Consider the following 52,117-nt stretch of genomic DNA (forward strand, 5'->3'; position numbering starts at 1 on the left):
CAGTAACTGGGGTGATCAAGACCTGTTTGTGGGTAATATTCATCATGACTATACACAAACCCTAGTTTATTTAATAGTGCTTTTGAACTCTTATTCAAGGGATTATGCCCAGCAAATAAATAGCTCATTTGGTATTTTTCCCCGGCATAGGCAATTACTGCCATCGCCGCTTCTCTGGCTAAGCCTTGTCGCCAAAACTGATAACAAATATGAAAGCCAAGTTCACAAGTCTTTTGCATTTTATCATAAGGACGCAAGCCACAAACACCAACAAACTCCCCTTGCTCCAACGAGAATAGCGGCCAATATTGCATATTGACTGCTTGCTGAGCCATTATCTCTGTTTGCAGCTTTTCTTTTACCATACTTTCTGTCAATGGGCTACGAGCATCAATAAACTCAGTCACTCGGTGATCTCCCCAAAGCGCTAAAGCCTCAGAAAAAAGGTTATGACTCCACAACCCAAAACCTAAGCGTTTAGAATACAAGAAATAGTTCCTATTGATCACTTCTAACACCTCTTTATCTTCATATTCTAGAATATAGGTCCACCACGCGAGCAACTTTTAATAGCAGGAATTAGCCCTTATCCACACTGCCTATTTGCGTACATTGGTTTTTCGCTGCCTGTACCTTCTCTATTTCTGGAATCAAAAAAAAGCGAAGGATTTACACGAACTAAACTCTGTGTACAAGGTGAATTCTCATCATCAGTTTCACTTTGCAATTCATACAAATTTCCTACCGCAACCCCTCTTAACTCTTTTATCTTGCCTATCGCCTTTTCAGAAGGGCCAAAAGACACATCTCTAACATCGTTAATGTAAACTCTGCCCTCTTTATTAATTAAAAATTGCAAATCTTCGATGATAAGATGCTTTTTCTTTTAAAATTTCAATCATCTCATTACAGGACGATATAACATTTTTATTAAATGAAGTAGAATCCGGAAAAGACTTTCTACTTAAAATCACATCTTCCGAGTCAATTGCATTGACAACAAGATCTCGCTCAACCCCATACTGATCACCAAATCTTACAATATCTCTAACTTCAACAACAGGCAATCCAATTTCTGCTAATTGAGTGATATCATCTTTCTCTTTTTCTGCAACATCGTGCGGAGATAATCTACCAATATCCTCAGAGCGAATAAGCCCTATACAGCGGTCTTCGTATTCAACTGAATAATATACATCTTTTTGGCTTCCTGCTCCTAGCTTTTCCCCAACCTCGGTTATCTCTTTCATAAATAATTTCACTTCATCCAAAAAGAAGAAAAATTAGCACAAAAACATTTTGAGAAAAACGGTAAAAAATCACATTGAGTTTTTCTTTGCCCTATCCACACCCAGCCTATTACACCCCAAAAGCATTCTTGCTCTACAGTCAAAATTACTGTGAGAATATTAAACTATCGAAGCGAATATGGCAGCTCTAACGCTGGACATTCATTTATTTATTTGTTTTATTTATCATCTTTCTTATTTAAAACAGATAAAAACACTTATTTTATGCTAGTCTGAAAACTGCCAATAAGAAAATAGCGATTTCCATTCATTTTACCGAGGCAGTTATGAGCATTGATATTATTCCGCAAGTCAGTACACTCAAAGAATCCGCCACACTCGCCATCAACCAACAGGCAAAAACACTACGTCAACAAGGCCAACCCGTTTGTCATTTTGGTTTTGGTCAATCCCCTTTCCCAGTGCCCGATATATTGCAAACAGCATTACAAGAACATGCCGATAAAAAAGCTTATTTGCCCACACAAGGGCTACCCGAACTCTGTTCTGCAATCAGCCAATTTTGCCAGACTCACTTTGATTACAATATTAATCCAGAGCAGGTTTTTGTCGGTCCAGGAAGTAAGGAGCTACTATTTCAATTGTTGTTTTTACTTGAAGGGGATGCTTTTATTCCCGCCCCTAGTTGGGTCAGTTATGGGCCTCAAGCAAAACTACTCAATAAGCCTGTTCATTATATACAAACTCAATTTAAGCAACGCTATTGCTTGCAGGCCGATGAATTTGAACATGCACTGAAAAATTCTAACAGCCCCCAGAATATCCTGATTCTAAACAGTCCTAATAATCCAACAGGACAAATTTACTCAGAAAGCAATTTAAAAGAATTAGCGAAAGTTTGCAAAAAATATAATGTCATTGTTATCTCTGATGAGATTTATAGCCTAACTGAATACGCAGGAAACTCACACCAAAGTATTACTTATTACTATCCAGAAAAAACGATTATTACCAATGGGCTATCCAAAGCCTTTGCCGCAGGTGGTTATCGATTAGGCTTTACGATTATTCCAACAACCATGCCCAAATTACATTCCGCGCTAAAAATTATGATTAGCGAGACTTATAGCGCTGTTAGCAGCCCCATTCAATATGCTGCAACAATTTTGTACAATAATAGTCAACAACTCACAGGCCATTTAAAAAAGTGCAATAGTATTCTAAGGTTTATCAGCGACTATGTCAGCACACGCCTTAAAACGATTGATATCAATTGCTGGCCCGGCCAAGGCGCTTTTTATCTTGCAGCTAATTTTAATTCTTATAAAGAAAAATTAGCAAAGGTTAATATTCATACTTCAATGGACCTTTGTGATCATTTACTCAAGCACAGTCACGTCGCCTGTTTGCCTGGCTGTGAATTTTATTTACCAAAAACTGAGCTAGTATTGCGTTTAGCCATTGTTGACTTTGATGGTGAAAAACTATTAAAGCAGCTAGAGCATCAAGAAATTTCGGCAGGTTTATTCCCAGAAATAGTCGCCGGCTGTGATCGATTAGAACATTTTTTTAACTCTCTATAGTTTTCTTTTTGCTCCATCATAATTCGCTGCCCAGAGCATTCTTGCTCTGGGATTAACATAAAAAATATAGACCAATAAAAAATAATAAATAAAATAGATCGCCTTACGTTGAAACTCAATCATGAACATTGTACCGTTTAATTTCGGAGTTATCATTATTTAACCTATAGTATTAAGGATATGCTATGTCTTAATAAAAAATTATAAATCCGCTACTTTTTATTTTCCTTATAATTTTTACACTGTAACGATCCATTTTCAAAATGAATTGTTATTGGCGTAGTGGTTATTAAATTATTGTGCTTCTTAATCAGTTTTATTAAGCCTAAGCCCATGGAAATCATTGATATGAAAAAGCTTAAGATAGCAATCACCATTGCAGCCTGCTTTACAGCTGCAACTTATTCACATGCTACCCTAAAAAAATCACCATTAATGCAAATTAAAATTACCAATGACACAAACACTACCATTTACCCACTCATCACAGCAGGATCTCCTCCTAAAAACTGCACAGTACCCACTTCGATTGAGGCATCAGGCATTGCCGTAGGTCAATCAATCATTTTTGATTTATCATCAGATTGCTGGAATGCAGGGCGCGTCTATATTGGTCAACAACCAATCACTCAGATGCAGCTTAATGCGCCCCTTGCACCTGGTACACAATACCCTTACCAATTAGCTGAATACACATTTACTAACAATGATCAAGGCACTCAACCTGTGGTTGATTATGATTTCTCAGCCGTTGATGCTCTGAACGACATTCCAATTGCAATTGAACCCATCGGGAAAACAACACCGAAGATAGCCGATGTTGGTTGGATCGGGATGAGCACCGAGCAATCTCAAGCAATGATTAAAACTGCCTTAAAAGAGTTTTCCACTCAATCGGGCTGGCCTCTTTTTAAAGTAAGTGATAGTAAAATGCCAGGTGCCTACAATTTATTTGCCAGCAAAGATCAAATCAACCAAGCTCAAGGCGATAAAATGCGAGGGCTACTCACTAAAAAATGGTTCGACACGTGGTATGATAAAAACTCTCAACCTTGCAGCGATGACCCAAATAAAGCTAATTGCCAAGAATTTCAACAGAAAGTTCAGGCGGTTATTAACGGCTTTATCAGTAATTACCTGTTAAAACAAAAAAAAGCAATTACTCAGGAGAATATTGCCACGATCGCAGCTAACCCACAAGACCGTTATGCTATTTTACAAAATATCTACGGCTATGTGCCATTTATCGCAATACAAGACCCAAGTAAACCTCAAGATCCTCATGCTAAAGTTTGGCCTTATATCAGTGATCATAATAAGGGAATAAACCTTGGGCCTGATGTCATCGACTTGCTCCGCAGCGGGTTGGATCAAAGTGGTAATACCTATCCATACAATAATAAATATGTACTCAACCCCTATACTCTGTTTATTCATGGTAAGAAGTCACCTAATCTTGGTCTTCATATATATGCCTTTTCCATTGACGATTCGATTGGCAACTTGAACATAGCCAACTATAACGGCATACAGATTGATGTTGGCAGCACAAAAAGCCTACCTAACCAACAGCCTTATAAACCAAACATTCCTACTCCTCCCAGCGAATACCATGTTAATATTGGCTCCGGTTGGACAAGTATTACAGGCAATGTCTGTAATAACCCGGCGAATAATCAGCTGTCGGTTGCAGTAAACTTTGACCAAAGTAACAGTTGCGATGTGGACTTAACATTAACAAAAGCACCTGATAGCGACGAAGTTAAATTTACCTTAAAAAAAGACGCTCAAGGGAATCTAATATTTAATCGGGCAGATTGCATTGGGAATCTTTGCCAACACATTAACGCAGGCCCTAAAATAATTAGCTTACCTGCGCCGCCTGCTTAAAATAAAACAATAAACTTAGCTCAGGCTGTATAATTCTTTTTATGCAGCCATTATTTAATTAATTTTAAGAAGAAGACTCGACACCAGCAAGACGAGTCTGCAACTGTGCTTCTAATTGGGTAATTTGCGCTTGTAATTTTTTATCGCGCCCAGCATAAACCGTCGCTTTTTTTAACATTTGCACGGCTTCCTCCGGCCGGTTTTGTTTCTCACGAACGAGGGCAAATTCATACCAAACCCCAGCATCTTGAGGAGCAAAGCGTAAGGCACGTTCTAAAGACGAGTTTGCGTCATTTAACTTGCCAGCAGCAAGCTGCTTTTGCGCCTGTTGCTTTAATATCGCCGCTGGCCCCTCAGCCAAAACAGCCGGAGACACACCATCAACCGCACCGACAGACTCGGGCATGGAATAGGTTGTTGCTTTAATACCGCTACCGCAACCTGCGAGCAGCATGCTGGGTATAATCATGAACAGACTGGACTGCAAAAACTTCATTGCGAACTAAATAACCCTTTGAGCCAATGCCAAAAGCCTTTCTTTTCAGGAGCACCGGGTGTTGTTATAGATGTTTCACTTTCATTATCTACGATTCCACATCGAGAAACAAACTTAGGAACGTAATTTTTCATAAAAGGAACATAGATCGCATCTTTACAGTCTTGCTCACTCAATTGCCCCGTTTGTTTATTCGCCCAAGCAAAACTAATATTTTCAGGGACAACGGGTTTTAAAGGTGTTGCATGCAAGGCTTTCATCAACCACGCCCAAATATGCCCCGCCCCCTGCTGGCCATATAAACGTGAAGAAGCATAATCATCTCGCCCCACCCAGACAACGGTTAATAAATTACCAGTAAACCCTGCGAACCAGCCATCACGTAAATTTTGGCTGCTGCCGGTTTTCCCGGCAAAGTTCAAATCTCTTGGCAAAATTTGGTACAGTAAACGCCCGGTTCCAGTATCACCGACCTGCTGCATCGCGCGTGTCAGTAGATAAATACCGGCGGGGTTAAACTGCTCTTTGACATTAATCGCATAACTGCCCAGCACTTTGCCATCCATATCCGTCACCGCAGTAATCGCCCGCAGCGGCATGCTAAAGCCGCCACTGGCAATAGTTTCATACATAGTCGCTACCTGAAAAGGAGATAGCGAGTAAGCACCAAGCAAGTTAGCCGGATAAGCCTGAATCGGTGTTTTAACGCCCATGTGACGAATGGTATTGAGCACATTAGCAAGTCCTACTTGCATGCCTAGCCTGACACTCGCCTCATTATAAGAATGAGCTAAGGCCGTCATCAAAGGTACTTTACCATGACTGACGAGTGAAGAGTTCTTCGGTGACCAAACTTTACCGCCTGGGCCTTGAATGTAAATCGGCGTATCTTCGATAGGCGTGACTAAATTATACTGAGCGGGGTCTTCAAGCGCTGTTAGATAAATTGCCGGCTTAGTAATTGAGCCGATCGGGCGCTCAGCATCTAGAGCACGATTATAGCCATCGTAATGTGCGTTTCTACCACCAACAATCGCCAAAACTCGCGCACTCGCAGGATCAACAATAACCGATGCCGCTTCTAACTTATCTTTCTGTAGGCTGTATTGGCTTTCAAGATCACCCAGGTGCTTTTCTATCACTTTATTCGCGATGTTCTGTGTCCAGGGGTTTAAGGTTGTAAACACACGCAAACCATCTTGAACTAACTCCTTACGGCTATAGTCTTGCTGCAGTTGGCGTTCGACCAAATCCATAAAAGCCGGATAGGCCGCGCTACCCCACTGTGGTCGCGCCGTTACTCCCAAAGGAGCACTTTGGCCGGTTTGCATCTCGGTTTTAGTGATCATGCCTTGCTGATACATCAATGATAATACTAAGTTTCGACGCTTAATTGCACGCTTAGGATGACGACGCGGATTAAAGTAGGAAGGTGCTGGAATGATTCCGACAAGCGTTGCTGCTTCCGGCAACGTTAAGCTTGAAACAGGGCGACCAAAGTAAAACAAGCTCGCCAAGCCAAAACCATGAATGCCATGATTACCATTTTGACCTAGGTAAACCTCATTCATGTAGGCTTGTAAAATATCGTCTTTACTGTAATGAAAGGTCAACAGCAACGCCATAGTTAAGCCTTGCAACTTACGTGATAGTGTTTTTTTGCTGAGTTAAAAATAAATTCTTGACCAATTGCTGGGTGATGGTACTACCACCTTGAACATAGCCTCCAGCCAATACATCAGTCACCAATGCGCGAGCAATGCCCCGAAAAGAAATACCCCAGTTATGATAAAAACTACGATCTTCCGAGGCCAGTAAGGCATGCTTTAGCAGGTTTGGCATCTGCTTAATTGGCACAAAAACTCGTGCCCCTTTTTTCGCCGGATAAATCCCACCGATCAATTGTGGGTCCAATCGAAAAAGCGCTAACGGCTTTTCAGTTTTCAAGCTATTTAATTGGCTAATATGGCTATTTTTTAGAGTTAACTGCACTTTGGTCGCACCACGCAAGCCATCCCAAAAATCAAAGGCGCGCACATAAATTGTAAACTGATCACCCCGCACAGCGTAGCTGCCCGGAACCTCAGCTTGATCCGTTTGCTGATAGCCTAAACGTGAAAGTGTATACAACAAATGATCTTTTTTTAGTGTTTCACCCTTAAAAAGCTCTAAAGGTGCGGCATAGACTTGAGCTGGAATTTGAGTGGTTTTAATATCAAATTGATGAGTGACGATATAATCACAATAAAAAACAAATGCGATAATAAATACAATAAAAACAATTGATAATCTTAGAAATAACAATAACCAAAAACGAGGCTTTAAAAAAACATGTTAATGGCCACCCCCTCATTTACCCACAATTCACAGATTGTTTTTGTCCATTGTAACCTAAGATTCTACTCTTCCCCGTTTGCAGATCACTAACAATTTAGTAAAATGCGCGAAATACGCTATTGTGTCAACGATCAAACAGTTTAGAGCAATTTAAAACATAATGAGTAAATTAACTCGCGGTATTCGACGTTTACTACGTCCATTTAAAAAAGAAGCAGGCCAGCTGCCCCGACAAATTAAGGCCTCGAGCCTAGGCTTTAATGCTCAAGGCATCTCTACACATGCCATAAAAGTCGTGCGTCGCTTGCAAGAGCATGGTTTTGAAGCTTATCTCGTCGGTGGCTGCATTCGCGACCTCTTAATCGGTCAAACCCCGAAAGATTTCGATGTTGTCACCAGCGCCCACCCTGAGCAAATCAATAAGATTTTCCGCAATTGCCGCTTGATTGGCCGGCGTTTTCGTCTTGCTCATATCTACTTTAGCGGTGAAATTATTGAAGTAGCGACCTTTAGAGCCGATATCACCACATCGGAAAATAATAATAACCAACCTCACCGCAAGACGGAAAATGGCCAGATTATTCGCGATAACGTCTATGGAACCCTCGTTGAAGATGTCTGGCGCCGCGATTTTACGATCAATGCCCTCTATTATGACCCACAGCGCGATGTCATTTTGGATTATGTCGATGGTTTAAGCGATATTCAAACTAAAAAAATCCGTATAATCGGCGAGCCAACACAGCGCTATCGTGAAGACCCTGTGCGCATGCTCCGTGCGATTCGCTTCGCTTGCAAGCTTGACTTTACCATTAATAAACATACAGCAACACCAATCACAGCGCTGACAACGCTCATGCAATCCGTTCCTGCTGCGCGCCTTTTCGAGGAAACCAATAAGCTTTTCTTATCTGGCAATGCTGAACACACCTTACGACAATTGCGAGCTTGTGGTCTATTTGCAGAACTTTATCCTCAGATTGATCACGTCCTAGTCAACGGTCATGAACCCCATGCGGAACGCTTATTGAACTCTGCGATGCAAGATACAGATAAGCGTGTTGCCCAAAATAAGCCGGTGACACCCGCTTACTTACTCGCTGTATTTTTGTGGTATCCCTTAAAAATACGTGAGTACGAGCTGATTAAAAATAATATTCCAGCTTATAAAGCCTTTCACCAAGCTTGCCATGAAGTGATTTCAGCACAACTTCGACACATCGCCATCCCTAAGCGCTTTCTAGCAACGACTAAAGAAATTTGGTTAATGCAACCTCGCTTTGAGCAGCGCCGCGGTAAACGTCCATTGCGACTGCTAGAGCAAACTAAATTCCGTGCTGGCTATGATTTTCTATGCTTGCGCGCACGCTCCGGTGAGCCGGTTGAGGAACTCGCTGAATGGTGGACACACTTCCAGCAAGCCGATGAAAACCAGCAACAAAAATTAATTTCAACCAAAGGTGAAGGCACCGGCCGTCACTTACAACGCAAGCGCCGTCGACGTAAAAAACCAGCCGATAAAAAGGTCGCTAACAAGCCTGTAGACAACAAGGGGGAGTAATCATGATTACGCAATGTTTTATCGCCCTAGGCAGCAACTTAAACTCACCGGTTCAACAAGTTCAGTCTGCCGTCAAAGAACTTGCAGAGGACAGAGGCATCGTTGTTGAAAAATGTTCAAGCTGGTATTTGTCCAAGCCCTATGGCCCTCAAGATCAGCCTGATTTTATCAATGGGGTTGTCGCCATACAAACTGAGCTTGCACCGCTGGCCTTATTGGATACTTTACAAACCATAGAACATGCACATGGACGTACTCGTGATCAGCACTGGGGGCCGCGCACATTAGACTTAGACTTATTGCTTTATGGTCAGCATACAGAGCAATGTGAGCGACTTTCACTGCCTCACCCCGAAATGCTAAAGCGCAACTTTGTATTATTGCCTTTGTATGAGCTTGCCCCCGAGTTGATTTTACCCGGAGGCACTGCACTGAAAAAATTTATTGATCAATCACTCAATAAAGATATCGAAAAACTGCAACAATACTAAAATTAACAATATTAATCAACAAGTTAAGAAATTAAGCAGCCATTGAAAATTTCAGCTTATTGGCTAACTATGTTGCAGTTTTTTCTTTTTAATCAGTGCGATATTTAGCGCTAGCGCCCTCTTTATTTTTCTGTTACTCTTGCTTCAAACTTAAGGATTCCATACATAGAGACATTTTTTGGAGGGATGAAGATGCGTGATGTCGTTATCGTCGCCGCAGGGCGAACTGCAATTGGTGCTTTTGGCCAAAGTTTAGAAACTATCTCTGCACCAACCCTAGGTGCTACTGTCATTAAAGGCTTACTTGAAAAAACCAAGTTAAGCGCCGATCAAGTTGACGAAGTCATTTTCGGACAAGTTCTCACCGCAGGCAGCGGACAAAACCCAGCACGTCAAACCGCCCTACAAGCAGGTTTAAACGAAACAACACCAGCACTTACAATCAATAAAGTCTGTGGTTCTGGTTTAAAGTCGGTGCAACTTGCAATTCAAGCCATTCGCTGTAACGATGCTGATGTCATTATTGCCGGTGGTCAGGAGAACATGAGCGCCTCGCCTCACGTCCTGCCTAAATCACGCAACGGTTTTCGTATGGGCAGCGCCGAATTGGTCGATAGCATGATTCAAGACGGCTTGTGGTGCGCTATGAATGATTTTCATATGGGCGTTACTGCCGAAAACTTGGCCGAAAAATATGATTTAACACGTGAAGAACAGGATCAATTCGCCGCTCTCTCCCAACAAAAAGCTGAAAAAGCCATCACAGCAGGCCGCTTTAAAGATGAAATCATTTCGGTAGAAATCCCACAACGTAAAAAAGACCCAATTATCTTTGCTGAAGATGAATTCCCGCGTTTTGGTTGTACCGCAGAAGGCTTAGGGAAGTTACGCGCCGCCTTCAAAAAAGAAGGAACGGTTACCGCAGGTAATGCCTCTGGCATCAATGATGGTGCAGCAGCAGTGATCTTGATGAGCAAAGAAAAGGCTCTTGAGCTTGATCTACCTATCCTTGCGACTGTTAAATCTTATGCCAGCGCAGGCGTCGACCCTAAAATTATGGGTATCGGCCCAGTCCCTGCCACCCAAGCTTGCCTAGAAAAAGCCGGCTGGAACATCGACGATTTAGACCTCATCGAAGCGAATGAAGCTTTTGCCGCTCAAGCGCTTGCCGTCAGTAAAGAACTTGAACTCAACCCTGAGAAAGTCAATGTCAACGGTGGCGCGATTGCCTTAGGCCATCCGATTGGTGCTTCAGGTGCACGTATTTTGGTCAGCCTCATTCACGAAATGGTTAAACGTGATGCTAAACGCGGTCTTGCAACACTGTGCATCGGCGGCGGCCAAGGAACTGCCCTTGCGATTGAGCGCTCATAATAACAGCGTCTTAAATTTTTGAAATACACATTTTTTTAGATACACAATTCAAGGATTAAATTTATGTCAGATAAAAAAATTGCAGTTGTCACCGGTGGTATGGGTGGTATTGGTGCATATATCGCACGCAAACTTGCTGATGAGGGCAATAAAGTTGTTGTCACCTACAACAGCGGTGGCCCTAACAGCGAGCGCGCGCAAACATGGTTAGCAAAACAAGAAGCCGAAGGTTATGACTTTGATGCCTTGTTTTGCAATGTCAGTGACTTTAACTCATGCAAAGAAATCACCGATGAAATTACCAGCCGTTATGGCCGCATTGATGTTCTCGTTAATAATGCAGGTATCACCCGTGATGCGCAATTGAAGAAAATGGAGCAAGATGACTGGAAAGCGGTCATGGATACAAACCTAGACAGCGTTTTTAATATGACGCGTAATGTCATCAATGGCATGATTGATCGCAACTATGGCCGCGTCATCAACATTTCTTCGATCAACGGACAAAAAGGCCAATTTGGCCAAGCAAACTACTCTGCCGCCAAAGCAGGCATGCATGGTTTTACTAAGGCGGTCGCCCAAGAAGTTGCTCGTAAAGGTATCACCGTCAATACGATTTCTCCAGGTTACATCGGCACTGATATGGTCATGGCGATTCGTGAAGATATCCGTGAAAAAAGTTATTGCTGGCATTCCCGTTGGTCGTTTAGGTAAACCTGAAGAAATCGCTAAAGCTGTTGCTTACTTCGCTAGTGGAGATGCTGGCTTCATCACCGGCAGCAACTTAGCGATCAATGGCGGTCAACATATGTTTTAATGGTGGTGATGGCCTAAGCCATCACTTTTTAATATTTATTGTTATTTTTTTGTTAGTAGAGTAGGTGATCGATCATGAGTGAAAATATCCGCATTATTAAAAAGTATCCTAATCGTCGTTTATATGACACTTCGATCAGCAGTTACATTACTTTAAATGACGTGAGACAACTTGTGGTTGATTGCGTAAAATTCCAAGTGATTGATGCTCGCTCTAAAGATGATTTAACGCACACCACTTTGTTACAAATCATCAACGAGCAAGAGGATAAAGGCGCGCCGATGTTTTCTACACAAATTCTAGAAAATATCATTCGCTTTTATGGCAATTCCATGCAGGATTTTGCCCGCGGCTATCTCGATCGTAGTATGGCCCTTTTTGTTGAGCAGCAAAGCTCAATTAAAGATAAGGTTGAAAACCTTGTCAGCTCAGCATCGAACCCGATGAATATGAACCAACAACTCTTCTCCACATTCAGTGAAATGGCGCAATCTAACTTAAATATGTGGTCAGAAATGCAGAAAAATTTTCAGCAGGTCACAAAAACAGCGGTCAATCCCACAGAAAAAGAAGAAGAAAATTAAACAAGACACCCACTCAACCTATTGACAGCAAAATAAAAACACTCATACTAGTAAACCAGGATAATATTCTCGGTTCTCAGGATATACACGTATAGCATAAGGAGCTTTGTCCATGTACCAGGAGTTTTTTTCACAGTGGAATGAGAAAGCAAAAAACGGTTTCACTCCTCTTATCGAACTCAATCAATTTTTCACGCGCACAACCGAACGCGTTATGCGTCAAAACATCGAAATCACCAATGATTTTTTCAATAATAACGTTGAGCAGCTCTCTGCATTAAAAGATGTTAAATCTGCAGAAGACTTCATTACCTTGCAAAGCAAGGCAGTTAATAACGTTAATACAAAAATCCAAAACACCACTCAACAGGCACTTGACCTTTTCAGTACAACTGCAAAAGAATATCAAGTTTGGCTAGAAAAATATGGCTTTGAACCTCTTAATAAGGCACAGACTCTACAGCCAGTTGAAACGAAAACAACAAGCAAATCAAATAGCAAAAAAACGGCGGCATAGAAGCCAGACACAAAAGGCCCAAACCTGGGTCTTTTATCTTACCGCAATGTAAATTTACCCCTGACATATTGACAGTGCTCCTGTTATCAGATAGTCTGAGGTCAACAAATAGTGCATCGCAACAAAAGGACAATTACCATGCAACAAGATTTCTTTCAACAGTTCAATAAAGTTCAACAAAATTTTATTAAGCCCGCGGTAGACTTTCAACAGCTAACAAACCGTATTGTTGAACGCACCGTTCGTCAAAACCTTGAAATCGCCAATGATTGTGTACAATCTTGGCAAAATCATTTTTCTGAATTCCAAAATGCTAAAAAAGTTGAAGACCTTCTTAATGTTCAAGCAAAATTTGCGACAGAAACCAGCAATAAATTAGCGGGCTATGCACAACAAGCAATGGACATTTGTATCGAATCTTCTAAAGATTGTAACAACTGGTTCCAAGAAGGCTTATCTAGCGTAACGCCTGGACAAAAGAACTAAACTATTTTAGTTTCTTAAAAGCATTAAAACCCTCTTCTAGATAAACTTATACAAGAGGGTTTTTTATTTTCTTAATATATCAGCTCACTGTTTTTTCTAAGTCCCAGCAATCGTATTAATCACTTGCTTTTGAGTTCTACGGCTCACATATAAACCAATATGACCTGTTTCAAAACCAACCTCTTGATATAATAGCTCAGGGTTTACCTTCTCTTTAAGCGCACAGCTTGCACTCGGTGGCACCAACCAGTCATTTTCAGCGTAGAGATTTAATACTGGCACGGTTAATTCGGCCAAATTAATGGACTGACCTGCAATAGTTAAAAACCCTTCTATTAAGTTATTATGAATGTAAAAATCATCAATAAATTCATAAAGTGCTGCCACAGATAACCAGCCTGAGTCCCATAGCCATTTTTCTAATTGATAAAATTCTTGGCGCTGTTGACGTTCTAGCTGGATAAAGTTCGCATATTTTAGCATTAATAAATTTGCAGGTTTTTGATAGGATAAAACACTATTAATCGCACGAGAATTAATTAAATTACCAACTTTCATACAATTCAATTGGGGTTTAATGGCATAAAGTTGTTTAACTAACTTTGATAACTGATTATCTGTCGTCTGAAAATCAATCGGTGTTCCCATGAGAATCAGCCGTTTTATCTTCTCTGGCTTTAACACACTCAAACACAGACTAAACACGCCACCCTGGCAAACACCGAGTAGCTCTAACTGCTGCTTATGGCAGTGCGCCAGCACTTTCTCTACCGCCTGGCTTAATCCCTGATCAATAATATATTCACAATAGGACTGAACATTCCCGACACTTTGATCATTTTTCCACGACAGTAAATAAACATCAAAGCCAGCTGCAATCAATCCAGCAATAAATGAGTGGTCTTTAGATAAATCAAGAATGCTTGGGTTGTTTAATAGTGCATAAGTCACTAATAATGGCCGGCCCGTGATCTTGCTACAATAACGCTGTAATCGCCATAATGCATTTTCAGCGATCAACTCGATTGCTATACTATCACCATCGCCCGTTGTTGTTACATGATTTTCCTGGCTATCAAGATTATTAGCAGAGGAAATAAACTTATTTAAAGATCGCTCATAATGCTTCACCTCTTGCTCTAACTCTGACAATTCTAGCATGATAAAATCGCCTGGATTGGCTGGCTATTATTACTAATCAGCTGATTATTAACCAACGTTAATAACGTTTCACTAATTCGCTGTAAAGTCTCATCACAAAGGTTCAGCCACAGCTTGTAACAGCTATGCATCGTCATTGTTTGGCTAGACTGCAACTGTTGCCAAATCAGAGCGATAAATTGATCAAAAGATTGATCTAACAGCATTTTAAATTGGTGACTATAACATTCCCATTGACTTAGTAAGTCAGAAAACTGAGTTAATTTTAACTCTTTAAGAAAAGCTTGTAGATAATTTAATAATTCATCAGAACCAGAAGACAGGGTATAGGCCGGAAAAATATCTTGTAATAAAAACGATCGGACCGACAATAAAGAATTTTTTAATAATTGCTGATCTTTGTCGATATTAGGTAACTTAAAAATAAGCAATAAGAGGTTCGAAAATCGTAAAAAGCGTTCACCTTCACGACGCACTTGTGCATGAACAACAGAATGAACAGTATCGGAATTTAACAGGCAGTGCTCACCTTGCATCTATCACCTACATAAAAAAAGAGCGTGCAAAAGCACGCTCTATAGACATAACCGACTATTCCGGTGCAGAACTGTCTTGCTGTGCAGGAGCCGCTTCTGCTGCTGGCTCTACAGGCTTGACGATCACTTCACCTGTTTGCTGATCGATACCTTTCATCGTTAAACGAATACGGCCTTGGCGATCAATATCAAGAACTTTCACTTTAACCTCTTGACCTTCACTTAAGCGGTCACTGACTTGATTCACACGCTCTTCACAAATCTGTGAAATATGAACCAAACCTTGCTTACCTGAAGCGAGGGCAACGAAGCCACCGAAGTCACGAATATTCGTCACCGTACCCGGATAGACCTTACCGATCTCGATGACCATGGTAATATCTTCAATACGTGCTTTCGCTTCTGCAGCTTTTTGAGCATCGACAGCAGAGATTTTCACTAAACCATCATCATCGATATCAATGCTGGTGTTGGTCTCTTCTGTTAAGCTGCGAATTGTCGCACCCCCTGGGCCAATCAAATCACGAATCTTATCCGCTGGTATCTTGATTGTCGTAATGCGCGGCGCAAACTCAGACAAGGCACTTGGAGCCGCAACGACGCTATTCATTTTATCAAGAATGTGCATACGACCATCATAAGCTTGTGCCAATGCTGCACCCATGATTTCTTTGGTAATCCCTTCGATCTTGATATCCATTTGCAGTGCTGTCACACCACGTTCGGTTCCTGCCACTTTAAAGTCCATATCACCTAGATGATCTTCATCACCCAAGATATCAGACAAAACAGCAAAGCGCTCATCATCTTTGATCAAGCCCATAGCAATACCGGCAACCGGTGCTTTAATCGGCACACCTGCATCTAATAGTGCCAATGAAGTACCGCAGACGGTTGCCATAGAACTCGAACCGTTAGATTCGGTGATCTCAGAGACAACACGCATGACATAAGGGAATTCACCCAATGTAGGCAATACCGCAGCAATGGCACGACGTGCCAAGCGGCCATGGCCGATCTCACGACGTTTCGGCGCACCCACCATACCCGTTTCACCGACAGAATAAGGCGGGAAGTTATAGTGCAACATGAATGCATCTTTGCTCTCACCCACAGGCGAGTCAATCAACTGTGCATCACGCTCAGAACCTAAGGTTGCCACAACAATGGCTTGAGTTTCACCGCGTGTAAATAAGGCCGAACCATGCGTACGAGGCAAGATTTTGTTTTTAACAAAAATCGGACGCACCGTGCGTGTATCACGACCATCGATACGACGCTCACCGGCTAAAATATTACCACGGACAATATCACGCTCTAATTTACTAAAAGCTTTAGCAACTCGCGCTTGATCTAAACCATTTTCATCTTCAGAGACAAGGGCAGTAAGTACTGCTTCTTTCGCTTCACCAACAGCCGCATAACGTGTTTGCTTTTCTTGAATCTTATACGCTGCCTCTAAGGCTGCGCGCGCATGTTCACTGACTTTTGTATTCGCTTCAGTATCTTCTGCTGGAGGCAACCAATCCCATGCTGGCTTACCTGCTTCTTGAACAAACTCATCAATCGCATTAATCACCGCTTGCGCTTGCTCATGGCCAAATAAAACGGCGTTTAGCATCACCTCTTCTGGCAGCTCTTTAGCCTCAGACTCAACCATTAATACCGCACTTCGCGTACCGGCGACAACAAGCTCTAAGGCCGATTCAGCTAATTGCTCTGTCGTTGGGTTAAGAACATATTCACCATTGATATACCCCACACGCGCCGCACCCATTGGACCTAAAAATGGCACCCCTGAGATAGATAAAGCGGCAGAAGCACCAATCATTGCTGGAATTTCAGGGTCAACTTCAGGATCCCAAGATAAAACAGTTGCAACAACTTGAACTTCATTTTTAAATGCTTTTGGAAAAAGCGGACGCAATGGTCGATCGATCAGTCGACATGCTAATGTTTCTTTTTCTGTCGGCTTACCTTCACGCTTGAAGAAGCCACCGGGGATTTTTCCCGCGGCATATGTTTTTTCTTGATAATTTACGGTTAAAGGGAAAAAATCACGCCCTTCAACCGCTTCTTTTTGGGCCACCGCTGTCACTAATACAGAAGTGTCACCCATATGAACAACCACAGCTCCTGAAGCCTGGCGTGCAATCTCGCCAGTTTCAAGCGTAACAGTGTGTTTGCCATATTGAAAAACTTTTTTTATTGCGTTCACGTTTATGTTTCCTTAATTGTAAGAAAGCTCCAAAGCCACAAGCAGCTGCAGCTTTGGAGAAAAAACTTTATCGACGCAGACCTAAGCGAGCGATCAGTGAACGATAGCGTTCAGCGTCTTTACGCTTTAAGTAATCCAATAACTTACGACGTTGGCTAACTAGACGAACTAGACCGCGACGTGAATGAAAGTCATGGTGATGCGTTTTAAAGTGATCTGTCAGATACTTGATACGCGAAGACAATAATGCAACTTGCACTTCTGGAGAACCGGTGTCTCCTTCAACGCGTTGGAAGTCGCGAACAATTTGTTCTTTATCAGTGCTGCTTAACATAAGAGATATACTCCAACTTAACCTAACTAGGATTTAGCACAATCACTAGTTATTATTTATATCAGTGGACAGAATGCGAACGGGCTTCAGCTCATTCTCTGCCACAACTTCGGCGACACCAATGAATTGGTGTGCTTTTTCATCAAATACACAGACATAAGCACCAATTGCTTGCTGCGTATTCAAAGAAACAGACCGCCCCGTGCGCATATAGTACGCCATTTCTGGGGTTAAGCGCAATTCTGGCAAGTCTGTTAACATTGCCTCTATCGGCAATACATAGCCATCCAAGGCCGTTAAATCGTTTTGTTTTGCAAGGCTTTCAATCACTTGCAGTGATACAAGCTGGTTGTCACTAAAATGGGCAACTCGCGTGCGGCGCAACTCACTAACATGCGCCCCACAACCTAACGCCTGACCAATATCATCAACCAGGCTGCGAATATAAGTCCCCTTACTGCAATGAGCAGCAAGTTCTATATTCATCGAATTTTCAGCAACATTTAATAACTCTAGTGAGTGTATAGTCACATCACGCGCAACGCGCTCAATTTCTACGCCTTGACGTGCGAGCTTATATAAAGGCTTGCCGTCTTTTTTAAGCGCAGAATACATCGGCGGCACCTGACTGATCTCGCCACGAAAGCTTGGCAATACCCCTTCAATGTCTGCGCGTGTTACTGTCACTGGCAAACGTTCAGTAATTTCACCTTCACTATCCAGGGTATCAGTACGCTCACCGAGCTTAGCGATGGTTTGATAACACTTATCTGTATCTAGTAAAAAACGTGAGAATTTAGTGGCTTCACCAAAGCAAATTGGCAACATTCCTGTTGCCAATGGATCGAGTGTCCCCGTATGTCCTGCTTTTTGAGCTTGATAAAAGCGTTTTACCCGCTGCAGAGCATGATTAGAGCTTAAGCCAGTCGGCTTATCTAATAACAAAACCCCATCAAGCTTACGGCCTTTTCTGCGTCTTGCCATTAACTCTTGCCATGTAATGCTTTATTAATCAAAGCGGACAAGGCATTACCCTGTTCTGTCGAGCCATCATACTCAAAACGTAATTTCGGTGTCGTACGCAGATTCATGCGCTTTGCCAACATGGAGCGCAGAAAGCCCGCGGCTTTTTGCAAAACAACAAGCGCTTCTTCACGCTCATCAGCCTCTTGCATCATCGTCACATAAACCTTGGCGTGGGCGAGGTCTTTTGAAACCTCAACCGCAGACACGGTCACCATGCCGATGCGTGGATCTTTCATTTCTTGCTGTAACAACTCAGCAAGCTCTTTTTGCATTTGGTCAGCAATACGCTGGGTACGACTATACTCTTTCATCTTTTACCTTTAATCGGCCGCCAGCTTATAGCTGTCTGGCGACCTCAACTTTCTCAAATACCTCGATCTGATCACCGACTTTGATATCGTTATAATTTTTCACGCCGATACCACATTCCATGCCATTTCGAACATCCTGCACATCATCTTTGAAGCGTCTTAACGACTCAAGTTCCCCTTCGTAAATCACAACGTTATCACGCAAGACACGAATCGGGTTATTGCGCTTAACGGTACCATCAACGACCATGCAACCGGCCACTGCACCGAGTTTCGATGAGCGGTAAACCTCACGCACTTGTGCAATCCCGGTAATCTGCTCTTTAACTTCAGGAGAGAGCAAGCCGGTCATCGCTGCTTTCACATCATTGATGATGTCATAAATCACACTGTAATAACGAATCTCTAGCTCTTCAGCCGCTGCCAAACGACGCGCCGTTAAATCAGCACGCACGTTAAAGCCCACCATCACCGCGTTCGATGCCATCGCCAGATTCACATCAGATTCGGTGATTCCACCAACACCGCTGGCAATCACCTTGACTTTAACTTCATCGGTCGACAATTTAGTCAATGACTCAGTCAAGGCTTCGAGCGAACCTTGCACATCTGTCTTCACCAATATATTTAAGGTATCCACATCACCTTCGGCCATACCCTCGAACATCGCTGAAAGCTTATTCGCTTGTTGACGCGCAAGCTTGACTTCACGGTATTTACCTTGACGGAATAGTGCGACTTCACGGGCTTTTTTCTCATCAGCGACCACACTAAATTCATCACCACCGCTCGGTGTGCCAGACAAACCTAAAATTTCTACCGGACAAGAAGGCCCCGCAGATTTAGTCGTATGACCCAAATCATCATGCATGGCGCGCACGCGGCCATATTCTAGCCCTGCGAGCACAATATCGCCTTGCTTTAATGTACCCTTTTGAACCAATAAAGAAGCGACTGAACCACGGCCTTTATCTAAACGTGCCTCAAGCACTACACCCTGTGCTGGTGCATTGACCTGAGCTTCTAACTCGAGAACTTCAGCTTGCAACAAAATGCTATCTAATAAATCATCAATGCCTTGACCGGTCTTCGCTGAGACATTGACAAACATATTATCGCCACCCCAGTCCTCAGAAATTACCTCATGTTGGCTGAGCTCTGTACGTACACGATCTAAATCCGCCGTGTCTTTATCAATCTTATTAACAGCAACAATCAGTGGCACCTCAGCAGCGCGTGCGTGTTGAATCGCTTCAATAGTCTGAGGCATCACACCATCATCAGCAGCAACCACCAATATCACGACATCCGTACAGTTTGCACCACGCGCACGCATCGCCGTAAAGGCCGCGTGACCGGGGGTATCTAAGAAAGTGATCGTGCCACGCTCATGTTTCACCTGGTACGCACCGATGTGCTGAGTGATACCACCGGCTTCACCTGCCGCGACTTTAGCACGACGAATATAGTCAAGCAGTGATGTTTTACCGTGGTCAACATGGCCCATAATGGTCACCACCGGTGCACGTTGCTCTTGCTCGCCATCCACATTCGCAGCGGCTAATACCGCAGCTTCAACCGCATTTTCTTGTAAGATCTTCGGCGTATGACCTAACTCTTCAACAATCAATACAGCAGTATCTTGATCAAGAATCTGGTTAATCGTTGCCATCACCCCCATTTTCATGAGGACTTTAACGACTTCAGCGCCTTTAACCGACATTTTTTGTGCAAGCTCTGCAACCGTAATCGCCTCAGGAATAGCAACTTCACGTTTTACCGGTGCTGTCGGCTTAGAGAAGGCGTGCTGCAATTGCTCACCGGCTTTATTGTGAGTCCGTGCTTTTTTGCCACCACGCTTATTACCACCACGAGCATCTTGCTTAGCCGCCGCACGCTTAGATTTGCTGCGCTTAGCTTGGCGCTCCATGTCCGTTGCCGTAATATCTCGATCAGCCCAACCACTTGCAGCCACTTTCTTCGTATGCACGTGATGCTCTTCTTCTGCGCTAGCATCCACTTTCTCTTCTTCTACCGCTTTTTGCCCTTGCGTTTGCTTAGCAATACGCTCCGCCTCTAAGGCGGTCTGGCGACGCGCCTCTTCTTCGGCAGCAACTCGTTTCGCTTCAAGCTCAGCTTCACGACGCTCAGCAAGTTCTCTTTCTAAGCGCTCTTTTTCCGCCTTTTCAGGATCTTGCTTTTCTTGTGCTTTTTTCTTCTCTTGCTCAGCTGCTTTTTTCAGCTCTGCTTGACGCTTTGCTTCTGCTTTACGCTTTTGCTCAGCTTCGATCTGCTCACGCTTGGCTTTTTCTGCAGCAACACGCTCTGCTTCGATTGCCGCCTGACGTTCAGCCTCTTCACGCGCCTTTAATTCGGCTTCTTTCGCCTCAAGATCAGGATCTTTCTTAACGTAAGTCCGCTTTTTCTTCACTTGAATATTAACAGTCTTGCGACCGCCATCGGCAGACTTCACTTTTAACTCGCTATGCTCCTTACGACGCAAGGTAATCTTACGCGGAGCTTCACCCGTCGTTGTCCCGTGCGATTTTTTCAAGAAGCTTAATAGCGTCGTTTTATCCTGATCGGTTAACACTTGCTCTGGACCTGTTGCTGGCAGACCGGCTTCTTCTAAGTGCTTCAATAAGCGATCTACATCAACGCCAATTGAGCTTGCTAAACTTTTCACATTCACTTCTGACATACTCTGCCCCCAACTTAGTCTTTATTGTCCTCGGCAAACCATGGTGCCCTGGCCGTCATAATTAACTCACCTGCCTCTTTCTCATCAAGCTCAGTGATCTCTAGCAAGTCAGCTACGGCTTGCTCCGCCAAGTCATCCATCGTTAAAATTTCATGCTTAGCCAACTTCAGCGCTAAGTCTCGCGTCATCCCTTCCATATTCAGCAACTCATCGGTCAAACCAAGCTCTTCAAGCTGAGCTTCGTCGGCCAATTCCTGAGTGAGTAGCGCATCTTTCGCACGCTGACGCAACTCTGTGACGATATCTTCGTCAAAGCCTTCTAATTCCATCATTTCCTGCTGAGGAACATAAGCAATTTCTTCGATAGAAGCGAAACCTTCTTCGATTAGGACTTCGGCTGTCTCATCATCGATACCCAGCTTTTCAACAAAGGTCTTTAATAACTTATCAACTTCGGCTTGGTTCTTCTCATTCGCATCATCGACACTCATAACATTCAAGGTCCAGCCCGTTAATTCAGAGGCTAGGCGGACATTTTGACCATTACGGCCAATCGCTTGAGAGAGAGAGTCTTCAGCAACAGCGATATCCATGCTGTGATTGTCTTCATCCACAACAATCGAATCAACTTCAGCAGGGCTCATCGCGTTAATCACAAGTTGCATTGGGTTATCATCCCAAAGAACGATATCGATGCGCTCATTATTCAACTCGCCTGAAATCGCCTGAACACGCGCACCACGCATACCCACGCAAGCACCAATCGGGTCTAAACGCTGATCATTGGTTTTAACAGCAACTTTGGCTCGCAATCCTGGGTCACGTGCAACCGATTTAATCTCGATCAGCTCTTCAGACACTTCTGGAACTTCAATCTTAAATAACTCTAATAAAAACTCACTGCTCGCACGTGTTAAAATCAATTGCGGGCCGCGCGCTTCTTTACGCACTTCCATTAGGTAGGCACGAACGCGGTCCCCTGGACGGAAAATCTCACGATCGATCATTTGCTCACGTGGCAGCATCGCTTCTGCGCCTGCGGTGCCCAAATCAATAATAATGCTTTCACGTGTTGCACGCTTAACCACACCAGAGACTAATTCACCCACTCGAGATAAATAAGCTTCAGCGACTTTATTGCGCTCAGCCTCGCGGACTTTTTGCATAATCACTTGGCGCGCTGTTTGCGCAGCAATACGACCAAACTCAATAGACTCCATTGGCTCTTCAATAATTTCACCCGCCTTGGCATCTGGTTTTTCTTCACGACGGACACTCAGCCAAATTTCTCGATCAGGCGACTCTAACGTATCTTCAACCTCATCATCATCGATCACTGTCCAGCGACGATATGTATCGTAATCACCTGTTCTTTGATCAATATCCACGCGCACATCCATATCAATGCCACTGCGTTTACGTGTTGCCGCCGCCAATGCAATTTCTACGGCTTCAAAAATAATGTCTTTATCGACACCTTTCTCATTTGAAATGGCCTCAACAATAAACAGGATCTCTTTGTTGCCCATCGTTCGCCTCGCTTTCCTATCTCAAAATGTTGCTGTGTAGTTAAAACTTCGTAAATACATTCGCTCGGTCAATTTCTGCCCAGCTAATTTCAAACGGTTCATCCTTTACATCAATACAAATCCCTTTTTCTGTCACCGCGGTTAAGCGACCACGAATTCTGCGTTTCCCATTATTGAGCACTTTTAAACGAATTTGCAATTCTTGCTCAAGATAATGTTCATATTGTTCTGGCGTAAATAGTAATCGATCTAATCCTGGAGAAGAAACCTCCAATAAATAATTACCTGCAATCGGATCTTCCACATCTAACACCGCCCCAATTTGACGGCTAACCGTTGCACAGTCTTCAACGGTGACGCCCTTAGGGCCTTCTATATAAACACGCAAGACGGACTGCGACCCTTGAGGGACCTGCTCGATACCCCAGAGTTCAAACCCTAAACCTGCCACGACTAGCGACAACATTTCTGTTAAAGATTCATTGTGTTTCATCACGTCCTACCTCAAATAAAAAATGGGCACTAAGCCCATTTTTTATTTTTTTAGCTAGTAAAAAGCCCCTAAAAAGGGGCTTTCAAAAATTCTTGGTAGCGGGGGCTGGATTTGAACCAACGACCTTCGGGTTATGAGCCCGACGAGCTACCAGACTGCTCCACCCCGCATCAGCAAGGAGGAATTCTACCGAAAAGACTCAGCAAATGCAAGCCTTAACTAAAAGATAGTGTTGCCAAATGAATCAAGCCAGCTGGAAAAATTCCTAAGACCAACAAGGCTAAACCGTTCAGGCTCACGATCAATTGACTACTAGAATGCAAGCTTAAACGCCCTTCTTCACCTTCAGGCTCTTCAAAATACATCACCTTAATAATACGAATATAGTAGAACGCACCCACTACCGACATAATCAAGGCATAAATCGCTAAGCCAACATGTCCACCCTGTATCAAGGCAGTCAAGACCAGCAGCTTCGCATCAAAGCCCAATAGTGGTGGGATACCAGCCATCGATGCCATAAATAGCAACATGATAAAGGCAAGCCAAGCATTTTTATGATTTAAACCTTTTAGGTCCGAAATCTGTTCTGCTTCAAAACCTTTACGCGATAACAGCATAATAAAGCCAAAACCACCGGCCGACATAATCGCATAGACAATCACATAGAACATCGATGCAGCATAGCCATCTTTAGTTCCAGCGGCGAACGCCAATAACACAAAGCCAATATGCGAGATCGTCGAATAGGCCAGCATGCGTTTAATATTGCTTTGTGCAATTGCCAATAAGTTCCCAACAAATAAAGAAACAACCGCTAAAATAATCAACATCTGTTGCCATTCAACTTGCAATGATGGCAAACCTTCGAGCAATAAACGCAACATCAAACCAAAGGCTGCGATCTTAGGTGCCGTGCTGACAAAGGCCGTCACCGCTGTCGGCGCGCCTTCATATACATCAGGCACCCACATATGAAAAGGTACGGCGCCAAACTTAAAGCCTAAGCCAACAACCAAGAAAACCAAACCAAAGATCAATACCGGGTTGCTTGAGAGCTTAGTCGCAGCAATCGCTTTAGCAATCACGGGTAAATCTAAGCTTGCAGCAATGCCATAAATCATCGACATTCCATAAAGCAACATGGCAGAAGCAATCGCTCCCATGACAAAATACTTTAAAGCCGCTTCTGCTGAGCGACCTGAGCCACGGCGCATGGCAACCATCGCATACATCGGTAAAGAAAGTAGCTCTAAACCTAGATAAATCGCAATCATATTATTGGCTGAGACCATGACCATCATGCCAAGTAAAGCAAGTAAGCCTAGACCATAAAATTCACCCAACGGCACATCACGCTCTAGCATATAACGACGGCTGTAAATAAAGACGATAAACAGCACAATACACATAAAAAACTTCAGTGTTGCCGCAAGGCGATCAGCAATAAAACCACCATGAAAGGTAATCGTTGGCGCTTGGCCGACCAGACGCCAAGATAAATAAGCCGTCACCACCAAGGTCAGTAAGGTCAGAAAATACCCCACATTTTTCTTTGGACTCTTGCTATAGACATCGACAATCATCACCACACAGGCCATGATCAACATAAAAATCTCAGGAATAGCCGGTGTAAATACAGGAAATTCGTTCATCACTGGTAAGACCCCTTATGCAATGAGATCATCACTACATCAACAAAGTGCTGAACTGTCACTTCGGTTAGATGCAAGATTGCTTGTGGATAGACGCCAAATAGAACGACAGGCACCGCAAGCAATATAAAAATAAGCAACTCAAGTCCATTAATATCTTTTAAGTCTTTAAGCTTCATGTTGACTATGGCACCAAAGAACACCCGCTTATACATCCATAAGGTATAGGCTGCGCCAACAACTAACGTCAATGAGGCCAGGGCTGCGATCCAGACATGCGCTTTAAATGCAGCTAAAATCACTAAGAACTCACCGACAAAGCCCGAGGTTCCAGGAAGCCCCGCATTGGCCATGGCAAAAAGCATATAAAAAGCCGCAAATACCGGCATCACAGCGGTCACACCACCAAAGTCTTTAATCATTCGAGTATGCATACGGTCATACATATAACCGACACCGATGAACAAAGCGCCTGAAACAAAAGCATGTGAGAACATTAGGAACACCGCACCTTGTACACCGAGCACCGCATCAGCACGATCACCAGTGACACCGATAATCATAAAGGCCATGAAGATCCCCAGCGTCGAGAAGCCCATATGAGAGACCGATGAGTAAGCGATCAGACGCTTCATATCTTTTTGCGCTAGTGATGCAAAACCAACATAAACAATGGCAATTAAGGACAAGCCGATTAATAGCCAATCGAAGGCCTCATGCACACCGGGTACAATCGGTAGGCTAAAGCGTATAAAGCCATACACACCGACTTTTAACATCAAGGCCGCTAAGACCACAGAACCACCAGCAGGTGCCTCAGTGTGCGCATCAGGCAACCAGGTATGTACCGGCCACATCGGCACTTTCACGGCAAAACCAGCTAAGAAGGCTAAGAAAATAAGGTCTTGAATATTTGCTGGAATTTTCAGCATAGTAAAGCCAGCAATCGAGAAATCACCACCGGCTTTATAGCCTAAGTAAACGAAAGCCACCAGCATGAAGATCGAGCCTAAAAAGGTATATAAGAAGAATTTAATCGCCGCATAAGAGCGTCGACCTGCTCCCCAAACACCAATGCCTAAAAACATAGGAATCAACATGGCCTCGAAAAACACATAGAACAAAATAGAATCAGTAGCAGCAAACACCCCATTGGTGATTCCGGTAAGAATCAAGAAAATCGCCATGTAATGAGTGACTTTATAGCGTACCGAATTCCATGCCGACAAAATAACGATCAGGTTGGTAAAACAAGTGAGCAAAATGAGAATTAATGAGACCCCATCAACCCCCAAGCCGTAACGTACCTTAAAGCCAGCAAAGTCAAACCATAAGTGGCTTTCGACAAACTGCATATGGTAGGTAAGCGGATCAAAGTCCTGGTAAAGGGGAATACAAAAGCCCAATAGAATCAATGAAATAATAACAGCAACCCATTTTGCAACACGGGAATACTCGCCACGCTCACTGAACGCGACCAGTAATCCGCCAATAATAGGCAGCCAAATTAAAATACTTAAAAGCGGCATATGTGACATCATTTACCCTTCACTTAATGAGGTAAGAAAAACCATAACAGCAGCACCAACAGTCCGACAATCATGGCAAATGCATAATGGTACAACAAGAAATTCGACTGTATTCGGCGCATCGCATCGGCAATACGGCGTACGCGTCCAGCCGTTCCATTAACCACACCATCATCGATGACAAAGACATCACCGACACGCCAGCAAAGATAGCCAATAAAGTAGCCACCCCAACCAAATACGGCCTGGTAAACGTCATCAACAAAATACTTACGATCCATAATGTAATGGATAAAACCTAAATTTTTCCTGGCGATTACGGCAAGCTGCGGCTTCCAGACATAAAACACCCAAGCAACAACCACACCCGACAACGCCAACCAGAAAGCGGGGGTTTTAGGCGCATAGAGCACCATCGACATCGCTGTTGGAAAATGCGCTGCAAGTTTTTTGCACGATATCATGTTGCGGCAAGGTTAGAATCGCCTGGCCGAAAAAGCCATTAAGCGCCGGCTGAACAAAGAAATAACCAGCAATCGTCGCAGGAATAGCCAAAACGATCAGTGGCCAAGTCACCACTTTAGGTGATTCTTTTAGATGTGAGCGCGTATGTTCATCCATGCGCTCTTTCGTGTGAAAACACAAGAAGAACATTCTAAAGGTATACAAAGCGGTAACAAAAGCCGTTCCTAATACCGCAAAATAAGCAAAGCTCGCCCCCCAACGATGTGACTCACCGACCGCATCGATAATTAAATCTTTGGAGAAAAAGCCTGAAAAACCGGGCACAGCGATCAGCGATAGACACGAGATTAACATCGTCCAATAAGTAATCGGCATGTATTTACGCAAACCACCCATCTTACGAATATCTTGCTCATGATGCATAGCAATGATCGCAGAACCTGCCGCTAAGAACATCAAGGCTTTAAAGAAGGCGTGGCTCATCAGATGGAAAATCGCCAATGAATAGGCCGAAACCCCTAAAGCAACCACCATGTAACCCAATTGCGACAGAGTACAATAAGCAACAATACGTTTAATATCGTTTTGAATAATTGCAAGCAAACCCATAAATAAGCAGGTAATCGCACCCAAAATCATAATCAGTGATAAGGCCATCGGCGCATGTTCATACAGCGGCGATAAACGCGCAACCATATAGACCCCAGCGGTCACCATCGTTGCTGCGTGGATTAATGCCGAGATCGGTGTTGGACCTTCCATCGAGTCGGGTAGCCAGTTGTGCAATGGCACTTGTGCTGACTTACCCATCGCCCCGACAAAGAGTAAAATACCAATAAGATTGAAGGCACTGACCGAAACATCGCCCCAGATATGAATCACTGGCGCTTGAGCGGCCAAAGCCGGTGCTGCTTTAAAGACCGTTGAGTAATCTAGTGAGCCGAATAAATAAAGCACTCCTGCAATACCTAATAAAAAGCCTAAATCACCAACACGGTTAATCAAAAATGCTTTTAAATTCGCATAGACCGCAGTGTCTTTTTTGTACCAAAAACCAATTAACAGGTAAGAAACTAAGCCCACCGCTTCCCAGCCGAAAAAGAGTAAGAAGAAGTTATTGGCCAGTACGAGTGTAATCATGGCAAAGGTAAAGGCTGAAATATAACTAAAGAAACGAATATAACCATCGTCTTCTTCCATGTAACCGATGGTATAAATATGGACAGCCAAGGAAACGAAGTTCACAACAATCAACATAAAAGCTGATAAACGATCAAGCAAAAAGCCGACGCTAAAATTTAAACCGCCGATATCAGCCCAAGTGTAAATCGTTTGATTAAACGGCTCTATATTTTTATTGAGTAACTGGACAAATAAATAAACCGATATTGCCAATGCAATAGCAACAGATGCACTACAAATGGTATGAACGACAGAGCGCCCCATCCGTTTACCAATAAAACCAGCAATGATTGCACCGACAAGCGGACTTAGGGTCAGAATAATAAGTAAGAGTTTTATATTTTCCACAACCTAACCCTTCAATGAATTTAAGTCTTCGATATCTATCGTCCGGCGATTACGGAACAGTAGAGCTAAGATCGCAAGACCAATCGCCGCTTCGGCCGCCGCCACAGTTAAGATAAAAAACACGAAGACCTGACCCGATAAATCATTTAAATAATGCGAAAATGCAACAAAGTTTGTATTCACCGCCAGCAACATTAACTCGATGCTCATCAATAAAGTAATGGCACTTTTACGATTAAATAAAATTCCTGCAACACTCAAACCAAATAAAATAGCGGCAAAAATTAAATACTGTGACAAACTAATCATATGCTCTTCCCCAGGACTCTTTTTTATTCATCGCTCTTCCCCGTGGTCTTTTTCTCACTTTTCATTTTCACAACGCGTACACGATCACGAGCTTGCACCTTCACTTGCTTGCCAGGATGCTGCGTGCGCGTAGATCGCGGCCCACGAAATGCCAAACAAATTGCCGCCATCATCGCCACCAACAAAATTGCTGCCGCTAGAATAAACTCATAGACATAACGAGTATAAAGAAGCTCACCCAACGCTTCGGTATTACTGTAATTGGCTCCATGCATTACCGGTTTATGACCGAAAATAGCACTGCCAAAATGCTCAGGACCCACTTGCCAGATCATTAAGGCAATAATCGGCAGAACCACTAATAAACCAATCGGTAAATAGCGCGCAGCGCCCGCTTTCAATGCCGCCACATCAACATCGAGCATCATCACAACAAACAAGAACAGCACCATAACTGCGCCGACATAGACAACAATCAATGAAAGGGCTAGAAACTCAGCCTGCGTTGTCATCCATACGCCCGCACTCATCACAAAAGTAAAGACTAAAGCTAGCACCGCTTTAACGGGGTTACGCGCGGTAATCACCATCCAAGCACCGAAAATAGCCAAGACGGCAAAACAATAAAAAACAATTTCAACAAACATTGTTCTGCTCCTTAACGATACGGTGCATCTTGCGCTTTACTCGCTGCAATTTGCTCTTCATATTTATCCCCAATCTCTAAGAGTTTAGCTTTCGTCATAATATTTTCGCCACGCTCTTCAAAGTGATAATCAAAGACTTTGGTCTCAACAATTGAGTCCACAGGGCAGGCTTCTTCACAAAAACCACAATAAATACACTTGAATAAATCAATGTCATAACGCGTCGTACGCCGCGAACCATCTTCTCTTTGCTCTGATTCAATCGTAATTGCTAAAGCCGGACACACCGCTTCACATAATTTACAAGCGATGCAACGCTCTTCGCCATTTGGATAACGGCGTAAAGCGTGTAAACCACGAAAACGTGGAGAAATCGGCGTTTTTTCTTCTGGGTATTGAACCGTGACCGACTTTGAAAATAAATGCTTTAAAGTGAGCTTTAAGCCTTTTAATAACTCAACTAATAAAAATGTTTTGGTCCATTGTTTTAATATTTTCACTGCAAGCTACCCCTTAAAACCATGGCCCAACATGAAATTTAACCAATAATGCGGCCACAATCACCCAGACCAAGGTTACAGGAATCAATATTTTCCAGCCTAAACGCATAATTTGATCATAACGAAAACGCGGGAACGTCGCCCGGAACCAAAGGTATGAGAACATAAAGAAAGCGGTCTTTAAAAAGAGCCAAACAATCCCCGGCACCCAAGCAAACAGATACGCCAAGCCTGGAATACCTTCAAATGGCGATAACCAGCCGCCCATAAAAAACACTGCGGTTAGCAGTGAAATTAAAATCATATTGGCATATTCGGCCAAGAAGAAAATAGCAAAGGTCATTCCCGAATATTCGACGTGAAATCCAGCAACAATTTCCGACTCACCTTCCGCCACATCAAAAGGTGCACGGTTGGTTTCAGCAACTCCTGAAATCCAATAGACAATAAACAACGGGAACAACGGCAACCAATACCAATGCCAAATACCCCCCGATTGCGCTTCGATAATCGTACTTAAATTCAAACTACCGGCAGCAATTAATACGCCAATTAGGGCAAAGCCCATCGCCAATTCATAAGAAACAATTTGAGCGGCCGAACGCAAAGCACCGAGCATCGCATATTTAGAATTCGATGCCCAACCGGCAATAATCACCCCATAAACACCCAAAGATGTCATCGCTAACACATAAAGCACACCAGCATTAATATTAGAAAGCACAAGGTGTTTATCAAAAGGAACTACAGCCCATGCCGCCAATGCAGGGGCAATTGTCAACACTGGCGCAATCACAAACAAATAGCGATTCGAATGACTTGGACGTATGCGTTCTTTTAAAAATAATTTTGCACCATCGGCAATCGGTTGCAATAAGCCCCACAGTCCCACTCGGTTAGGGCCTAAACGATCCTGCATATAACCGATCACCTTACGTTCAGCGTAAGTATAGTAAGCAACGACGAGCATCAACGGTACCACAATGATGATAATCTTAAGTAGCGTCCACAACACACTTATTGCAAAAGTCTCTGCCATCATATTAGTCCCGTATTAGTTCAACTGGATGATAAGGCATTGCCAGATCAACAGCAGCTGTAGTTCCCACTGGAATCAACACTGTACCTTCTGGTGTCTTATCATCAACGGCAACCGCATGCAAAGCAGATATGCCACCATGTTTTATTTTCACGCTGTCACCGGCAACAAAGCCTTCTCGCTCCATCGTTAACGTTGACATATACACGTGTTTCTTAGCTGCATCATGTGTCTGCTGCAAATCATCCGCGCGTCTTACCAAAGCATCGACAGAATAAAGCGATAGCTGCGGAATAAAATTCAAGCCATTGCTGCTATAGTTAAATGCTTTTATACTCGCTGGTAGCCGCCAAGGCTCAGCCGCTAAATTCGCATCGGCATGGACAAGCTCACGCTTAATCTCAGCGATAATATCAGCACTGGATTCTTGCTCAAAACCATCGATTTGCAATAAATTACCTAATACACGCAACACTTTCCAAGCCGGACGCACATCTCCTTTGGGACTCACCGCTGCCGCAAAGCTCTGCCAATCACCCGCACCATTGACAAAAGTGCCCGAGGTTTCACCAAAAGGCGCAATCGGTAAAATCACATCGACATATTCATTCATAATATGATTTTTAAATGGCAATAGTGAAACAACAAAATCAGCATTTTTAACCGCCTCAAGCGCAGCATGAGAGCTTGCACAGTCAAAGCTTGGCTCCGTGTTCAATAAGAAATAAAGCTTTAATTTTTTGCTCTAGCATCTCTTGGGTATTTAGTCCGGGAGAGTCCACCGTATGTCCAGCAACAAGACGATGAGGAACCGCACCACTTAACCAAGCACCCGCACCATTCGCCCCTTCAGTCAATAATAGAACCTTAGCTTGAGTCACTTTTGCTAACTCAAATGCAAGCGCTCTAAATACACTTGCCTCTGGAGAGGTTAAGGCATAGCGACCTAGAATAATCGATGCTTTCTCACCGGTAATAAGCTGATTTGCAATCACCTCAGCCTGTGCAGCATCACCGCCAGCATTATTAACAATGGCTGTTAATTCCGGGCTGATATTGACAGACGCTTTTGCTGCCGCCGTTTTTAATATTAAAGCCAGCGCACCCACCCATTTTGCTAAAGGCACCGCCCACTCATTCACATCAAAACGATAATCAAAAGCAACAGGCGTCAGAGCGGAAACCTTCGCCCCCCTGAGCGATGCTTTACGGATGCGATGTGCTGCAATCGGCACTTCTTTATGGAGATTCGAGCCAATCACAAAAATAGCATTTTGCTCGTCAATTTCGGCGATAGAAGTTTGAAAACGCGGATATAAAGGCGCTTGCTGTTGATCTGAAAAATCAATTTCACGCAAGCGATGATCAATATTATGCGAGCCTAAACCACGCATTAATTTTTGTAGTAAATACAACTCTTCAACAGAAGAGCTTGGCGAGGCCAGTGCGCCTAGCTCTTCAGCACCATGCTCTTTAACTGTTTCATGCATGCGTGCAGCAACAATATTGAGGGCATCTTGCCATTCAACTTCTGTCCATACGCCATTGCGTTTGACTTGTGGTTTATAAACACGCTCTTGACTCTCGAGACCTTTATAACCAAAGCGATCACGGTCAGAGATCCAGACTTCATTAATATCTTCATTTTCACACGGTGCAACACTCATCACATCATTACGCCGCGTATGGATCGCAATATTTGAGCCCATGCAATCATGAGGAGCAACGTTTTTAGAAGATCTGACTTCCCAAGCACGCGCACTAAAGCGCGAAGGTTTAGCAGTCAAAGCGCCGACAGGGCAAACATCAATCACATTACCCGACATTTCTGAATTCACACTTTGCTCAATAAAGGTGCCAATCTCAGAGTGCTCACCACGCCCGGTCATACCCAATTCACGCATTCCAGCAATTTCACTACCAAAACGCACGCAGCGAGTACATTGAATACAACGGGTGAGCTCTGTAGAAATTAATGGACCGATGTTTTTGTCAGCAACTGAGCGTTTGCCTTCTACATAACGTGAGCTATCACTGCCATAACCCATTGCAACATCTTGTAATTCACACTGCCCCCCCTGATCGCAAATCGGGCAATCCAAGGGATGATTAATGAGCAAAAACTCCATCACCGATTTTTGCGAGGCAATGGCCAAAGGTGATTTAGTAAATACTTTCATGCCGTCGGTCACAGGTGTTGCACAAGCAGGCATGGGTTTACGACCATTTTCTACTTCGATCAAACACATTCTGCAGTTAGCAGCAACGGATAATTTTTTATGATAGCAAAAACGAGGGATGCGAATACCCGCCTCGTCAGCGGCCTCAATAATCATTGAGCCTTGCTGCACTTCTAGTGTTTCACCATCGATTTCAATTTGAACTGTTGACATTGATCATTCCAATTTCAAATTAATCTTAATATTGCCTACGCAGCAATAATGCTTCGTTTATGCTCAATCCAATATTCAAATTCATGTCTAAATTTTTGAATATAGCTTTGCACTGGCCATGCCGCAGCGTCTCCCAAACCACAAATGGTATGGCCTTCAATTTTTCCTGCGACCGCAACGACTTTCTCTAAATCTTCTGGGCGACCTTGACCTGAAACAATCCGCTTTAAAATGCGCGACATCCAGCCGGTTCCCTCACGACAGGGCGTACACTGCCCACATGATTCTTCATAATAAAAATGGGCAATTCTAGCAAGTAATTCAGCCATATCTTGAGTTTCATCGATCACAACTACAGCGCCAGAACCCAGCATCGAGCCAGCTTTGCCAATCGAGTCATAATCCATGGTGACCTCATTAAGCATGACATCCCCTGGGACAATTTTTGATGAGCTACCCCCCGGAATCACCGCTTTAATGCGATTACCATCACGCACCCCACCGGCTAACGCAAGCAGATCTTTAAATGGTGTGCCAAGAGGGACTTCATAATTACCCGGCTTATTCACATGACCAGAGACACTGAAAATCTTGCAACCACCATTATTAGGCTTACCTAGTTCTAAGAACCATTGGCCACCATGTTGTAAAATCACCGGGACTGATGCATAAGTTTCAGTATTGTTAATATTGGTCGGACGACCATACAAGCCGTAACCGGCAGGAAACGGTGGTTTAAAACGCGGCTGGCCTTTCTTGCCTTCCAATGAGTTTAATAACGCCGTTTCTTCTCCACAGATATAAGCCCCAGCACCGTGAGCGGTAAACATATCAAAATCAACGCCAGAGTCTAGAATATTATTGCCGAGCAAACCGGCTTTACGTGCTTCTTCTAGAGCTTCATCACAGCGCCTAATCGGCTCAATAAATTCACCACGCACATAGTTATAACCCACTGTTGCACCAACGACATAACCGGCAATCGCCATGCCTTCGATGAGTTGATGCGGGTTATAACGCATGATATCTCTATCATGACAGGTGCCAGGCTCCCCTTCATCTGAATTACAAACGACATATTTTTGACCCGCGGCATTGCGCGGCATAAAGCTCCACTTTAAGCCCGTCGGAAACCCTGCACCACCACGCCCCCGCAAGGCCGATGTTTTTAACTCTTCAATAATTTCTTCAGGTGGTGTTTTTTCTTTTAAAATACGACGCCAGACTGAATAACCACCGATGCTTTCATAGCTCGCCAAGCTCCACGGCTCATCCAAACCAAGCGAGCGAAAGCAGACTAAATTTTCTTGGATACTCATTATCGACTACTCCAGATTATCCAAAATTTGATCAACACTTTCAGGCGTAAGCTTTTCGTGATAATCATCACCAATTTGGAACATCGGTGCGTTCACACACGCTCCTAAACATTCCACTTCTTTGATGCTAAATTTACCATCAGGTGTCACATCGCCACCCATTTTCACGCCCAAGCGACGCTCTAGGTGTTCAACAATTTTATCTGAGCCGTTCAACATGCAAGAAATATTAGTACAGACACAGATCTTATGACGCCCCACCGGCTTATGCTCATACATGGAATAAAAAGTTGCGACCTCATAAACAGCAATCGCTGGCATGTCTAAGTAATTCGCGATGGCATCCATCAACTCATTCGTTAAGTAGCCGTCGTTTTCTTTTTGCACAATCATCAATGCAGCAAGCGATGCTGATTGTTTTTGATCATTAGGAAATTTAGTCAACCAATAATCGATCTGCTCACGCATTGTTGTTGTTAAACCGTTTTCTATGGACATTAGCGGTCAACCTCTCCAAATACCAGGTCTTGTGTTGCAATTAAAGCAGGGACATCAGCCAACATATGGCCACGCAGCAACTCATCCATAGCCGCTAAGTGAGCAAAACCACTGCTGCGAATTTTAACGCGATAAGGTTTATTCGAACCATCAGAAACCAAATAAATACCAAACTCACCCTTAGGGTGTTCAACGGCACTATAAACTTCGCCAGCAGGGCAAGTAAAGCCTTCAGTAAACAATTTAAAATGATGGATTAATGATTCCATATCACTTTTGACTTCAGCGCGTTTAGGCGGTGCAATTTTATGATCATCGATCATGACCGGCCCAGGATTTTTCTGTAGCCATTCGATGCATTGACGCATAATACGATTGGATTGGCGCATTTCCTCAACTCGCACCAAATAACGATCATAACAATCCCCTTTAGTCCCTACGGGAATATCAAAATCGAGTTGATCATACACTTCATAAGGCTGTTTCTTACGCAAATCCCACTCAACACCACATGCTCGTAACATCGGTCCTGAAAAACCTAAGTTCATTGCCCGTTCAGCAGATACTTCGGTAATACCGACCGTTCGTTGCTTCCAGATCCGGTTATCTGTTAATAAGGTTTCATAATCATCAACACAAGATGGAAAACGTTCGGTAAAATCCCATAAAAAATCAAGCAAAGAGCCTTGACGGTTTTGATTTAACTTATCAACTTCTTTTTCATTGCGCCAACGCGAGGGCTCATATTGTGGCATGCTGTCAGGCAAATCACGATACACCCCACCCGGGCGCAAATAGGTCGCATGCATCCGTGCACCTGAAGCCGCTTCATAGCAATCCATCAAATCTTCACGTTCACGAAATGCATATAAGAAAACGGTCATTGCCCCTAAATCAAGGGCCGTTGAGCCGATGCCCATCAAGTGATTTAAAACGCGCGTCACCTCTGAAAACAAGACACGAATATATTGAGCACGAATGGGTGCTTCTATGCCGAGTAATTTTTCAATCGCCATCACATAAGCATGTTCATTACACATCATCGAGACATAATCGAGCCGGTCCATATAGCCAATACTTTGGTTATAGGGCTTAGTCTCAGCCAATTTTTCTGTACCACGATGCAATAACCCGACATGTGGATCAGCACGAACAACCGTCTCACCATCGAGTTCTAAAATAAGCCGTAAAACGCCATGCGCCGCAGGGTGCTGAGGACCAAAGTTAATTGTATAATTTCGAAACTCAGACATGTTATTTTTCTCCCGCCGTCAAGCTTGCATCATAGCGATTATCATGACGAATCACTTTTGGCACCAAAACACGCGGTTCAATATCAACAGGCTCGTAAACAACACGCTCATCTTTAGCGTCATAACGCATTTCAACATAGCCGCTGAGCGGAAAATCTTTACGAAACGGGTGACCAATAAAGCCATAATCAGTCAATATACGACGCAAATCTGGATGGCCATCAAACAATAAGCCATACATGTCAAAGGCTTCACGCTCAAACCAATTGGCACTGTTCCAAATATCATTCACTGACGGCAAAATTAGTGTATTTTGATCAGGAAACACTTTTAAGCGCAAACGGATATTATTTTTAATCGACATTAAATGATAAACCGCGGCAAAGCGCTTACCATCGCCCTTTTCAGGCGCTTCAAGCTGGTGAACAGCACGCTCAAACCCGGTTGACGTTGCCGTATCAGTGGTCCACTCATCTTTGCCGTAATATAAATAATCTATGCCACAAACATCAATCAGCATCTCAAAGCTAAGCGCGTTATCATCACGCAAAATTTGCGAGACTTTTAATAAGTGATTGACCGGGACTTCAAGTGTTAACTCATCAAATTCAGTTTTAGACTGCACGCCAAACTCTTTAAGACGAGGCTCAATTAGCGCAACCAGTTCTTGTAATTCCATACGTCTTTAACCTTGTTTATTGCCGTGCAATGGTGTTGGTGCGACGAATTTTGTTTTGCAGTTGAATAATGCCATAGAGCAAAGCCTCTGCGGTCGGTGGGCAACCTGGCACATACACATCAACAGGGACAATACGATCACACCCCCGAACCACAGAATACGAATAGTGGTAATAACCACCGCCATTCGCGCAAGACCCCATGGAAATCACCCATTTAGGCCCTGCCATCTGATCATAAACACGGCGTAATGCCGGTGCCATTTTATTGCATAAGGTTCCAGCAACAATCATCACATCCGATTGACGCGGACTCGGCCGAAAAATTACACCAAAGCGATCCAAATCGTAACGTGACGCGCCAGCCTGCATCATTTCTACCGCGCAACACGCCAAACCGAATGTCACCGGCCACATTGATCCGGTGCGCACCCAATTAACCAGCTTATCGGCAGAAGTGGTAACAAAGCCATCGCGCTTTAAAATAGTATCGGCTACTCCCATTCAAGCGCCCCTTTCTTCCACTCGTAAATGAAACCTACTACAAGAAGCCCAAGAAATACGAACATTGCAGTAAACCCATACCAGCCTATTTTATTCAGTGCCACCGCCCAAGGCAGCATAAAAGCGACCTCAAGATCAAAGACAATAAAAAGAATGGCAACAAGATAAAATCGCACATCGAATTTCATACGCGCATCTTCAAAAGGTGCGAAACCACATTCAAATGCGTCTTCTTTCGCCTTGCTTTTTTGTTCTAGGCCAAGGAATTTCCCAGCGACGACGCTTGCCATAACAGGCGCCATACCAAATAACGCTCCTATGATCAGGAACAATAATATCGGACCATAATTATCTAACATGGTATTACCCCAAATACCAAAAGGACATGTTTATACTTCAGTATTAAGTTGTTATCAATGTTAGTAAGTATAAACAAGTTTATTAAAGTGACAAAAGTCTGGAGAGATATTAAACAAAAAGCAGCAATTATACAAATAAAAAAAGCTTTTTTAGCCTCTTGAACAATAATTATACAAATACAATCAACAGCTCTTATGCAGTCGTTTTATACCCATAGAAAATAACATGAGTCAAAATGGCTTTCTTTCAGTGTTAATTAAAGGAACGCTTAGCATTTCCACTTAAACAAATAACTATTTTACTCAGCTCATTAATTTCAATGTTCAAAACAAAAATTAAACTAAATTTTTGTTACATTTTACGAAAGCAGCATCAAGGAAATTAAAATTTTTGCTCACGCCTCACACTTACAGCTAGCAATATAAAAAAATACTTTATCATCACGCCTCCTGCTTAATACAGGCATCATAATAATTAAATCCACACAGTGACTCATTCACTCATCGAGCACTCAATGATCAAACTTGATTTGTCTTTAACAATTTATATTGTCCAATAAATAATCAGCAAAGAAAAAGGCGACATTGCTGTCGCCTTAATTTTGGTGCCGAAGGCCGGACTCGAACCGGCACGACCGTTAGGTCACCACCCCCTCAAGATGGCGTGTCTACCAATTTCACCACTTCGGCAGAATCTTGTTGCGCTACAAACGCGTAGCGCCATTTTACTGTTATTTTAATAAGATGCAAGCGCTAAATTATTTTTTTGTACTACTCGCATTGTTTTCAGTATTACTTTTCTCAGCTGTTGCAGCCTGCCCAGTTGTTGCCTCTTGTAGCGCTGCTGCAGGGGCTGCCGTCGTCTTAGCCACAGGCGCTGCCGATAACTGACCTTGTTGAGCTGCCATACGCCCAAGCACCAAACAAATCACAAAGAAAGCCACTGCACACATTGCCGTTGCTTTCACTAAAAAAGATGCAGCCCCTGCACTACCAAAAACAGTCTGCGATGCTCCGGCACCAAAAGACGCACCTGCTGTTGCACCCTTGCCTTGCTGCATGAGTATCAACACAACCATTGCAACCGCTGCAACAATCAGTAAGATCAATAACACTTGTTCCATTGTTTACCTCAATTAACTATTCACTATTCGCCGCCTGACAAATAGCAACAAATTCGTCGACTTTCAAAGAAGCTCCACCGACCAATCCACCATCTACATCAGGCTGACTTAAAATTTCAGTAGCATTACTCGCTTTCACACTACCACCATACAAAATTTGCATATTCTGAGCGAGCTTAGACCCATAATCATTTAATAAACTGCGCAAGAAGCCATGCGCGTTTTGGACATCAGACGGCTCTGCCGCAACCCCTGTGCCAATGGCCCAAACTGGCTCATAAGCAATCACGCTCTTCACAAAAGCATCTACCCCTGCATGCTCTATCACTGCCTTCACCTGAGCGCTCACTACATCTTGCATTTTTCCAGCCTGACGCTCTTCAAGCGTCTCACCAATACATAACACAGGCGTTAAACCTTGGGTCTGAGCTGCAACAAATTTTCTCGCAACACTTTCATTGCTTTCAGCATGATAACTGCGACGCTCTGAGTGCCCAACCAAAACATACTGACAGCCTAAATCCTTAAGCATCGCCGCCGAAATCTCTCCCGTATAAGCGCCTTGCTCATGAAGACTAACGTCTTGCGCACCTAAACCTACAGAGGTTCCTTCACACATGACACTTATCGCATCCAAATAAACAAAAGATGGACAAACAGCAACACCAACCTTAGATAAGGGCTTCACTTGTTGAGCAACACCCTGCAATAGCGTAGTTAATTCACTACGACAGCCGTTCATCTTCCAGTTCCCCATCACCAACATCTGACGCATCCGCTTCTCCTTAACCCATCTTTATTTATTGTACCCATGATAAAATACACCAAGGCTTTCGCGCGAGAATAAAGGAATCTCGCCCAGATTGCAATCTAAGTTCCACCCCAAAATTTAGCAACACTCCCATCAAAAACAAATACTTTCAACACTAAAATAAAACTAAAATAAACACAGATGATCAAAAATTAATCAATAATTTCAATAAGATTAATGATTAAAGCACATTATAATCACTATTATATTGAATAAAACTCCATAGACTTTATAATAATGACCTGGATGAAATATTAATAAATAAAAAGGCAATCTTTAAATGAAAAAAACGATTTACAGTGCAATTGCGATTGCAGCAATCGCGGGCGTCGCTTATGGCGTGGCTGATCACCAAGCCAATAAAATTGTCAAAGATAATTTGACTCAATGGCTTCAAACACATCTCCATAAAAAAGATTCTCCAGTCGCAACGATTAATTACGATAACGTCAGCACCAATGGTTTCTTCTTCTTTACTCGCCACTTTAAAATTAATGGCATCACCGTCAAATTCAAAGATCTCCCAGACAATGCCCCCTTCAAACTCCCCGAGCTGAAAATTAAAACACTGGCTTTAACTGCTGATCAAAATATGTTGGAAGATTTCACATTATCTAATATCGACCTTAGCAGCACAGACGTAGAGACCAAAGCAAACCTAGCGATAGCAGAGTCCTATACTGGCGGGCACCTAGTCGGCTCAATCGATTACCATTATCAACCCAACAACAAAACAGAAACACTAGACCTAGACATCAACGCCAAAGATCACACTATTTTCAAGCTCACAGAGCAAGGTCAAAGCGTGACAGCAGCACACGCTCTGCCACAACGAATCACTCGCATTTTTAAAGCGTTCCAAAGCGATAATTTTGACGGTGATTTTACCCGCATACTCCAAGATCAATATTCGCTCAATAACAGCGGCTCTTACACGTCAAAATTCAGTATTGATCTCCCTGATATCAAACTTCCTGACAACCCAAGAGCCAAGCTGCGAAATTTATTACCATTGCTAGGGTACAGCCAAAACACACCTCTCGCACTCAAATTAGATATCACAACAGATTCCAAGCCCAAGACAGCAAGAACAACTCATTTGACAGGCTTCATCAAGCTTGATCATGCTGCAACAGTTCATATGGATAGCTCGCTGACTTTCAATCAGCAACAATTTGCTAAAAAGCTCGGTAAATTACTCTCACAGCCACCTAAAAACAATGACGATACAAGGCTTCATTATCAACTCCTTACACAGCTCATCGATGCTGACAACCAAAATACTTTCTTAAATAACCTCACAATCAGCTACGAAGATCAGTCCTTGCTCCCGAACATTTATAAGCTCATGGCAAAATCACTCAGCACCGACCCAAAGCGCCCGGTCAGTAGCCAAGATGTCGCAGACCATTTTGCGAATGTCGCCCAAAACAGTAAGTTCGGGCCGGCTTTTGCTCCTTATAAAAACACGGTAGTGCAATTTATCAAAAATCCAAAAGAGCTCACACTATCCATCACACCTGAGCAACCACTGCCAATGTCTAAACTCTATGCCTTCAAGCCTGGACAAGAAGGCGAGTTAATACATTTGCTAAATGTCAAACTCACCAACCAAGCTTAAATATCACAATACAGCAATAGGGCAGTGATTTTCACTGCCTCACCCCTAGCTCGACCCAGCCTACTTCCACTTTTCCCACTCCTGTTTGCAATCAAAAAGAGAATTAGCAAGCACCATCCTCAACGCAACACAAAACCATATTTTCAAAATCATATTTCTAGAGTAAAAAAATTGAGCAAAAACTAATCGGCCTTAATTAAATAAAACTTAAAGTTTTATCTCTCACTCAAAGTCATTGAAACCCAAGTTAAGCCTGGTCAGCGCTTGAATTGAATAAAATACGATAAGCTTTATAATAAGCTTCATATCAAAATTTTATCTACGAAAAAGGTCGTTTTCAGTGCAAAAAAATTATCTATAGCGCTGTTGCTGTTGTCATTGTTGCCGGTGCCGCTTATGCCATCGCCGATCACCAAGCTCATAACATCGTCAAAAAAGGGCTAGATCAATGGATTCAAGCACAAACACACAAAACTAACTCACAGATCCAGGCGATCAACTACGGCCAAATTAACACAAATGGCTTCTTTTTCTTCACTCATCATGCCAGCATTAATAACATTCAGGTTAAATTTAAAACTTTCAAATTAGATAACAAACAGCACCTTACAAATAATAAAACAATCTCGCTACAATTCCCCGAATTAAATATCAAAGCACTGAGGTTTACAGCAAACAAACGCTCTTTACAAAACATCCAACTGTCTGACATACGCTTAAGCAGCCAAAACCCAGAAACAGCACACTACCTCAAAGCATTAACCACAGCTCTAGGTGGCCAGCCGATCGGCTCTGTCAACTACAACTATCAAGCTCATGATAAAACTGAAGCGATGAATATCAGCATCAAAGTCGCTGACCAAACCATATTCACACTCAAAGAGCAGGGCCAGCATGTTCCTGAAAAATATACGCTACCACAAAATTGGGCGCGTGCATTCAAGCACAACAATGACAATCTCACACAAGCATTTAAGCAAATGCAACAAGAGCTTACAGACAATACGGGGCTTTATACAACGCAGCTTGACCTTAATATTCCAACGCTTAACTTGCCACCAGAAGCTCAATCTTATTTAAAACAGCTCGGTTACACTAAAAGCGAACCCCTTGCTCTGAACATCAAAGGCACCATCAATTCCAAAGAACAAACAACACTGACAAACTTCAACGGGTTTGTAAAACTCTCGGATGCCGCGACTACACACTTTAGCCACACTCTGAAGATTGACAATGCCAAAATCGCCAAAGAGATCGGTGAACTGCTCGCTCAAACACCTAAAACCGTGGCAACAGAGCAACAAAAACAGGCGCTCGCCATGCACCTACTCGCCATCGAGGGCCGCAACACCTTCTTAAATACATTTAATATCAGCTATAAAGATAATTCATTATTGCCGCGGATCTATAAAGAAAATGCTAAGCATATGCAAACAGGGACCGGCCTTCCTGCAACTGCTCAAGACGTTGCCACCTTATACGCAGCCATTATCCAAAGCGCTCAAATCAATCCAGCATTAACCCCTTACCAAACCACCTTGGCACAGTTTTTCCAAGACCCTAAAGAATTAAAACTCGCCATCAAACCAAAAAAATCCACTATCACTCTTTGAGATATTTTTCTTTGCCACTCATAAACAAGAAGCTGAGCTGGTTCACGCTCTGAACGCCAAACTGACCAATCACGCTTGACCTATAAAAATGAACCACAGAAAAGGCAACCATTTTAGTTGCCTTTATTTTACCCTTTCAACATTTTGTCCTTCTAGAGCTAAGCCTTCTTGCAATAAACGGTTAAAATGCGCCCAATCAAAACTTGGTCCAGGGTCAGTTTTACGCCCGGGTGCTATATGCTCATGGCCGCTAATATGCTCTGGTGATAACTCCGGCAAGGCATCGATTAATGCCTGGCATAATTCGACTAGAACGTGATATTGAACCTGTTCATAAGCAAGATCATCTGTCCCTTCCAGCTCTATACCGACAGAAAAATCATTGCAGTTTTCCCGACCTAAATAACTAGACACCCCTGCGTGCCAAGCACGCTTATTCACGGGAACAAACTGAATAATTTTGCCATCCCGACGAATAAAAAAATGGCTAGAAACCCTTAATTCCGCTAAATCCTGATAGCTTTCATGCTGACTACAGTTTAAGCGGTTCGTAAATAAGGACTCAACATCAGAGCCGCCAAACTGTCCTGCCGGCAGGCTGATATTATGAATGACAATCAAGCTCACCTTTTCGCCTTGAGGCCGCTCATTGTAATTAGGACTAGCGATATAACGCGCCTGATCTAAATGACCCGATTGATCAATCTTCACCTTTTACTCCCGCACTTTCTTACTTTCTTTAAATTTAGTGTACAATATGGCCTCTTTGAGTAGCTAGAACAACGAGGTTAGAGTCATGCGTGATCCCATCAATACCATCATCAGCGATAATGTGCGTGTAGCACTTGCCGAAGATATCGCCGGAGGGGATATTACCGCCTTACTCATCGATGAGCAAAAAACAGCCAGCGCTGAGGTAATTACGCGTGAGCCCGCCATTATTTCCGGGGTACGCTGGGTTAATGAAACTTTTTTCCAAGTCGATCCTAACATCCAAGTTCAGTGGCATGTCACCGATGGTGATCAAGTCAAAGCCGACCAACTTCTTTTCACCGCCACAGGCACAGCTCGCAACCTGCTGACCGCAGAGCGCACCGCACTCAATTTTTTACAAACGCTTTCAGCAACTGCAACGGTAACAGCGCATTACGCTAAAATCCTCGAGCCTTACCCCACTAAAATTTTAGATACTCGCAAGACTATTCCAGGTTTAAGAGTCGCTCAAAAGCAAGCCGTACTTGACGGTGGCGGTACCAATCACCGCATTGGCCTAGACGACGCTTTTTTAATTAAAGAAAACCATATTCTCTCCTGTGGTAGCATTGCTCAAGCGGTATTGAGCGCTAAAAAGCTTGCCCCAGGAAAACCAATTGAAGTTGAGGTTGAGTCCATCCAAGAGTTAGAACAAGCCCTAAGCGCACAAGCCGATATTATTATGCTCGATAACTTTGACCTTGCCATGATGGAACAAGCAGTCAAAATAACAGCGAAACGTGCTAAACTCGAAGCTTCGGGTGAGATGAATGCGGAAACACTCACCGCTGTTGCTAAAACCGGTGTTGATTATATTTCCTCAGGCAGCCTGACTAAACATATTCAAGCGGTTAATTTATCTATGCGCTTTAAAAATAACTAAAATAAGGAAATTCGGAATTTTAATATGGCAAAACTTTATTTTTATTACTCAGCGATGAATGCCGGGAAATCAACTACGCTGTTACAATCTAGCTATAACTATCAAGAACGCGGCATGAATACCTTGTTATTTACCCCGCAAATCGATAATCGCACCTCAACAACCGAAATCCATTCACGGATTGGCATCAGTGCAGAAGCAATTTCTTTTACCGCCGATGATAATTTATATCATCTAACCAAAGAGCAACTAGAGCAAGAACAAATACACTGCGTGCTTATTGATGAGGCACAATTTTTAAGTAAAGACCAGGTCTTTCAGCTCACAGAAATTACCGACAAATTAAATATTCCCGTACTCAGCTATGGCCTACGTAGCGATTTTCTTGGCGAACCCTTTGTCGGCAGTCAATATTTACTGGCCTGGGCCGATGTTCTCAATGAAATTAAAACTGTCTGCCATTGTGGCCGCAAAGCTTCGATGGTCATCCGTTTAGACGAGCACGGTAATCCTGTAAAAAAAGGCGCTCAAGTTGAAATCGGTGGCAATGATAAGTATATCTCCATGTGTAGAAAACACTTTAAAGCAGCTATTTATGGTGAAGCCGATACCTGATCAAAATCCAAGCTAACATCCCCCAGGCAACAATCCAGCACACCCCACCAAAGGGTGTGAAAATCCCTAACCATGAATAATGAAAAATAACCAATAGATATAAACTGCCAGAAAATAAAATAATGCCCAGCATCATTAATAACGCAACCGCTACCAGCGCCTTACAGCTTGGGTAATACAGAATTAGTAAACCAGATAATATCAAACCTAAACTGTGATAAATTTGGTACTCAACGGCAATTTGATAAACCTGCAGCCATTTTCCCGTTAAAATACCTGCTAATACATGCGCACCAACAGCACCAAGGATGACACTGACCATCATGCCGAGTGCTCCCAAGCCTATTGTTTTTTGCGCAAAACGAACTGACATATTCTAAGCTACTTTTAGCTGGTTTATTACCGCTTTAGCGATAATCTGACTGCCTAACCAAGCGGGGTGCTTTTTATTCCAAAATAAATACTCCGGACAGTTCGCTGCCGCAGCTTTTTTATCACTCTCGCACGTTTTAGCTAAGCTGTGAATTTTAAGTGTCGCAAAGGGCGGCTTTTTCATATAAATATCTTCAAACATTTTTGCCGCATCGATAATAATTGGTTGAACCTTATAAGGCGACAAAGCCTGAATGCTATCATCTGTTAAGTGTTGATTAAAATGATTAGTAACAAAGGTGACTATGCCTTTTAGCGATGACTTTCCTGCCAATGCTGGCGTGTAAGCAACATTAGGCAAGTTAATAATGACAATATGACGCGCTCCAGCTTTTGTTAGGGCGCCAGCAGCATCCGCCACATTCTGTGCGGGAGACCAAACAATTCGCGTCCAATGCAAATGGGTAATATTGGAAATATTGTTAAACATATCATTACCCCCTGCCCATAAAAAATACAGTGCGTTTGGATCTGCCTTGCCCTGATTAGCCGCTAAATATAAGCCCACCTGCTTACGCAAACCTGGGATACATAAAGGCGTTTGGCTCGGCTTGTTACAATCTTTCAACACAATGCCGCTACCATCCGTATAGACATCACCGGTTACAGCACTACCCCAAGCATAACTCTGTGAGACTTGAAACTTTGCTTGATGAGAAGAAGGTGAAACAAAAGGCGATGAAAAATACCCTTGATTATAGAACTCTCTTGCGACAATCTGCGGCCAAATTACTCCGATCGTACCACCATAATAAGAGCGATTCCCTAGGTAAGGATTGGTAATAGGAACATAGGGCTCAGACTTTCCCACTGGGTAATTACCAACGTCTGATAGACTATCACCAAAGAAAACCGCCGTATTCACTCCCTTAGGCAAAGCATAGCCAGCATAATTAAAAGAAGCAAATAGCACAGAAACCAAGATCAAAAACCAAGCTCGCACAGCGCACTCCCTATTTTTATTTTAATAACGAGCCTAGTATTACCTGCCTGCCATCTGTTGTAAACGACGAATACGCTCTTCCATCGGCGGGTGAGTCGAAAACCATTTCATCATATCGCGACCACTCAAAGGATTGACAATAAACATATGGGCTGTGGCTGGATGTTCATCTGCACTGTGCATCGGCTCCCGGTGATTGGCAGATTCTAGCTTTTGCAACGCACTGGCCAACCATAAGGGGTTACCGCATAGCTCAGCGCCTCCGCGATCCGCGGCAAACTCACGCGAACGCGAAATCGCCATCTGTATCAAGGAGGCGGCGATCGGCGCGAGCATTGCCATAACTAAAGTCGCAATCGGTCCTGGGCCTTCTTCATCAGAACCTCTAAAAAAGCTAAAAAGCAAGGCTATATTGGCAATCGCACCGATGGCTCCAGCAATCGTTGCACTCACTGTACCAATTAAGGTGTCACGATGACGCACATGAGCCATTTCATGGGCCATCACTCCCGCCAGCTCTTCGCGCGAAAGCATTTGAATCAAACCTTGCGTCGCTGCAACCGCTGCGTTTTCAGGGTTGCGCCCTGTCGCAAAGGCATTCGGCGTGTGATCTGGAACAAGATACACCTTCGGCATTGGCATATTGCCACGACGAGCCAATTCTTCTACCGTTTGATATAGCTCCGGCGCATCATAAGGCCCTACTTCTTGAGCGCGGTACATACGTAAAACGAGCTGATCAGAAAACCAATAAGCACTAAAATTCATCACTATCGCAAAAATTAATGCGATCAACAGGCCCGCTTTACCTCCCAAAGCAGTGCCAATAATCAACAATAATGCAGTCAGTGCTGCAAGTAAAACAACGGTTTTGACCCCATTCATGCACTCATCCTCACGCTCATTTACCACTACACCTAAGTATAAGTTATGGGCGCGCTAAGCGAAGTTCAAGCATTCATCAAATAATCGAATTCCAGCAACCCCTTGACCACCCAAGCGTTTCACAAGATTCATATGCTCATATCTCATGCCACCTAGGGCAAAGACAGCAATATTCACCGCTTTAACTAAGCTTTCAAACTGATCCCAACCTAAACCCTCAGCAGCCGGGTGAGAAGGCGTAGGCAACACCGGCGATAACACAGCAAAATCAGCGTTTAATTGCTCAGCCTTTCTCAATTCAGCTAAGTTATGACAAGAAGCAGCCACTAAATTCACTTCGATAAGCTGCTGTCGATTACAATTCATCAGCTCATGTGCACGCAAATGCACACCTAAGCCTAGGCTCTTTGCCAATGCCAAATCTTTAATCAAAAGCCGGGCATAATGTTTTAGACACAGATCACGCAACTTTATAGTAATAAACTCACTATAATCACCACGCAACTGAATTAAATTAATTCCTAGAACTAATTGCTTTTCCACATAGGAAAATACCGCTTCATCACTTAAACCCTCTGGGGTGATACAATAACGATCCGGCAAAGATAACGCCTTAATAATCGGCAAACTTGCTTTAGGCATATTCAAAGAAAGCAATGCGCTTTTATCCTGCCATTGCACTTTTTGCCCTTCTGCACCTGTTGGCTCGCCCACATATTCAAGCACACGAAAAGTATACAAACAAACGCTCATTTCAGGATAGTCATGGCGCACCTCGATTAAAGGCTCGGCATCAAGCACATCAATACCGACCTCCTCTTTTAGCTCGCGTTTCAGAGCAGATAAAGCCGTTTCATTGCTTTCCAGCTTACCGCCCGGAAATTCCCATAAACCACCCTGAGCCACATGATCAGGCCGTAAAGCGGTAAAAATTTGGCTTTGCTTATTTTCTATAACTCCAATAGCAACACGAACCTGCTTCATTTTGCTTTTAACCTTTCATCCAACTCTCAACCAATAACGTCAAGCAAGTATACACTAAGCGATAGCTAGAACCCTACAGCCCCAAGCGTATTCGACATAATCAAGACATCACGCGTTCAAACAGCACCACCAGCTTATTTTGAGTTTGCGCAATCTGACAAAAGCTCCAAATTTTAGACACAAAACAGCTGTGAAGTGACATTTCCAATGCTTCGATAGCTAACACTCTTTGACCCTTTGTTACGACAAAGCTAGTGCGCCATATCAAACATTCATTCAAGATCGCAATAATAAGTCAAGTTTTGGCAGTGTGTTAACAAGGCGATGGTAGGGCAGCACCTCCAATCCCTTTTATCAGCGCAACGCCGACCTGGAGGTGCTATAAAAGCAAAGCAAAAAAATAGGGCGGTTTCTCTCCGCCCAGGTCCTCTATAAACGTGTCCTTACAGACATTCCTTGTATGAGTCATCCATGACTCTTATTTTTCTTCCTTGCTATCGAGCAATCCTTGCTCTAGCACGCTGTCAATCATCCTAATCAACAGCAACCACATCCATGCAGTTTACGTGCCAGGGTCACTCCATGTTTCCCAAATAACTTCAAATTCAATCCTGCTTCCTGCCGGGTGTTCCAACACCCTAATCCTTATCTCTATTTGCGCTTATCCTTAACGCTTGCTTAATAATTTATCATTTTCTCCTTTTGGTGCAATTACCCAAGATGTTAAAAATAAAGCTCACCAGCACCACCAAAAAAAATAAATCATTAAAAATCAATAAGTTATGCTTATGTTAACCTGCAAAATGCCCAAAATTTTACAAGACAAAGCGCTCTATGCTTACAGCCTTGTGAGATATATCTCACAAGGCTGTAAGCAAATCACTCCCATTAAAGTCGAATGTTGCGGCAAAATTTAACCGATGACCTCCACCACACAACTACATCATGAATAGGCAAGCTAAAAGCACAACCAGGCCATGAGCTTTAGCAAGTTGACTATCAACTGTTGCTTTTAACCAAGCTACTCCAGATAAGGAATATGATGATATTGAAAGCTAAAACTTGGTAATATAAATCTACCTTATAAATACAAAATTCGTTATCTACCTTTTTAACCACAGTCAATTTTCCCATGGGCGACAAGTTCTGCATGTTGATCTTCTAGCTTTGTAATGCATAGCGCTTGATAATGAATTAGCGCAGTAGCCGTAATTTTAAATTGATTTTCTTTAGCCACTTCTTCAATCTCATTAAAAGTACTGCAAACAAAAACCTCGTCATAAAACAATTTTCTTTTATTAATATTCTCAAAAAAATCTGTAATATCTTTGTTTATATCTTCAATTTTATAGCCCCATTGAGAAAGCCGAATCAGCCAATACCCTGCTTTTTCAAGATACCCTCGACCTTCGCGTCCCCATTGAGCAACTTTGTTAGGCTTCTCTCCCGCCGCTGCAATCGCAACTTCCTTAACATCAGTTTCTAACAGCTCCAGTAAGCGTCCAGCTTGAGCACGAAGCACTTCGGCAGCAGTAATATTAAAGCCTAGCTTATTAGCAACCATTGCAACATCAGACAGTTCTTTTGTATAGTACAGTTGTTTTTGTAAACTTTTATTTGATTTAACTTCATCAAAAAAGCCAATGAGTTCTGGTGTCACTGTATTTTCTCCTACAATATGTTTAAGCGGCTCATTGTAATTCGCTATATCAATTATATCCATACGTATAAAATACTTAAGTTCGCCAATTTAACTCTTTGATTAAAAAAGATATAGTTAATAAAACTTTCTAAACAAAGGATAAAAATTGGATAAATTTCAAGCAGTATCTTTCTTCAAGTCAATCTTACAAGTGTGGGAGAATGGCAGCGCCACTGACTTACATAAATTTTTATCATAAAAAATTCAAAGGACACTATCTAGATCAAGAGTTCAACCTAACACAGCTCACTGAGAGATTTGACTATAATCGCAAAAATTACTCAAAAATAAATAATTCATTAATTGATCTTCTTCTATTAAAAGAAGGTCAAATATTCACTCTCTCTCGATTTTCTGCAATTGATAACAGCAAAGATAAACCTGTAGAAATGTTCGTTACTAATATTATAAATATTAGCGACCATAAAATCATCGAACTATGGTCAATATCGACATTACAAATCAGCATATCATCACCTGCCGAAAAAATTAAAAGCGAAGACTTAACAATTGAATCAGCAACTAAAAAAAAGTTTATACAGTCACTAAAAGTTGCAACAGATAACCTGGATAAAAAAATAGTCTTAACCAGCCGTGAAATTGAGTGTTTGTACCTCTATATTTCAGGATTAACTGCAAAAGAAATTGCTAAAGAGTTTGAAATATCTTATAGAACAGTAGAAACACACCTGTTAAATATTAAAAATAAATATGGAATTTCAACCAAGTCACAACTTAAAAAACTATTTAAGTTAGTTCAATATTCATAGGTTAAAATTCATACTAATTTAATAATCATTTATCGCACTAACAGCTTTCTTTTAGATAAAAATAGCAGCTATTTTATATTATAATTAATAAAATACAGCTGCTATTAAACTAGTAATCAGGCAGTTTAAATTATTATCGTAATGTAATCGTCAATGGCTCAGGAACTTGTGTATTTGGGATAACAGTAGATACCGTTGAGTCTTGTCCTAATTTATCATCATATGGATAAGCATAAAGTTTAGTATTAGGGTCTATCCCATGTAGAGACTGAGCATATAAATCATTCGGATAATTTTTACCATTAATGCTATTTTCGTGATAATGCCGATCTTTATTTTGCTGAAAGAGTGCCTTTGATAAGGGAGCAGATAGACTGGTTGGGTAGGGCAACATACCCGCTTCATAGGCTGCGCTTAATACTCCTGCCAAATTTTGCTGCTCCGCTGTTTTTAAATGATCACCATTAAAGCTCCAATTACCAGCATTCGCTGCAAACCACGCCATAGCAGTGTCTGGCTTAGGCAAAGAACTTGTAGGGCAATTATTAGAAACTGCGGCAAATACAAATTGACGGCTATTATTTACTTGCCCTTTATATTCACAACTGT

The 52,117-nt window shown here is 42.8% G+C and carries 53 protein-coding genes, 2 tRNA genes and 1 pseudogene; 15 read left to right on the plus strand and 41 right to left on the minus strand.

The window, feature by feature from the left end:
* From BGC07_RS07945 to BGC07_RS07955, 3 genes are all read right to left on the minus strand, one after another.
* Positions 1 to 509 (minus strand): GNAT family N-acetyltransferase (locus BGC07_RS07945; RefSeq protein WP_201258129.1); only part of this gene is annotated, 509 nt, incomplete at its 3' end.
* A 77-nt stretch (positions 510 to 586) separates the two neighbouring features.
* Complete coding sequence (locus BGC07_RS07950) at positions 587 to 859, minus strand: hypothetical protein (protein WP_069312668.1); 273 nt, start codon at positions 857 to 859, stop codon at positions 587 to 589.
* Positions 843 to 1,250, minus strand: coding sequence for a hypothetical protein (locus BGC07_RS07955; RefSeq protein ID WP_069312669.1), 408 nt, complete (start codon positions 1,248 to 1,250; stop codon positions 843 to 845). Before BGC07_RS07955 ends, BGC07_RS07950 begins: the two co-directional genes overlap by 17 nt.
* Before the next feature lie 326 nt (positions 1,251 to 1,576).
* Here BGC07_RS07955 and BGC07_RS07960 point away from each other — a divergent pair, with 326 nt between their 5' ends.
* Positions 1,577 to 2,833, plus strand: a complete 1,257-nt coding sequence (locus BGC07_RS07960; protein ID WP_069312670.1) for a pyridoxal phosphate-dependent aminotransferase — start codon at positions 1,577 to 1,579, stop codon at positions 2,831 to 2,833.
* A 348-nt stretch (positions 2,834 to 3,181) separates the two neighbouring features.
* Entirely contained in the window at positions 3,182 to 4,723 is a 1,542-nt protein-coding gene (locus BGC07_RS07965; protein ID WP_139121653.1) for a hypothetical protein, read from the plus strand.
* 64 nt (positions 4,724 to 4,787) lie between these two features.
* On the opposite strand, the gene BGC07_RS07970 is transcribed toward BGC07_RS07965, so the two are convergent.
* The 3 genes from BGC07_RS07970 to BGC07_RS07980 are packed head-to-tail and all read right to left on the minus strand — an operon-like array spanning position 4,788 to position 7,523.
* Entirely contained in the window at positions 4,788 to 5,219 is a 432-nt protein-coding gene (locus BGC07_RS07970; RefSeq protein WP_201258130.1) for a tetratricopeptide repeat protein, read from the minus strand.
* Positions 5,216 to 6,844, minus strand: a complete 1,629-nt coding sequence (locus tag BGC07_RS07975; protein WP_069312672.1) for a transglycosylase domain-containing protein — start codon at positions 6,842 to 6,844, stop codon at positions 5,216 to 5,218. The genes BGC07_RS07970 and BGC07_RS07975 overlap by 4 nt, the downstream gene beginning before the upstream one ends.
* 16 nt (positions 6,845 to 6,860) lie before the next feature.
* Positions 6,861 to 7,523, minus strand: coding sequence for a transglycosylase domain-containing protein (locus BGC07_RS07980; RefSeq protein WP_069312673.1), 663 nt, complete (start codon positions 7,521 to 7,523; stop codon positions 6,861 to 6,863).
* A 193-nt stretch (positions 7,524 to 7,716) separates the two neighbouring features.
* Between BGC07_RS07980 and pcnB the strand changes: the two genes are divergently transcribed.
* From pcnB to BGC07_RS08015, 8 genes are all read left to right on the plus strand, one after another.
* Complete coding sequence (gene pcnB / locus BGC07_RS07985) at positions 7,717 to 9,117, plus strand: polynucleotide adenylyltransferase PcnB (protein ID WP_069312674.1); 1,401 nt, start codon at positions 7,717 to 7,719, stop codon at positions 9,115 to 9,117.
* A 2-nt stretch (positions 9,118 to 9,119) separates the two neighbouring features.
* Positions 9,120 to 9,608, plus strand: coding sequence for a 2-amino-4-hydroxy-6-hydroxymethyldihydropteridine diphosphokinase (folK, locus tag BGC07_RS07990; protein ID WP_069312675.1), 489 nt, complete (start codon positions 9,120 to 9,122; stop codon positions 9,606 to 9,608).
* 192 nt (positions 9,609 to 9,800) lie between these two features.
* Positions 9,801 to 10,982, plus strand: a complete 1,182-nt coding sequence (locus BGC07_RS07995) for an acetyl-CoA C-acetyltransferase (protein ID WP_069312676.1) — start codon at positions 9,801 to 9,803, stop codon at positions 10,980 to 10,982.
* Positions 10,983 to 11,045: 63 nt separating this feature from the next.
* Positions 11,046 to 11,696, plus strand: a complete 651-nt coding sequence (locus BGC07_RS08000) for an SDR family NAD(P)-dependent oxidoreductase (RefSeq protein WP_449421074.1) — start codon at positions 11,046 to 11,048, stop codon at positions 11,694 to 11,696.
* A complete protein-coding gene (locus BGC07_RS24145; protein ID WP_449421075.1) occupies positions 11,653 to 11,799 on the plus strand; it encodes an SDR family oxidoreductase in 147 nt (48 codons plus the stop codon). Before BGC07_RS08000 ends, BGC07_RS24145 begins: the two co-directional genes overlap by 44 nt.
* A gap of 74 nt (positions 11,800 to 11,873) precedes the next feature.
* Positions 11,874 to 12,383 (plus strand): polyhydroxyalkanoate synthesis repressor PhaR, encoded by a 510-nt coding sequence (phaR, locus tag BGC07_RS08005; protein WP_069312677.1) that lies wholly within the window; start codon positions 11,874 to 11,876, stop codon positions 12,381 to 12,383.
* 112 nt (positions 12,384 to 12,495) lie between these two features.
* Positions 12,496 to 12,900 (plus strand): phasin family protein, encoded by a 405-nt coding sequence (locus BGC07_RS08010; protein ID WP_069312678.1) that lies wholly within the window; start codon positions 12,496 to 12,498, stop codon positions 12,898 to 12,900.
* 138 nt (positions 12,901 to 13,038) lie between these two features.
* Complete coding sequence (locus BGC07_RS08015; protein WP_069312679.1) at positions 13,039 to 13,386, plus strand: phasin family protein; 348 nt, start codon at positions 13,039 to 13,041, stop codon at positions 13,384 to 13,386.
* 96 nt (positions 13,387 to 13,482) lie between these two features.
* On the opposite strand, the gene BGC07_RS08020 is transcribed toward BGC07_RS08015, so the two are convergent.
* The 28 genes and pseudogenes from BGC07_RS08020 to tpiA form a co-directional block, all read right to left on the minus strand.
* Positions 13,483 to 14,547, minus strand: a complete 1,065-nt coding sequence (locus BGC07_RS08020) for an alpha/beta fold hydrolase (RefSeq protein WP_069312680.1) — start codon at positions 14,545 to 14,547, stop codon at positions 13,483 to 13,485.
* On the minus strand, positions 14,541 to 15,083 hold the full coding sequence (locus tag BGC07_RS08025) for a hypothetical protein (protein WP_069312681.1): 543 nt from the start codon (positions 15,081 to 15,083) through the stop codon (positions 14,541 to 14,543). The genes BGC07_RS08020 and BGC07_RS08025 overlap by 7 nt, the downstream gene beginning before the upstream one ends.
* A 55-nt stretch (positions 15,084 to 15,138) precedes the next feature.
* A complete protein-coding gene (pnp, locus tag BGC07_RS08030) occupies positions 15,139 to 17,301 on the minus strand; it encodes a polyribonucleotide nucleotidyltransferase (protein ID WP_069312682.1) in 2,163 nt (720 codons plus the stop codon).
* 67 nt (positions 17,302 to 17,368) lie between these two features.
* Entirely contained in the window at positions 17,369 to 17,635 is a 267-nt protein-coding gene (rpsO, locus tag BGC07_RS08035; RefSeq protein WP_069312683.1) for a 30S ribosomal protein S15, read from the minus strand.
* 45 nt (positions 17,636 to 17,680) lie between these two features.
* Positions 17,681 to 18,619 (minus strand): tRNA pseudouridine(55) synthase TruB, encoded by a 939-nt coding sequence (truB, locus tag BGC07_RS08040; RefSeq protein WP_069312684.1) that lies wholly within the window; start codon positions 18,617 to 18,619, stop codon positions 17,681 to 17,683.
* On the minus strand, positions 18,619 to 18,972 hold the full coding sequence (gene rbfA / locus BGC07_RS08045; protein ID WP_069312685.1) for a 30S ribosome-binding factor RbfA: 354 nt from the start codon (positions 18,970 to 18,972) through the stop codon (positions 18,619 to 18,621). The genes truB and rbfA overlap by 1 nt, the downstream gene beginning before the upstream one ends.
* A gap of 25 nt (positions 18,973 to 18,997) precedes the next feature.
* The gene (infB, locus tag BGC07_RS08050) at positions 18,998 to 21,673 is read right to left on the minus strand and encodes a translation initiation factor IF-2 (protein ID WP_069312686.1); all 2,676 of its coding nucleotides are present in this window, start codon (positions 21,671 to 21,673) and stop codon (positions 18,998 to 19,000) included.
* A gap of 14 nt (positions 21,674 to 21,687) precedes the next feature.
* Entirely contained in the window at positions 21,688 to 23,202 is a 1,515-nt protein-coding gene (gene nusA, locus BGC07_RS08055; protein WP_069312687.1) for a transcription termination factor NusA, read from the minus strand.
* Between the two features lie 40 nt (positions 23,203 to 23,242).
* A complete protein-coding gene (gene rimP, locus BGC07_RS08060) occupies positions 23,243 to 23,695 on the minus strand; it encodes a ribosome maturation factor RimP (RefSeq protein WP_069312688.1) in 453 nt (150 codons plus the stop codon).
* Between the two features lie 93 nt (positions 23,696 to 23,788).
* Positions 23,789 to 23,865, minus strand: a tRNA-Met gene (locus BGC07_RS08065).
* A 45-nt stretch (positions 23,866 to 23,910) separates the two neighbouring features.
* Positions 23,911 to 25,350 carry an NADH-quinone oxidoreductase subunit NuoN gene (nuoN, locus tag BGC07_RS08070; protein ID WP_069312689.1) on the minus strand — a complete coding sequence of 480 codons (1,440 nt, stop codon included), beginning with the start codon at positions 25,348 to 25,350 and terminating at the stop codon, positions 23,911 to 23,913.
* Positions 25,350 to 26,888: a complex I subunit 4 family protein gene (locus BGC07_RS08075; RefSeq protein ID WP_077216814.1), complete on the minus strand. Its 1,539-nt coding sequence runs from the start codon at positions 26,886 to 26,888 to the stop codon at positions 25,350 to 25,352. Before BGC07_RS08075 ends, nuoN begins: the two co-directional genes overlap by 1 nt.
* Positions 26,889 to 26,902: 14 nt before the next feature.
* Positions 26,903 to 28,874, minus strand: a pseudogene (nuoL, locus tag BGC07_RS08080) (NADH-quinone oxidoreductase subunit L).
* Between the two features lie 3 nt (positions 28,875 to 28,877).
* A complete protein-coding gene (nuoK, locus tag BGC07_RS08085; protein ID WP_016209309.1) occupies positions 28,878 to 29,183 on the minus strand; it encodes an NADH-quinone oxidoreductase subunit NuoK in 306 nt (101 codons plus the stop codon).
* Between the two features lie 23 nt (positions 29,184 to 29,206).
* Positions 29,207 to 29,830, minus strand: coding sequence for an NADH-quinone oxidoreductase subunit J (locus tag BGC07_RS08090; RefSeq protein ID WP_069312691.1), 624 nt, complete (start codon positions 29,828 to 29,830; stop codon positions 29,207 to 29,209).
* An 11-nt stretch (positions 29,831 to 29,841) separates the two neighbouring features.
* Positions 29,842 to 30,330 (minus strand): NADH-quinone oxidoreductase subunit NuoI, encoded by a 489-nt coding sequence (gene nuoI, locus BGC07_RS08095; RefSeq protein WP_069312692.1) that lies wholly within the window; start codon positions 30,328 to 30,330, stop codon positions 29,842 to 29,844.
* 13 nt (positions 30,331 to 30,343) lie between these two features.
* Positions 30,344 to 31,369 carry an NADH-quinone oxidoreductase subunit NuoH gene (nuoH, locus tag BGC07_RS08100; protein WP_069313837.1) on the minus strand — a complete coding sequence of 342 codons (1,026 nt, stop codon included), beginning with the start codon at positions 31,367 to 31,369 and terminating at the stop codon, positions 30,344 to 30,346.
* A 4-nt stretch (positions 31,370 to 31,373) separates the two neighbouring features.
* Positions 31,374 to 32,087 (minus strand): molybdopterin-dependent oxidoreductase, encoded by a 714-nt coding sequence (locus tag BGC07_RS22070; RefSeq protein ID WP_235603029.1) that lies wholly within the window; start codon positions 32,085 to 32,087, stop codon positions 31,374 to 31,376.
* Positions 32,065 to 33,762 carry an NADH-quinone oxidoreductase subunit NuoG gene (nuoG, locus tag BGC07_RS08105; protein WP_235603030.1) on the minus strand — a complete coding sequence of 566 codons (1,698 nt, stop codon included), beginning with the start codon at positions 33,760 to 33,762 and terminating at the stop codon, positions 32,065 to 32,067. The genes BGC07_RS22070 and nuoG overlap by 23 nt, the downstream gene beginning before the upstream one ends.
* Positions 33,763 to 33,797: 35 nt before the next feature.
* A complete protein-coding gene (nuoF, locus tag BGC07_RS08110) occupies positions 33,798 to 35,081 on the minus strand; it encodes an NADH-quinone oxidoreductase subunit NuoF (protein ID WP_069312693.1) in 1,284 nt (427 codons plus the stop codon).
* Between the two features lie 6 nt (positions 35,082 to 35,087).
* Positions 35,088 to 35,579 carry an NADH-quinone oxidoreductase subunit NuoE gene (nuoE, locus tag BGC07_RS08115; protein ID WP_069312694.1) on the minus strand — a complete coding sequence of 164 codons (492 nt, stop codon included), beginning with the start codon at positions 35,577 to 35,579 and terminating at the stop codon, positions 35,088 to 35,090.
* A complete protein-coding gene (locus BGC07_RS08120) occupies positions 35,579 to 36,832 on the minus strand; it encodes an NADH-quinone oxidoreductase subunit D (RefSeq protein ID WP_069312695.1) in 1,254 nt (417 codons plus the stop codon). Before BGC07_RS08120 ends, nuoE begins: the two co-directional genes overlap by 1 nt.
* 1 nt (position 36,833) lies before the next feature.
* Positions 36,834 to 37,511, minus strand: a complete 678-nt coding sequence (locus tag BGC07_RS08125) for an NADH-quinone oxidoreductase subunit C (protein ID WP_069312696.1) — start codon at positions 37,509 to 37,511, stop codon at positions 36,834 to 36,836.
* Between the two features lie 16 nt (positions 37,512 to 37,527).
* On the minus strand, positions 37,528 to 38,013 hold the full coding sequence (locus BGC07_RS08130; RefSeq protein ID WP_069312697.1) for a NuoB/complex I 20 kDa subunit family protein: 486 nt from the start codon (positions 38,011 to 38,013) through the stop codon (positions 37,528 to 37,530).
* On the minus strand, positions 38,004 to 38,372 hold the full coding sequence (gene ndhC / locus BGC07_RS08135) for an NADH-quinone oxidoreductase subunit A (RefSeq protein WP_069312698.1): 369 nt from the start codon (positions 38,370 to 38,372) through the stop codon (positions 38,004 to 38,006). The genes BGC07_RS08130 and ndhC overlap by 10 nt, the downstream gene beginning before the upstream one ends.
* A gap of 603 nt (positions 38,373 to 38,975) precedes the next feature.
* Positions 38,976 to 39,062: transfer RNA gene (locus BGC07_RS08140), tRNA-Leu, on the minus strand.
* A 68-nt stretch (positions 39,063 to 39,130) separates the two neighbouring features.
* Positions 39,131 to 39,496: a preprotein translocase subunit SecG gene (gene secG / locus BGC07_RS08145; RefSeq protein WP_069312699.1), complete on the minus strand. Its 366-nt coding sequence runs from the start codon at positions 39,494 to 39,496 to the stop codon at positions 39,131 to 39,133.
* Between the two features lie 16 nt (positions 39,497 to 39,512).
* Positions 39,513 to 40,271, minus strand: coding sequence for a triose-phosphate isomerase (gene tpiA / locus BGC07_RS08150; RefSeq protein ID WP_069312700.1), 759 nt, complete (start codon positions 40,269 to 40,271; stop codon positions 39,513 to 39,515).
* A 316-nt stretch (positions 40,272 to 40,587) separates the two neighbouring features.
* Between tpiA and BGC07_RS08155 the strand changes: the two genes are divergently transcribed.
* Both BGC07_RS08155 and BGC07_RS22075 read left to right on the plus strand, forming a co-directional pair.
* Positions 40,588 to 41,928, plus strand: coding sequence for a hypothetical protein (locus tag BGC07_RS08155; protein ID WP_069312701.1), 1,341 nt, complete (start codon positions 40,588 to 40,590; stop codon positions 41,926 to 41,928).
* Positions 41,929 to 42,761: 833 nt separating this feature from the next.
* A complete protein-coding gene (locus BGC07_RS22075) occupies positions 42,762 to 43,541 on the plus strand; it encodes a hypothetical protein (protein WP_235603031.1) in 780 nt (259 codons plus the stop codon).
* Positions 43,542 to 43,664: 123 nt separating this feature from the next.
* Here BGC07_RS22075 and ampD read toward each other — a convergent pair whose 3' ends face one another.
* On the minus strand, positions 43,665 to 44,252 hold the full coding sequence (gene ampD, locus BGC07_RS08165; RefSeq protein WP_069312702.1) for a 1,6-anhydro-N-acetylmuramyl-L-alanine amidase AmpD: 588 nt from the start codon (positions 44,250 to 44,252) through the stop codon (positions 43,665 to 43,667).
* Between the two features lie 85 nt (positions 44,253 to 44,337).
* Here ampD and nadC point away from each other — a divergent pair, with 85 nt between their 5' ends.
* Positions 44,338 to 45,177 carry a carboxylating nicotinate-nucleotide diphosphorylase gene (gene nadC / locus BGC07_RS08170; RefSeq protein ID WP_069312703.1) on the plus strand — a complete coding sequence of 280 codons (840 nt, stop codon included), beginning with the start codon at positions 44,338 to 44,340 and terminating at the stop codon, positions 45,175 to 45,177.
* Between the two features lie 24 nt (positions 45,178 to 45,201).
* Complete coding sequence (locus BGC07_RS08175) at positions 45,202 to 45,792, plus strand: thymidine kinase (protein WP_069312704.1); 591 nt, start codon at positions 45,202 to 45,204, stop codon at positions 45,790 to 45,792.
* Here the strand turns inward: BGC07_RS08175 and BGC07_RS08180 are convergent.
* The 5 genes from BGC07_RS08180 to BGC07_RS08200 all read right to left on the minus strand — a co-directional run bounded on the left by BGC07_RS08180 (position 45,767) and on the right by BGC07_RS08200 (position 50,759).
* Positions 45,767 to 46,165 carry a DUF423 domain-containing protein gene (locus BGC07_RS08180; RefSeq protein ID WP_069312705.1) on the minus strand — a complete coding sequence of 133 codons (399 nt, stop codon included), beginning with the start codon at positions 46,163 to 46,165 and terminating at the stop codon, positions 45,767 to 45,769. The genes BGC07_RS08175 and BGC07_RS08180 overlap by 26 nt on opposite strands.
* A gap of 3 nt (positions 46,166 to 46,168) precedes the next feature.
* Positions 46,169 to 47,167: an SGNH/GDSL hydrolase family protein gene (locus tag BGC07_RS08185; RefSeq protein ID WP_077216815.1), complete on the minus strand. Its 999-nt coding sequence runs from the start codon at positions 47,165 to 47,167 to the stop codon at positions 46,169 to 46,171.
* A 39-nt stretch (positions 47,168 to 47,206) separates the two neighbouring features.
* Complete coding sequence (gene htpX, locus BGC07_RS08190) at positions 47,207 to 48,052, minus strand: zinc metalloprotease HtpX (protein WP_069312706.1); 846 nt, start codon at positions 48,050 to 48,052, stop codon at positions 47,207 to 47,209.
* 54 nt (positions 48,053 to 48,106) lie between these two features.
* The gene (locus tag BGC07_RS08195; protein WP_069312707.1) at positions 48,107 to 49,036 is read right to left on the minus strand and encodes a Nudix family hydrolase; all 930 of its coding nucleotides are present in this window, start codon (positions 49,034 to 49,036) and stop codon (positions 48,107 to 48,109) included.
* Between the two features lie 1,111 nt (positions 49,037 to 50,147).
* Positions 50,148 to 50,759: a Nif11-like leader peptide family natural product precursor gene (locus BGC07_RS08200; protein WP_069312708.1), complete on the minus strand. Its 612-nt coding sequence runs from the start codon at positions 50,757 to 50,759 to the stop codon at positions 50,148 to 50,150.
* Between the two features lie 140 nt (positions 50,760 to 50,899).
* Here BGC07_RS08200 and BGC07_RS08205 point away from each other — a divergent pair, with 140 nt between their 5' ends.
* Positions 50,900 to 51,508, plus strand: coding sequence for a LuxR C-terminal-related transcriptional regulator (locus tag BGC07_RS08205; protein ID WP_069312709.1), 609 nt, complete (start codon positions 50,900 to 50,902; stop codon positions 51,506 to 51,508).
* 133 nt (positions 51,509 to 51,641) lie between these two features.
* On the opposite strand, the gene BGC07_RS08210 is transcribed toward BGC07_RS08205, so the two are convergent.
* Positions 51,642 to 52,117: beta-1,3-glucanase family protein (locus BGC07_RS08210; RefSeq protein WP_139121753.1), on the minus strand; the 476-nt coding region annotated here is incomplete at its 5' end.

The sequence above is a fragment of the Piscirickettsia litoralis genome (assembly GCF_001720395.1).
Classification (GTDB): Bacteria; Pseudomonadota; Gammaproteobacteria; order Piscirickettsiales; family Piscirickettsiaceae; genus Piscirickettsia; species Piscirickettsia litoralis.

Bases quoted from the DNA above. Each gene is read 5' to 3' on its own strand.
- BGC07_RS07960 (WP_069312670.1), top strand. From the start codon at position 1,577: ATGAGCATTGATATTATTCCGCAAGTCAGTACACTCAAAGAATCCGCC.
- nuoE (WP_069312694.1), bottom strand. From the start codon at position 35,579: ATGTCCATAGAAAACGGTTTAACAACAACAATGCGTGAGCAGATCGAT.
- BGC07_RS08155 (WP_069312701.1), top strand. From the start codon at position 40,588: ATGAAAAAAACGATTTACAGTGCAATTGCGATTGCAGCAATCGCGGGC.
- BGC07_RS08180 (WP_069312705.1), bottom strand. From the start codon at position 46,165: ATGTCAGTTCGTTTTGCGCAAAAAACAATAGGCTTGGGAGCACTCGGC.
- BGC07_RS08205 (WP_069312709.1), top strand. From the start codon at position 50,900: ATGGCAGCGCCACTGACTTACATAAATTTTTATCATAAAAAATTCAAA.
- ndhC (WP_069312698.1), bottom strand. From the start codon at position 38,372: ATGTTAGATAATTATGGTCCGATATTATTGTTCCTGATCATAGGAGCG.
- truB (WP_069312684.1), bottom strand. From the start codon at position 18,619: ATGGCAAGACGCAGAAAAGGCCGTAAGCTTGATGGGGTTTTGTTATTA.
- BGC07_RS08075 (WP_077216814.1), bottom strand. From the start codon at position 26,888: ATGTCACATATGCCGCTTTTAAGTATTTTAATTTGGCTGCCTATTATT.
- BGC07_RS08120 (WP_069312695.1), bottom strand. From the start codon at position 36,832: ATGTCTGAGTTTCGAAATTATACAATTAACTTTGGTCCTCAGCACCCT.
- BGC07_RS08025 (WP_069312681.1), bottom strand. From the start codon at position 15,083: ATGCAAGGTGAGCACTGCCTGTTAAATTCCGATACTGTTCATTCTGTT.
- BGC07_RS08010 (WP_069312678.1), top strand. From the start codon at position 12,496: ATGTACCAGGAGTTTTTTTCACAGTGGAATGAGAAAGCAAAAAACGGT.
- folK (WP_069312675.1), top strand. From the start codon at position 9,120: ATGATTACGCAATGTTTTATCGCCCTAGGCAGCAACTTAAACTCACCG.
- pcnB (WP_069312674.1), top strand. From the start codon at position 7,717: ATGAGTAAATTAACTCGCGGTATTCGACGTTTACTACGTCCATTTAAA.
- htpX (WP_069312706.1), bottom strand. From the start codon at position 48,052: ATGAATGGGGTCAAAACCGTTGTTTTACTTGCAGCACTGACTGCATTA.
- BGC07_RS07965 (WP_139121653.1), top strand. From the start codon at position 3,182: ATGAAAAAGCTTAAGATAGCAATCACCATTGCAGCCTGCTTTACAGCT.
- BGC07_RS08000 (WP_449421074.1), top strand. From the start codon at position 11,046: ATGTCAGATAAAAAAATTGCAGTTGTCACCGGTGGTATGGGTGGTATT.
- tpiA (WP_069312700.1), bottom strand. From the start codon at position 40,271: ATGCGTCAGATGTTGGTGATGGGGAACTGGAAGATGAACGGCTGTCGT.
- BGC07_RS08090 (WP_069312691.1), bottom strand. From the start codon at position 29,830: ATGTTTGTTGAAATTGTTTTTTATTGTTTTGCCGTCTTGGCTATTTTC.
- secG (WP_069312699.1), bottom strand. From the start codon at position 39,496: ATGGAACAAGTGTTATTGATCTTACTGATTGTTGCAGCGGTTGCAATG.
- BGC07_RS08125 (WP_069312696.1), bottom strand. From the start codon at position 37,511: ATGGAATTACAAGAACTGGTTGCGCTAATTGAGCCTCGTCTTAAAGAG.
- nuoF (WP_069312693.1), bottom strand. From the start codon at position 35,081: ATGAGTATCCAAGAAAATTTAGTCTGCTTTCGCTCGCTTGGTTTGGAT.
- nusA (WP_069312687.1), bottom strand. From the start codon at position 23,202: ATGGGCAACAAAGAGATCCTGTTTATTGTTGAGGCCATTTCAAATGAG.
- BGC07_RS07975 (WP_069312672.1), bottom strand. From the start codon at position 6,844: ATGGCGTTGCTGTTGACCTTTCATTACAGTAAAGACGATATTTTACAA.
- BGC07_RS08020 (WP_069312680.1), bottom strand. From the start codon at position 14,547: ATGCTAGAATTGTCAGAGTTAGAGCAAGAGGTGAAGCATTATGAGCGA.
- BGC07_RS22075 (WP_235603031.1), top strand. From the start codon at position 42,762: ATGAATATCAGCATCAAAGTCGCTGACCAAACCATATTCACACTCAAA.
- phaR (WP_069312677.1), top strand. From the start codon at position 11,874: ATGAGTGAAAATATCCGCATTATTAAAAAGTATCCTAATCGTCGTTTA.
- nuoG (WP_235603030.1), bottom strand. From the start codon at position 33,762: ATGTCAACAGTTCAAATTGAAATCGATGGTGAAACACTAGAAGTGCAG.
- BGC07_RS08015 (WP_069312679.1), top strand. From the start codon at position 13,039: ATGCAACAAGATTTCTTTCAACAGTTCAATAAAGTTCAACAAAATTTT.
- nadC (WP_069312703.1), top strand. From the start codon at position 44,338: ATGCGTGATCCCATCAATACCATCATCAGCGATAATGTGCGTGTAGCA.
- BGC07_RS08200 (WP_069312708.1), bottom strand. From the start codon at position 50,759: ATGGATATAATTGATATAGCGAATTACAATGAGCCGCTTAAACATATT.
- BGC07_RS07970 (WP_201258130.1), bottom strand. From the start codon at position 5,219: ATGAAGTTTTTGCAGTCCAGTCTGTTCATGATTATACCCAGCATGCTG.
- infB (WP_069312686.1), bottom strand. From the start codon at position 21,673: ATGTCAGAAGTGAATGTGAAAAGTTTAGCAAGCTCAATTGGCGTTGAT.
- BGC07_RS08195 (WP_069312707.1), bottom strand. From the start codon at position 49,036: ATGAAGCAGGTTCGTGTTGCTATTGGAGTTATAGAAAATAAGCAAAGC.
- BGC07_RS07955 (WP_069312669.1), bottom strand. From the start codon at position 1,250: ATGAAAGAGATAACCGAGGTTGGGGAAAAGCTAGGAGCAGGAAGCCAA.
- nuoK (WP_016209309.1), bottom strand. From the start codon at position 29,183: ATGATTAGTTTGTCACAGTATTTAATTTTTGCCGCTATTTTATTTGGT.
- BGC07_RS07995 (WP_069312676.1), top strand. From the start codon at position 9,801: ATGCGTGATGTCGTTATCGTCGCCGCAGGGCGAACTGCAATTGGTGCT.
- rimP (WP_069312688.1), bottom strand. From the start codon at position 23,695: ATGAAACACAATGAATCTTTAACAGAAATGTTGTCGCTAGTCGTGGCA.
- rbfA (WP_069312685.1), bottom strand. From the start codon at position 18,972: ATGAAAGAGTATAGTCGTACCCAGCGTATTGCTGACCAAATGCAAAAA.
- nuoH (WP_069313837.1), bottom strand. From the start codon at position 31,369: ATGGCAGAGACTTTTGCAATAAGTGTGTTGTGGACGCTACTTAAGATT.
- BGC07_RS08175 (WP_069312704.1), top strand. From the start codon at position 45,202: ATGGCAAAACTTTATTTTTATTACTCAGCGATGAATGCCGGGAAATCA.
- rpsO (WP_069312683.1), bottom strand. From the start codon at position 17,635: ATGTTAAGCAGCACTGATAAAGAACAAATTGTTCGCGACTTCCAACGC.
- nuoN (WP_069312689.1), bottom strand. From the start codon at position 25,350: ATGAACGAATTTCCTGTATTTACACCGGCTATTCCTGAGATTTTTATG.
- BGC07_RS08130 (WP_069312697.1), bottom strand. From the start codon at position 38,013: ATGGGAGTAGCCGATACTATTTTAAAGCGCGATGGCTTTGTTACCACT.